The organism is Sphingobacterium sp. UBA6320 (assembly GCF_002440335.1).
Lineage (GTDB): Bacteria > Bacteroidota > Bacteroidia > Sphingobacteriales > Sphingobacteriaceae > Sphingobacterium.
Genome location: NZ_DJTA01000008.1, coordinates 230686 through 279516 on the forward strand (window position 1 = coordinate 230686; position 48831 = coordinate 279516).

Genomic DNA, 48831 nt, shown 5'->3' on the forward strand with positions numbered 1-48831 from the left:
GGAAGACCTATAGAAGTCATGGTCGATATGGCAAACAGTAGAAAGTTGGGCTTTAGTGCTTATCAAAATACGGAAGATTCATTTATCAAATTATTTGCACAGTTACGATTAGAAAAGATAATTCCATAATCATTCTTTTTTGCTATTTAGGTATTAATTGGCATCTTGTTGATCGAGATAAAGGTGGACCTATAGATTACGTTGGATTTGTACAGGGGATGGATATCATCAGTAGGATAATAGTTGTAGGTGGTGAGGAATGTGCTCAATGAACAAAGCTCAATGAATAATTGAGCTTTGTTTATAGTTTGATAAGTTTTGATTACTGTCTATTTATAGATATGGTTGCTTATGCTTATCAATTCTGAAACGGTTAACTTCCCTGTATATCAATTAAGATTTTGACTTCAGTTGGATCATTAACTAATGCTTCAAACCCCTCTGATACAATATTATCTAACACAATTTTACGTGTGACCAATTTTTCTACTGGCATTCGGCCGCTATCAATCAAGGAAATGACATGCGGAAAAATATTCCGATAAGCGATGATTCCTTTCACAGTAATCTCTCGCAGTACTTGATCTAGGGCATCAGTAGTAACTGGTTTTCCAAAAAGAGCGACTAAAACAGCAGTCCCACCGTTTTTTAAGCTCTGAATGCCAGTGGTATAAGAGGCCTGTACACCAGCACAATCTAGAAAAACATCGACTCCAAGACCGGTGAGGTTTTTGATTTTTTGAGGAATTTCATCTTCTTTTGCATTAATAATATGTGTTGCACCGATCGTTTTTGCTTTTTCAAGGCGTTTATCAGCGATATCGGTAACGATCACAGTAGTAGCACCAGCAGCAATTGCCGCCTGTACGCACAACAGACCAATAGGACCCGCTCCTGAAACAAGTACGGTCTGGCCAATTTTAAGACCACTTTGAAGTACAGCATATACTGCTACGGCAGCAGGTTCTACCAATGCTCCTTTTTCAAAAGACATACTATCTGGTATCTTGTGGACCATGTAATCTTCTACCACGACATAGGATGCGAAACCGCCATTGCTGGAGAGTCCGATAAATCCTAATGGCTCGGATAGGTTATATTTACCATTAGCAATAAAAGGACTATCAAAATTCTTGAAAATAGGTTCTACCACCACGCGGTCGCCTACCTTTATATGTTGTACACCTTCACCTACAGCATCAACGATGCCCGAAAATTCGTGACCTAATGTTGTGGTTCCTTGATGGCCATTGAGCGGATACGGTTTGTCTACTGGGATCAATTGTGGTCCGTGTACATATTCATGTAGGTCCGACCCGCAAATCCCCGCAAACTGAACTGCAATTTTAACTTGACCAGCCTGTGGTGAAGGAATTTTTGTAGGTTCTACTCTGATATCTTTTGCTGCATACCAACGCGCAGCTTTCATTGTGTTATCCATATTGTTATCCCTTTAAGTTATACACTAAGGTAATCAAAGATCATCATTGAAGAAAGCCAATTTGGGTGATTGATATCACATATATTGGTGAATTTAATCATTTGAAAGCTGGTGCCGAAGATTTGAAGTTGTCTTTATTTTGGATCTTTGGTCAGTTTTTTGAATATATGTTTGGTATTGTACCATGTTGCCAAATCATTGACAGATAGCATGTTTTTAGGGCTTTTAAACACATACTCATTATTGCTGAAATATCGTGATGAATCGACTAAGCCATCGTTATGTCCATTTTCTGCAAATAAATAAGGAGGCGTAGCTTTTTGAAAACTATAGAACGATATATAATGCTCAATGATATCATCCTTCTTTAATCCATACAGTGCCCAAAACTCAGCATATCGATTCCATTGGTATATCGTATCGTTGCTTACCCGAAATCTGAAATTATTTTTTTCATATTTTTCAGGTCTTTCAAAAATACTATCATTTCTAACAATTAAGGTATCATACTTTAAATCTATTAATTTGTAAGGGTTCCAAAATGATTCTGGTTTTTCCGTTTTGGAAACTTCTACACCACCATTCACAGATCCTTTATATACCTTAAAATCAATAATCTCCTCTTTTAAAAATAAATAAATTGATTCTTTGGGCTGTGGCTCTTCTGGTATAATGTTCTCGTTATTACTTTTACTACAAGCAGTGACTAGTAGTATGAACATGAATAAATAGGCGAAATAGTTTAATTTCATTTTTTAGGATTTACTTAATTTGAGGTTTATGATTTATAAGTTTACTACGTATTGCTGTATATGTTTTTTTGTATGTACTTTATTTCCATTATTGTTTTTTTTCTTCTAACAATGCGCATTTAATCATTTAGATATTATAATAAACCGAATATAATTAAATGATTCTATTATATGGCTATATTTTCTATTTGTATCAAGAATAATAAAGAAAACAATATAAATATTGAAATGGGATCAACAAAATAACATAAACCATGCTTTACAGGTCGTGAAGCATTTTTAAAATTATGATTGTCCCATCACTATTTATCTAGAATCTTTTTATAGGCTTCGACGTAGTTTTGGCACATTCTTTCCTTCGAGAAATGATTTTCCACTTTTTGCCGACAAGCTAATCTGTTGATCGAATGAATATCTTTCACCATTTCTATAGCTTCTTCTATATTTTCGGCTAGAAAACCATCCCGCCCATTATCAATAAGTTCGGGCATACTACCTTTGTTGAATGCGACAACTGGAGTGCCGCAGGCCATAGACTCAACTACAGATAAACCAAATGGTTCGCTAAAATTAATAGGATGTAACAGTACACTTGCATTGGACAACAATTCATTTCGTTTGTCTGAACCAACAGAACCTATATATTCGATCTTACCAGGTTGTAAATGAGGTTGCACATGCTGGTTGAAGTAATGTTCATCTTGAATAATACCCGCCATAATGAGACGTTTACCAAGTGCTTGTGCTATTGCGATGGCTTCTTTAGCACCTTTATCATGATGAATGCGACCATAAAACAATAGGTAATCTTGTGGATTGTTATTAAAGGTAAACTGATCTAGATCGATACCATGGTAAATTGTCGTAAGGTAATCTAATTCTTCAGAGCGATCAGCATTGCTTATGGATATATAATGACTATCCTCGTTGTATTTTTTATAGACAGGTAGGATGCTGCCGGATGAAAAGCCATGTATTGTACTAACAACGGGAGTTTGCACAAGTTTCGAATAAGTGAGGGGGAGAAAATCAAATTGATTGTGTATAATATCAAATTCATGCGCATTTTCGAAACATTCTGAGATATGGAGCGATTCCCAGACTTTGGCATTGATATTTCGATCTTCTTCATACCCAGCAGGACATACGGCTTGTAAACGTGATTGGGTAATGGAATTACCAGTCGCAAATAAGGTGACTTCTATACCTAATTTGACTAGTTCTTCTGTCAACAAGGACGTAACTTGTTCCCATGGACCGTAGTGGACAGGAGGTGTTCGCCATGCGATAGGCGAAAGCATTGCAATTTTCATATCAGTACAACGCATGACCGCTACTTTTGTTACTTTTAATCTATTGCAATTCTTTTTTTTATTATATTTAAATACAACACATCATATTAAAGATGATGATGGTGAATGCTGATGTTAAGAAATACATTTATAGAACTTTTGAAAAATTATACCAAAGATGACTCATTAATAGATCATTTATGGACTGAGATCGTTGAACATTATGCTGCTCATAATAGGTATTATCATACGCTGCAGCATCTCGATAATCTATTGTTATTATTGATCGACTTAAAAGAAAAGATAAAGAATTGGGACGTTATTTTATTTACTTTATATTATCATGACATTATTTACGATCCATTACAGTCTGATAATGAAGAGAAAAGTGCTGATCTTGCAGAAAAGAGGATGAAACAAATCGGTGTTTCTAATCACATCATAAAGCTCTCCAGAAAACAAATTCTAGCAACGAAGTCACATCTGGAATCAACAGATAGCGATACTAATTATTTTACAGATGCAGACCTATCTATTTTAGGACAAGCATGGGAAATGTATGCCTTGTATTTTCAAAATGTGCGAAAGGAATATGCGATCTATTTAAATGCCATGTATCGTGTCGGAAGATTAAAAGTCTTAAAAAAATTTTTATCGATGCACCGTATTTTCAAAACAGTGTATTTTTATCAAAAGTTTGAACAACAGGCTCAAGAAAATTTAAAGAAAGAAGTTGTGCAGCTTGAGGGATGATATCGTCAAGCCGTCTATTATTTTAACTTCAACATGCACTCAAGAAAACTATTTTTATAAGCACTCCCAATACCGATCTCATAATCTTTGATAAATACATCATTATTATCAAACGAGTTGATGTGCGATTTATTGACGATAAAAGACCTGTTGATCCGAAGGAACAATTGCTGAGGCAATATTTCATGGATCTGCTTGACTAGCATCCGCGTAATGATCCTCTCATTTTGGAGCTGAATAATAACATAATCTTTGAGCCCTTCAATAAATAATATATCATGGTGCTGTATCTTGAAAAATCTGCGGTCCGATTTGACAATGATATAATCTTCTTGTGTTTGATCCAGGTCTTTTTTATTCTCTGCCAATAATAATGTGTGATAATGAATAGCTTTATCCACAGCTTTTTTTAATTTCTTAGGATCTATCGGCTTTACTAAATAATCAATAGCATCAACTTCGTAACTGTCTACTGCATATTGAGAAAAGGCTGTTGTAAAGATGATAAGCGTTAATTTGGGTATACTGCGTGCAAACTCTAAACCGTTGATCCCCGACATGCGAATATCGAGAAATATCAGATCGATCGGGGTATGCTTTAAGAATTCGGATGCGGTTTCGGCACTATTAAAATTTCCTAATAATTCCAATTGTGGAATCTGGTCAACCATTTTTTTGATGCCTTTGCGTGCAATTGGTTCATCGTCAACTATAATGTATCTCATTGTAAATTCAGGTATAAGGTAACTGTATATGTTTGATCCGTATCTGCAATATGCAGCTGATGTTTTTTGTGGTAAAGTAGTGCTAAACGCCTTTTGATGTTTTCCAATCCCAATCCACCGATATCGCTTTTTGAAGGTGCACTTGGTTTCGAATTTTCGCAAAAAAAGTAAAGTTGCTGGTTTACTATTTTGAACTCGATATTGACATAGGAACCTGCACTATCGGAACTATGTTTTACGGCATTTTCTACAAAATGAACGAACAGCATAGGCGGTATGTCTATCTTATCAAAATTTCCTTCTTTTTTCAAGCTAAAATCGCATTGATCACGTCTTAGCTTTTCCAATTCCAGATAATCTTCTAAAAATTTAATATCTTTCGATAATGTGATTTGTCCGATTTTATTATCGCTAAATTGATACTGAAGTATATTTTCCAATTTTTTTAGGATAATCGATGCGGTGATCGGATCATCGTCAACTAGAATATTAGCATTATTGATCATGTTAAATAGAAAGTGTGGATTGATTTGACTTTTTAGAAAACGTTGTTGAATGCGAGAGGTCTCCAATTGTAATTCATGGATGCGATGATTATTGATGAGCCACTGTTTGAATAGTTGTAAGGCTGATATTCCGCCTAAAAAAAGTACAATAGCAAACAAGGAGGAGGTTATACTGAAAAATATAGCGATGGGCGATGGCTGTTGTCTAGTAACGGCAATATCATAAAAAAGCTGTTGAAGTAAAACCATGATACACAGTGCAAATAGGGTGAAAATAACTACATAAATGAGATAAGCAGCCATTTTATTTTTGGCCAAAAATCTCGGAAATAGTATATCTTTATTTACGTATACAAGACAATTTAAAAATAAATGATAACTGAGCCAACCTAAGATGCGATCTGTAGATAAGTTAAGCTTGTCAGGTGTGTCGAAAAATATGCCGATGGATATAGCCAGGATGGCAGATTGTAATAGTAAAGTCCTCGTCAGATGATATTTCTGGTCGATCAGTAACTTGGTTATCGAATTGGTGTTTAAAAAACTTTTCATTATTTTGATAACGCTAGTTTAAGGGTAATAGATCCAGTTTCCAACTGTAATATATACTGGTCGCTATAGGTCAGATCAAGTCTCTTTCGTATCGAAGTTAATTGATCATCGAGCGCTCTTGTAATTGAATGCGATTTGCATATAAACGTGAGCATATTATTTTCTACATTTGAGCTGATCTCTAGCGTATTACTTTTTTTGATAAAACTTTGAACTAATGTCAAGAGTAACATGGGGGATATCTGGTGATACATCTGTGGCTTGTCAATCTTAAGTCGGTATTCTAAAACGGGTCTACACCGTTTTTCAAGTGATATGAATTTAGTAACATAAAGGAGTTCCGAGTTTAATAAAGTTTTTTCCTGTTGGGCGTCATAAAGTTGATAGCGTAATAATTCGCTTAATTTGAGCAGGATATCATTTGTTGTTTGCGGATCTTTTATTGTCCATAATGAAGCATGGTGTAATGCTCGCGACAAAAATTCTGGCGTAATCTGCCCCTTAAGCTTATTGAGTTCGGATGTAAGATGTTCTATTTCTAGCACGCTCACGTGTTGGTTTGTTAAAGACCATGTCCGGTACAGCAAAATTAAAGAAATCCCACAAAAACAGATCAGTGTTATGACAGAAGTGGAAAGAATATCCACCAATATTAAGGGACTTGAATAATCTGCTATCCTGTGGTTTAGTTTTGCCCAATTGCGCACCCCGTACTCTATCCATAACGATAGTAAAGGTAAGCATAGCATACAGATCATGGTGATGATCAAATAGGACAATATGCGGTCTCTGAGCAGAAATTTTGGCGTTAGATAGAAATAATTAAAATACATGATGATCAGGTAAGTTAATAATGAAGATCCGCCGATCAGATAGAGATAATTACCTAGAAACACTTGGCAATCCTGATAGGCAATGAGAACCTGATTAAATGTGATCACGGCAGCAAACATAATGAAAAGCACGTGTCTGCAGATCTGATATTTTTTATCGAATACAAAAGAGCTTAATAGGTGTTTTTCCTTAATCATGCAATGTTTTAGAAGGTATGGTTTAAGATACATTAAAATCTATTGTTTAGCAATTTTTAACCAAATGACTTTTCTGCTAAAGGTCTATCCTATAACTCACGTTAAATAGTGAATTGGCTGCAAAGTAGGGTTCTATGGTTTGCGTAATCATATTAAATTTATGTTTTATATATTCTCTTTGCTTTGTAGCATTTACGCTTTTTAAGGCAAATGTATGTGAAAATCGACCTCGATTCATTTTATAACTGATTGTGAAATCACCAATAAACATGGAGCGAAACTGTTTTTCAAACATGTGATTTGCGTCATACTGAACTTCTTTATCCGGATGTCGTAAGGTTGCAGCTTCATCTACTGGCGTATATCGTTGTCCTCCCAATGTGCTCGCCTTAAAATTGACCCCTAGGATATCGCTTCCAAAAATCCATTCCTTGCCGGCTAAAAAATTGAACACATAATTACGGTTGTAGCGGGTATTGTACCATTGTCCATCTACAGCTTGATATTTTGAATCAAACAAGGAGGTTGTCAACAAGTAATAATATCCTTTTTTTAAGGATTTAGAAAGTGTGAGGTCAACACCATAGTTTTTACCTCTGCCTTTGTTTACAAGTGGTTGTGTAGTATAAAGATCAGTCCTATTTATGATAGAATAATTTCCTATAGCTGTAATCGGAACGTCATATTGAAATTGAAAATAAGGTTCTATTTTTAGATGCATGTCAGGCGAGATTTCTTGGTTATAACCGACAGTGAACTGATGGCTTTTTAGAAATGCCAAATTGCGATTACTCAATTCATCGTTATTATTTTTAAAAAAATAAACATCAGGTCTTTCAATGCGGCTATGTAGGCCATATGCTGCTGAAATGTAACGGCGGGGTAGTACATCCCATTTTAAACCGACTCTTGGTTCTATGGCTGTCTTTTTATTAAGCATGAGGTGCTGCACATTAAATCCGCCGATAATGGCGAAATCTTCGCTAATATTTATCTTTGAATTGGAATAGGCTGAAACCATATTTGTCCGACTATTTGAATGGGCAAAATTCATTAATTGATGTCCATAATAAGGGGTATGATCCACATTCATATCATAATGGATATGGGTAAATGTCACTCCCGTTTTATTGATGTGATTGGGATGAAATCTATGTTGTAAGGTGGAGCTGATGATCTGGTTTGTCGTATTATACGTTAAATCAGTCTTAGGACTTTTATGGCTTTCAATGTCATAAAATTCTTCATGAATATGATTGCCTGAATAGGTGGTAGCAAATGTGCTTTTTAGAGAAGTTTTATTATTTTTAAAGAAATAGTGGTGCGATATACCTGCTGCTCCTGATTGTTGGTCAGCAGAAGACAGTACACCCTCATCCAAATATTTTCTGCTGCTTGTTTGATCTAAAATCGGAGCAACTTCATCGACCAAACCGAAGCCCCAAATAGAGAATAAGCCTGATTTTTTGGTTGGAAAATTTAGATTGAAGTTTAAATCTTGATAACTAAGTTTTCCGCCTAGATTTTTGTCTTTTCTTATTTTTTCTAATAGTCCAGTAGTCGAGTAACGATAATTGATGATGTAAGTAGCATTGCTGGATTTAGTAATAGGACCTTCGGAAGCGATATCGATGCCCAAAAGACCAAGCTGAAAGCTATGGTTGTGCTGTTGTGTATTTCCTTTGCGCATTTTGATGTCAAATACTCCAGAGATGGCATTGTTATATTCGGCAGGAAATGATCCGATCAAGAAGTCTGAATTTCCAATGACATTGTTGCTCAACGCAGATAGAAGACCTCCGCCTAGCACATTGATATCCGAAAAATGATTAGGACTTGGGATCTCAATACCTTCAAGCCGCCATTGTAATAGGCTAGGAGCATTGCCGCGAATAGAGAGCCCATTGCTTGACATACTAGAAGTGGTCACTCCGGCATAGGTACTGACTAACCTAGCAGGATCGTCCATGCCCCCAGCAAAACGGCTAGCTTGCTCTGGACTGAACGTCTGTCCTCCAACAATAGTAAATGGATTCAATGGTTGTGTCTGGTGGATTTTGGGTTTTGATTCCACTTCCTGCAGCGTAATTGTATTTTCATACATCGGAATTTCCATATCTATCTGCTGGACCGATCCAACAAGTATTTCCTTGATGATCAGACTCTCGTATCCTATCAAAGATGTTTTTAGTTCATATCTTCCAATTGGAATATGTTCAAAGACAAATCTTCCGTCTACATTTGTCTTCGTTTGTCGTAGATGCAAACCCATAATTTCTATTGTGGCATTCTGTAGTGCCTGACCTGTGGTTGAGTTATATACAAATCCTGATATGGTTTGATCAATCTGCTTATTTTGAGCATAAAGTATGCTGTTGGTCAATAAGCAGATCATGAGCAGCAGTGATGTTAAAAGTGGGTAAGCTTCTTTTTTTGTCATTTTTTGTTCAGTTTATTTTGACAAAAATATTTTTTGTTGGTAAATCAATTCTGATTATGAGATCAACCGCGCTTATTTTGATGCCAGTAAGATACGGGCATCGACGAGGTACGCTTACCTGATTTTTTTAATTGATTATGCGAGGCACTAAAAGCAAAATTGGTAGTCGATCTGAATTTTTAAATATGCTATTTAATGTTCTTGGTATATTGTGGCGAATGATTTTTTTTACTAAATTACCATTATTAATTATGTGTTTAAATTGGTAATCGATATTGCTTCGTACTTTACTAAACATAGATAGTTGGGAATATAATAACATTAATATGATGGAAAAGCATAATCCTTACGCTGCTTTTGAGAGAGAAGCACCTGAAGTATTTAAGGGATTTAATGGTTTGGTCGAATCACTTATGGACACCAAAGCTCTTGATCCAAAAACAAAGCAGTTAATTTACTTGGGTATTAAAGTGGCACAGGGTGACCAGACTGCTGTGATGTTTCATGTACCCATGGCTAAACAGCTAGGTGCAACGAGAGATGAAATAAAAGAGACCATTTTACTTACGTTGACAGTATGTGGGTTAAAAGGGGTTAACACCTGCTTGGTACAAGCTTTGGAAATTTATGACAGTGAATAAAGAAGATTTGGATTAATGGCCCGATATTGATGAAGTCTTGAAACAAAAATACGCGGAAGGGGACATGTTTTCTGACCTGAGATCTATAGGCAAGCTTTTTTATCCCTACGGGAGAGTTAATCCTGAAATCTTGGAGTATGTTAGGACGAGCTTTTAGCATTTGAGGGTGCTATTCAGGTGGTAAGATGGTATGTGTCGGACGAATCACGTAAACAGGAGTTTTCATGTATCGTACTAAATCATTAAAAGACAGTAAAGCCAGTAATTTTTTTTGTACTGGCTTTACTGTTTTTTTATTTTCTTGCGTAGTCTTTCTCAAATTTATCGGAAGCAACATTCACACCGTTGGCCATATTTTCAAAGGCTGTGTTGATGTTGTCTAGTAATGTTTGTTCTGCTTCTGAATCTGTTGAGTTGCTTTTACGGATACTGATCAGTTTAGGGTAATCCTCTGAAACAATTTTACCATATCCCCGAAGTCCTTGTAGGACAGCTTTTTGAAGTTGATCATCACCATTAAAATCACCTAGTTTTTCAACTTTTTTAATGTCTTCACTAACTGCATCTTTCCATTTTAGAGCTACTTTTTCTGCATCATCATATTTTTTAGATTGCATCGCTACGTTCATTTCATTCACATGTTGCTCTTCACTATTGATAATCGTCATCATTTCATTATTGTAGCTGATCGCATCTTTTTTTCCGCCACAGCTTGAGAATGTGCATATCATTACTAAGATTGTAATTGTTGAAATCGCTTTTTTCATTTTTTTTTGATTTTTATGGTTTCATTTCATTATTAAAAGAATCTGTTCTTTCAGTATAGTACAAATTTAGATGATGATGTATGATGGGCATATCCCTGAATACAGTGGTTTTTAATATTTTCACATGACATCATGCTGTATAGTATTTCGTTTCATTACAGAATCCAACTTTTTGCTTTATAATTCTTATGGAAATCTTAATTATAAAATTAAATTTCCTATAAGTTTTAATTTGATACATTCTTTTGATCTGATTTCATGATTTGCTATTTAAAATGTATCTAATATTTTATTATATTAGTGATCATATAAAATAATCTCGAATTCTAATGCTATTAACTGACGGAGAGGATCTATACAATATCGTATTGAATGCACCTATTGGAATCTGCATACTGAATGCTGATACGCTTGTTGCCGAGATCGTCAACGGGAAGTTTCTTGAGGTAGCAGGTAAACCTTACGATGCTATATTCGGCAAGTTCTATTGGGACGCTTTTGCAGAAGCTCGAACGCACTATGAGTCAGCTCTTGCTGGTGTAATCCTTAGCGGAGAGCCCTACTATGCTAATGAGGTGGAGTTAATGCTAATTCGTCACGGTGAGGAAGAAATAGTTTTTGTGACCTTTGTTTATGCTCCGATTAAGGATAAGCTTGGCCAAGTAATTAAGGTCGCGGTTTGGGTGCTTGAAAATACGAAGCAAGTTGCTGAAAAGAAAGAACAGGAAGCTGAAAAGCTGACTTTCAAAAAAGAACGTGATCGTTTGGAGCGCTATTTTATGCAGGCTCCTGTAGGTATCTGTATTTTGCAGGGGCCAGAACTTATTTATGAGCTGACCAATACGGCCTATGACCATATGTTGCTTGACCGTAAATTGTTGGGACGCCCAATTTTTGAGGCTCTACCTGAGTTGGTCGATAGTCCTATACAACAAATGCTCCTGAAAACATATTATGACGGTACACCCTGTGAAATGAATGATGTACTTATACCGGTTTCAGCATTTGAAGGTGGTCCTACAAAGGACCGTTATTTTAGTTTTAGTTTCCAAGCAAGGAGAGATGAAAATGATGTGATCGATGGGGTGGTCAATATCGTTTTTGAGGTGACTGGTTTGATACAGATACAACAGGAGCTTTTAGATGCGAGGGAGTATTCCGAGCAACAGAAGAGGGTATATGAAACAATTACTTCTAATACGCCAGATCTGATGTATGTTTTTGATCTTAACTGTCGTTTTACTTACGCCAATAGTGCACTACTGTCTATGTGGGGCAAAACATGGGAAAACGCAATTGGAAAAAGCCTTCTCGAAAATGGATATGAACCTTGGCATGCTGAGATGCATGAACGCGAGATTGCAACGATCACGAAGACACGACAATCTATCAGAGGAGAGGTGTCTTTTCCCCATGCATCTTTAGGAAGACGCATATATGATTATATTTTGATACCCGTGCTTAATCAAGATGGTGAAGTAGAAGCAGTCGCTGGTACAACTAGGGATATTACTGAACGTAAGGTTTGGGAAGATACATTGGCACAGAGTGCGGAAAAGCTACAGGCTATAAACGAAGAGCTTGAAGCTTCCAACGAAGAACAAGCAGCTTCTAACGAGGAGCTCAGCGCAATTAATGAAGAGTTGGAACAGCTGAATAAAGAGTTGTTGGAGGCAAAGCAAAAGATCGAGGAGGGTGAAGTTGCACTTCGTCTGGCCGTCAGTGCTGCTAATTTTGGTACGTGGTTTTTGCATTCTGTGACACGTGAATTCATTACTGATACCCGTCTGAAACAATTATTTGGATATTTTCCGGAAGAGCAGCTTTCTTTTGAAAATGCTTTGGCGCAAGTCCGGGAAGATTATCGGGATTATGTTTCTGCTAAACTCGAATATGCGATCTATCATAATGGCAATTACGACGTTACCTTTCCTGTAATAGGTTATCATGACCAGGAACTACGTTGGTTACGTTGCATTGGAAATCTCAAAGCTGATACTTCAGGCACTTTTTCTACTTTTACGGGTGTAGTGATGGATATCACTGAACAGCACTTGGCGGCAAACAATGTGGAGCAAGCGGAAGAGGGGCTAAGATTAGCTATTGAATCGGGAGAACTCGCTATATGGTATCTTGATCAAAAACTTGGTACAATCATCGCTTCTCCTAGATTCAATGAGATGTTTGGACTGAGATCCGATGAGAACGTACCATTTGATGCTGTCATTGCCCAAATTTTGCCAGAATATCGTCAGATGGTAGAGGATGCTGTAGCTGCGACTTTTGCAACAGGAGCAAATTTTAATGTTGAATATGCAGTGACTGGATTTCATGACGGGAAGTTACGGTGGGTCCGTTCAGTAGGGAAATATGTACAGAACACCAAGAATGGTAATTATATCGCTGGCGTGATGGCTGATATAACTGAACAAAAAACAGACGATATACGCAAGAGTGATTTCATTGGTATGGTAAGTCATGAGCTCAAGACACCACTAACCTCGCTAAATGCTTATCTGCAATTGTTACAGCAAAAATTGAAGTCGTCAAATGAAAAGTTTGCTATCAATGCTCTGGATCAATCGGTAAAACAGGTCAGGAAAATGACTACTATGATCAACGGTTTCTTAAATATATCCAGACTAGAATCGGGTAAGATCCATATCGATCTGCAACATTTTGATATTGCTGAGCTAGCTGCGGAAACGGTGGCTGAAACAAAGCTCATGGTTACTACTCATAATATCATCCTTAAGCCTATTGCTCCAACTTTCGTAAATGCGGATAGGGACAAAATCGGACAGGTTATCAATAATCTGATCAGTAATGCGGTTAAATATTCTAAACCAGATACGTTGATTGAAGTTTCTTGTATCACTGATGGTCAAGAAATGCGCGTTAGTGTCACTGATGAGGGTATCGGTATTAGAGCAGAAGATATTAACCAACTCTTTGAACGTTATTATCGCGTAGAAAGTACTAAATATATTTCTGGTTTTGGGATAGGACTTTACCTTTGTGCTGAAATCATTAAACGTCATGAAGGTCGGATATGGGTTGAAAGTGAACCCGAAAAAGGATCCACCTTTTATTTCAGCCTCCCCATTGTGAAATCAACGACTTTGGATACTGACTGACGGTTCTATACCTGTATACAGTACCTAGCAAAATGACTGTTATGAAAGATAAGGCTCTATGTAGATGTTCAAAACAAAATCGTAAATAAAGATCAAAGGGGTTAATTTGTAATTAGGAACCATAAATATGATAGAAATCTGTACAAGATTTTGTCTTTACCTGATCTGCAAGCCACTTTGAAAATGTTAACAAGAATGAAGTTAGAGTTTTACAAACCGAAAAATCAAATACTAAAAAAATATATTGAAGGGTTTTATTTTCTTACTCAGGATAAAATATCCAATCAAATTAAATATTTGACATTCCCCAACAACTATTGTGTCCTTTCTGTTAATCAACATGCGATAGTTGAACTTACACAAAGACAGATTCTAATTTCAAGTTGTGAAGATCAGTATATTATGGCTGATTTTGTTTCGCGTTATTCTGAGCCTATAGAAGTGATATATCAGGGTTTTATTAATGAAATCACTATTTACTTCAAACCTCTTGGAGCCAATCATTTTATGGACAGTGCAAAAATTTTCAATCTACCAATCATGACTGATTTTAATCCATTTGATGATTTTAAGCCTAAAATGGAAATCATTTTTAATGAAGGAATGCGTGAGCGTCAACTTGAGCTATTGGAAATTTATTGGCTTTCTAAATATGATAAGCAGGATTTATATCAGATGCAGCAGATCTTGATCGATGTGGAATCGGATTTGAAAATTGCGCAGGTTGCAGCTAAACACCAGGTTTCAAGAAAACATATCACCACGATGTTCTTAAGGCATGTGGGTAAAACACCATCTGAATATCGAAAAATACATCGATTTAGAAATACACTGCTAAATTATAAAAACAGCAAAAATTTGACTACACTTTCTTATGGAAATTTTTTTTATGACCAATCGCATTTTATTAAAGATTTTAAAGCATTAACTCATCTTCATCCAAGTGTGTTCTTCAAACAGGTGAATACAGAAAAGGAAAATATGTGGTTTTTTATTTGAACGGTTACATTTTTACAATTTTTAGAAAATAGAGTTGCCTTACTTTGTCTTGAAATTACATTTCGGTTATCAGCAATCATAATCTGACTGTTTTTTTTCTTGACGTAACTTTTTTTAATACTAGAATACAATGAAAATCATTTTTTTGACCATCAGTCTTTTTTTTACTTATACGATACATGCTCAATCCATCAATCCTGAAAAATTGAGCGAACTTTTAAGACAAGCTAAAGAACACAATAGCGAGGCTGTGATTATATATCAAAATGGAAATTTTGTTACTGAAAACTATTTTGCAGCAGGGTATGCCGATAAAAAGATTGAGGCGATGTCTGCTACCAAGAGTATTATTGGGCTTGCTGTAGCATGTATCTTAACTGAAGGGTTGATAGACAGTCTCGATACTCCTGTTTGGTACTTTTACCCCGAGTGGAAACAAGGGAGGAAGAAAGATATTACCATTAGGCATTTGGTTCAGATGACTTCTGGTCTTCAAAACCATCCAAATGCTGGTGAAGAAATTTATCCTAGTCCAGATTTTGTTCAGCTCGCCTTAGCTGCAGAACTCTCAGATACGCCAGGTGAAGTGTGGTCGTACAATAATAAGTCGTTAAATCTGATGGCGGGAGTGATTCAAAAGATAACAGGGAAAAGAATGGATGTATATATTGGTGAAAAGTTGTTTTCACCATTGGATATTACTGATTTTACATGGACTCTGGATCATGCCGGCAATCCACATGTGATGTCGGGATGTCAAATCAAACCTAAAGATCTCGTCAAATTGGGGATTCTAGTTCTTAACAGAGGTCAGTATAACGATAAGATCATAATTAAACCTGAATATATTGATGAAGTTGTCAAACCTTGCCCAAAATTTGCAGGCTATGGTATGCTTTGGTGGATCGATTACGATCAAAATATATCTATTGTGGATGATGAAATTATTAATAATATTCAAACTGCAGGAATTGATTCTTCTTTTGTGCAGAAATTAAAGTTGATGAAAGGTGTATATCCAACAAACGAGGCATTTTTATCGCAACTTCGAAAAGTTTTTGGGGACCAGTATAATGAAATTATTTATACAACACTTTTAGGTAAACACAAAATAAGAAAACGTGAATTCAAAGGCAATGTCAGTTATAGAGCTGATGGGTTTTTGGGTAATTATTTAATTGTGAATCCCAAAGAAAATATCGTTGCTTTACGTATGATAAGTTATGATAGTTTTAGAGATCAAAACGATAATTTTAATTCGTTTAAAACTATCATAAATAATTTAAATGATTAGTATGGGTCTGATTATTCTCTAGAGTTCCATAGGTTTTTACCGTTTTAAAAGAATACATTTATGAATTGGATAAAAAACACCACATGAGATGGAAATGTTTTGCCGAACAAATAGAAATTGCTAGCATAAAAGACTCCACTTTTAGGTTGCAATTCCAATAAGAAAGGATATCTCTAAAAAATGGACCATGCCAATGTATAATTGAGGTTTGACCATATCCCAACTTTACATTAAATTTGGAGATAGGCTCAAATTCGATAGACGATTTTAGGATTAGGTTAATTATCCAATGACATAGTTGGAACACTCCCTATTGAATATTTGTGCTATATTGTCCGACTATCGCAACCGCCCAAAACTTTACATAAATTTTAAAAAAATCCTTTCCAAATGAAAGAAAAACTTATAGAACTTTTTGAATATAATTATTATTTTAATAATAAATTGATTGAATTTATTTCTGAAAATTTTCAATTAAAGCCAGAAAAATCGGTGAAACTTCTAAATCATTTAATAAATGCTCAGCAAATTTGGAATGCAAGAATAAATAATGAAAGTGAATTTGAAGTATGGCAGATTAATGATTGGAATAATATTTCAAAAATAAATGCAGATAATTATTCGAAAACTTTGGAAATTATTCATAATGAAAATCCTAGGAATATTATTGAATACAAAAATTCAAAAGGTCAAAAATTTATAAATAAGATTGAAGATGTATTATTCCATGTTATAAATCACTCAACTTATCATCGTGGTCAAATTGCAACAGATATTAAAACTAACGGAATAGAACCTCTAACTACTGATTATATTTTTTATAAGAGGAAAATCGAAGAGTAAAAAAACTGCCTATAACATCGGTTTGGCAATATGGTAGCAGGTCAAGCTAATGTTTACTTTTTCTATTTCAACACATTTAACGTTGATTAATCATTACTAATTGTGATCACAATTAAGCTATCCAAATGGTTAAAACAATACCGCCATTTGGTTCGAATTCGGATGTAACTAAAATTAGTGTGAAAGGCTAAAAAATATGATTTAAACGGAAAAAGTACATTTTAGTGCGCTTCTTGCGATCCAGCTGGGATTTTACTCAGCTCTGCTGCCCAAGTTCTACCTTAAGTGGGAAAGTTGGCTCAGCCTCACCATTCCCGAGCACATGACGCGAGCCTATATTGAATCTAACCCATCTCGACACTTGTATTCGAATCCAACAGAAATAAAAAATGCTTCACAGAAATGTGAAGCATTTTAGTGATCCCGCTGGGATTCGAACCCAGGACCCATACATTAAAAGTGTATTGCTCTACCAGCTGAGCTACGGAATCTTACTCTTTTTTGAAGTTACCTTCGTTGTTTGGAGTGATGCAAAGGTAGAAAAATCTAATAAACAGGACAAATATATGGTCGGTTTTTTTTGAAATATGTTGTAACGTATTCTATTTTAAAAACTTATTTTTTTATAATACAGGAGTAGGAGCGGATATGCTAAGAAAAAAAGGGTCGGTTTTATCCAAACCGACCCTTTTCATGTTAATGCTAAGTACATATTACTCGACAACTACACCCATATTGCTGAATTTTGCAATGCGCTCATCAACTAAGATATCCTTGTCCTTTGCAGTTAAGATCGCTAGATCCTCTACTAATTTTGTTTTTAAAAACTCTGCTGCCAATTCTGGATTTTGATGCGCCCCGCCTAAAGGCTCTTTAATGATACCATCAATAAGACCATTGCCAAGCATGTCTTTAGAAGTCAATTTAAGAGCTTCTGCTGCTTTTTCTTTATGATCCCAACTTCTCCATAAGATAGAAGAGCAAGATTCAGGAGAGATCACCGAATACCAAGTATGCTCTAGCATGTAAACCCGGTCACCGATACCGATACCCAATGCTCCGCCAGACGCACCTTCACCGATTACCACACAGATAATAGGTACTTTTAATACCGACATTTCCAGTAGATTACGTGCAATAGCTTCACCTTGACCTCTTTCTTCAGCTTCGAGTCCAGGATAAGCACCCATAGTATCGATTAATGTAACGACAGGTTTGTTAAATTTTTCTGCCATTTTCATTAAGCGAAGGGCTTTACGGTATCCTTCAGGGTTTGCCATACCAAAGTTGCGGTATTGACGCTCTTTTGTATTTTTACCTTTTTGATGACCGATTACCATAACCGATTGTCCTCCGATTGAAGCGAATCCACCTACGATTGCTTTATCATCTCTTACAGTACGATCTCCGTGCAATTCGATGAAATCATCGCAGATCATATTAATGTAATCAAATGTTTGCGGTCTTTCAGGGTGACGTGACATTTGCACATTCTCCCATCCAGATAAATTACCGTATATTTCTTTCTCAGCGTTCGCTAATTTTTCTTGTAGCTCCAACACAGTAGCGCTCATATCGACTTTCGTCTTTACGGCTACTTGTTCCACTTTTTCTATTTGCAATTGCAAGTCCGCAATTGGCTTCTCAAAATCAAATGTAGTTTTCATATAAAGTTGTTATGAAAAAATCAGATGGCTAAATTAGTGCATTTTTTCCGAAATTAAAATTACGTATGACATTTACATTGGAAATCCTTTATTACTTTTGTGTTTCAATAAAGTAGAGATGGCTTACTTTTTGTATGATTATATTTATCAATTTATGCGCATGTCAAAAAAAATACTATTCATTATAGGTTTATCTCTTTCTTCCGCAATGAGCTTGTCTGCACAAACTTATCCTGAAGTTGTGTTTGAAAATAGTCTCCTTTCGGGTAATTACGCCAAAAGTCTGGTGGAATATTCGGGAGATAGCTGGGTACAGAATGTAAAGAAAAATTTACCCACAACAGATTCTTTATTTTTTACTCCTGGTAATTCACTTTCGTTACGTTACTTGTCATCTCGAGCAGGAACATGGAGAGTTGCTTTACTCAATGATCGGCACAAAGTAAATTATCAAGTGGTGGCAAATGATGTGTTAACCATAAAATTATATGTGCAGAGCGCACATACAAAAGAGAAAACACTTCCGAAAATTCAATTGCTGCAAGGAGCTAGTGCAACTAACGTGTTGGATTTAGCACCTTTTATTGATGACTTTGATCACGATACATGGTTAAATGTAGAGATTCCTTTATCGAAGTTTTCAAATTTGAAAGCCGGTGAATCCATTTCTGAAGTAGTGTTTTCGCAAAACACAAGTGACGAAATGACTCATCAGCTGTTTATCGATCAAGTGGAGTTTTTACCTAAAAACCCACCACGAGTCAAGTTGTCTTCTGGAGCTATTCTATCGCAAGTCACCAGTATCGATAAACAAGTGGAGTTGCAGTGGCAATTGCCGCTGACACCAAGTATCCGTTACATCAAGATTTATCGCTCAACGGATAATGTTGATTTTAAGCCAATTGCTATTCGTCCTGTATTTATGCAGAAGTGCTATGATCTTGTCGAAGAATTTAATAAGAAGTATTATTACAAAATTGCATGGGTAGACTATGATTACGTAGAATCTCCCTTTTCTACTGTTAAAGAAATTTTAACAAAACCTGCTACAGATCTGGAACTGTCCAATTTGGTTAAATTAGCAAATGTTAACCATTTTATCGAAAACTATGATATCAATAGTGGTCTTTTTCTACCCAATAAGGCAAATAAAAAGGCGATAGTTTCTATTGAAGAATCAGGTTACGCTATATTATCATTGCTGGTAGGGGTTGAAAATAACGTTATTTCTCGACAAGCTGTTCTGATGCGATTGACTAGAATGATGAAATTCTTAAATAAGGCACAAAATCATGAAGGTGTATTTTCATCTTTTTATGATGGCAGGGAGGGAGTTCCTGTATACTTAAATAACGTACAAATGTACGATGTCAAGGCAACATCTACGCTGATAGAAGCACTGCTCGTGGCCCGAGAATATTTCTCTAAAGATAGTCCAGAGGAAAAGAATTTGCGTGATGCTGTGAATGGATTATGGAAGCGTGTGAACTGGACTAAGCTTACCTCAACATCCAATCCTCATGCTTTAGTAGATCAATGGTCGGCAATCGATAGTACCGCTCAATCTAAAAATTTAAATGGGCTGAATGATGGTCTGAGTACTTATTTATTAGCCATGTCTTCACCAACTTTTCCTTTATCTGATGCTAGTTATATAGCAGGTTATGCAAGGAAAGTAGCTCCTGTTGATAGCAATTCTATAGTTTATCCTGTTTCAAAGATTGATCAGGATGCTAAGATTGAATTGCGTACCGATTTTACTACTCCGCAATTGATGATGAATGGAACTGTTTCGGTTGAAGATTCTTTAATTTTTCAAGATCATACTTTATACGGAAAGAAGATAGCGTTAGGAGATCTAAATAGCAGTATGATCGATTTTTATAGACCATTTCTAACGCTTGATCCTCGTGGCAAATACGATGGTCATGTGGATTATGGTCAGTTGGCGAGTAATTATATTTTAGCTTATAAAAGGAGGGATAATGAACTGAATCTAGGATCTACCTATACAGATATCTGGGGTGTCCAAAATCCAGCAGACCCACATGGACATTATCTGATTAATCCAGCGATTGGAATTTCAGCGGTTGCCTTTGAACAGGAAATTGGGCAAAAATCATTGCGTAAATTTTATGATCAGTATGCTCAGGTTTTGTTTACGCAATATGGTTTTAGATCGTGGATTGATTTAAAAAATAATGATGTTTCTGATGATTTTAAAGCGAAAAATCAAGCTACAGTTGCTATTTCAATGGAAAATGCAAAGTCTGGTTTAATATGGAAGTTGTATAATCAAATACCAGAGATAAACGCCACGCTGAAGAAAATATACATAAAGAAGTAAGGATTGCTCCCATGTGGCAGCACGCATTATTGAGGGCTAAGATTTCATTTCTTAGCCTTCTGTTTTTCGGGAGTTCACTTTTTTTTATATCTTTACTTTTAATTTTTGCGTTCATAAAAAAATCCAAACAATCGATGATAAAAAAAATAAATAGTATTGCTGTTGCTCTAATTTGTTCGGTTTCTATATTCTCATGTAAACCACAAGCTGTTATTGTTAACCCCGGTGCTGTTGTCAGTATCGATGGTACTGACGATGGTTTGAAAAATGTAAAGCGTGATTTTGAAGATGCAACTCGTACAGATGAAGGTATCAAATTTACTATTTCATCTGATTTGCTTTTCCCGACAAACTCTTCTTATTTGACGGATAAGGCAAAATCCGAATTGAGTAAAGTGGCAACACTTTTAAAAGAAAATAAAAGTAAAATCCGTGTTGATGGTCATACTGACGCAACAGGTACGGTGGAGTATAATCAATGGCTGTCCGAAAAACGAGCTAACTCTGTTAAAAAATTCTTGACCGATGCTGGTATTGCAGAATCGAGAATTGCAGCAAAGGGAATTGGGCAAACTAAACCAGTTGCGGATAATAAGACTCCAGAAGGACGACAAAAAAATAGACGTGTAGAGGTGATTATTTTGGATGCAAAATAAGTAAACTACAATCTTAATTGTATAGTAAAAATAATAAAGGCTTTCAAATAAAAATGGAAGCCTTTATTATTTTTTTAAAAAATTAAATATCTCATCATAAGTTTGATGCTGGAGTAACCAATGCACTTATCTATGCACGAGTTTCATTCCAATAATAAGAATCTGGATATATTCGAGCTCCAAATATGGCTGTCCCAATACGTACGATTGTTGCGCCTTCTGCGATTGCAATCTCGTAATCTCCACTCATCCCCATCGACAACTCTTCCATGCTGACATGCGGTATATCAGCTTTGATAATCGCCAATTGTAAATTTTTAAGCAGTCTAAAACATTCTCGGACTTTTTCTTTGTTTGTACTAAATAAACCAATAGTCATAAGGCCTTTAATGCGAATGTTGTCAAGTAGTGCTATTTGCCTAACTAAATCAAGCGTTTTTTCTGGAGATACTCCAAATTTACTTTCCTCTCTCGAAGTATTTACTTGAATTAAGATGTCAATAAACCGATTGTCAGCCTTTAGTTTTTGATTTAATTTTTGTGCTAAATCTAGGCGATCGATCGATTGAATGCAGCCGACATCATATTGTAGTAGGTATTTGATTTTATTGCTCTGCAAATGCCCGATAAAATGGCTATTATGAGGACTGTTTTTTAAGTGATCGTATTTTTTCCCTAATTCTTGAACCTTGTTTTCTGCAATACATGTATAGCCGGCAGATAATGCTATCTGTATGCGGGCCGGGGGTACTGTTTTAGTTGCTAGCAGCAATTTCACTTCTTTAGGATCTCGGTGATTTTGAAGACAGCAGGCCGTGATCTTTTTTGGATAAATTCAAGATTGTCTAGGATGATGTCGCGCATATTTTATTGTTTTTATTGCCTTTCTAATTTTGCTATGAGGAGTGCTTTAGCTTGTGTAAATGCATAATCTTTGGCTTCTGCATACGAAATCTCGTATTTTCGCTTAAATTGTTTAATTTCTTGGGGTAAGTTTTCGCTCAGCTTATCGTAGTACTGATTTAATTCGAATTGCGTCGGTAAATGATAGCTTATCTGTACCTGGAATCTACGTAACAATGCCTTATCAATAATTTCGGCATGATTAGTTGCGGCAATCAATAATACGTTCTGTGGAAGATAGTCGATCAGCTGGATCAAGGTATTGACCAGACGTCTCATTTCACCAACATCTTTGTCATCATTTCCTCGTGCTTTCCCAATTTGATCAAATTCATCTAAAAACAGCACCGCTCTTTCTCGAGTCGCTTTATCAAATATTTGTTTGATATTTTGTGATGTCTCACCAATTCGAGCACATACGATGGTGCTGAGATTAAGTATCAAAATTGGCTTATTCAGTGCCTGTGCTATTGCTTTAGCAGTAGTAGTCTTTCCACAGCCTGAGCTACCTTGTAATAATATCTTATTATTTACAGGAAGTCCATACTGAAGTAGTTCTAAACTGTAGTTGTGCTCTTTTATCAATTGCTGTATGGCATCTCTATTTTCTTGGTTGAGAAAAATATCCGCCAATTCAGTTTTTTCTCCTTTGGTGATGATCAGATCCGAAATATTCATGGCAGCAATTTATTAAATTTTGTATAGAATTAATGATGGTTTTTTAAGAATGACGAACGTTTTACGTTCGCCATCTCTAGTTTACGATCTCCACCAGTGATAGTAGTTATGTAGCCCATCATATTCAAATCCACATCGAGGATATAAGTTATTGCCTACATCATTTGTTTTTTCAGTCTCTAACATCAATCCGCATGCATTCGTTTCCTCGCACCAAAGTTTGCTTCGATCTATCAATGCAATAGAAAGACCTTGACCACGAAAATCGGGGTGAACATACAGATCACTTAGTAGCCATTGTTTCGCTAGTTTTGTGTAATGGAATAATTTGTAAAGTTGAACAAAACCGACTGCTTGATTATCTACCACGACTAAAAATATAGTGGATTCATTGTTGATAAATCTTTCTCGGAGAAAATCCTTTCCTTTTTCCAGATCAGATTCCTGACGGTAAAAAATGCGATAAAGGTTAAATAATGTAGCTGATTCATCTAGATCTGCTAATGTTGCTTGTTTGATTAAAAATGCCATTTGTTTTATTTTTTTGATTGATGTGACAAAATTATCTTTAAATAGGACTATCTTTATGCTCCAGTTTTAAGTTAATCAGTAGTCCAGTATGCTTCCGTTTGAAAACATCATTATCATTGACAGGTCAAGTACTACACCCATTTATCGGCAGGTTGCTCTTGCCATTATCAATGCTATATGTGATAGTGTGCTAAAGCCTGGATCGCATTTGCCCAGTAGCCGTGAATTGTCAAAAACCTTATCTGTTCATCGCAAAACAGTGATTGCGGCTTATGATGAATTGCAGTCTCAGGATTGGATTACTGTTGTGCCCAGAAAATATGTTGCTGTTTCAGCCTGTATCCCAGTACTCAAGGCACAGAAGTGGAGTCAACCTGTAAGACGTGTTACCTATGGGGAGGATTTATCTGTTGGATATAAAACAATAGCAACGGATTTGTTATCTAGATCAACAGATCATTTGAAGACTTTAATGATTGATGATGGCTATCCCGATATCCGTTTATCTCCGATTGATGATTTATTGAAAACCTATCGTACTTTTACCAATCGCAAAACTATTTCTAAAATTGCTAATATCGGCACGGCACAAGGTGTATTAAAACTGCGAGAGCAGCTGGCAAATTATTTAATTGAGTCTAGAGGACTTGCTATGTCTGCGGAGCATCTTCTCATTACTCATGGTGCGCAGATGAGTATTTATCTGGTTGCTCAATTGCTATTAAATGAGAAGTCAAGTATTATAGTAGGTCACCCCAATTATCCTTTAGCTAGCCAAGTGTTTAAAGCGACAGGTGCTGAAGTTATACCGGTTCATGTTGATGCCGAGGGGATTGATACGGATGCGATTGAAGCATGGTGTAAAGTGAAAAATATTGAGGCTATTTATGTGATCCCACATCATCACTATCCAACTACGGTAACTTTGTCTGTAGAAAGGCGTTTGAAATTATTGGCCCTTGCTGAAAAATACGCTTTTATTATTATTGAAGATGATTACGACTACGATTATCATTATACCTCTTCTCCTTATCTACCGTTGGCAAGTGGTCATCATCGAGGAAATGTGATTTATATTGGATCTTTCTCTAAAATATTAGATCCTTCTATCCGAATTGGTTTTATGGTGGCACCACAGCGATTTATCGAACAGTGTGTAGCCTATAGAAGAATGATTGATGTTGGGGGAGATGGATATATGCAACATGCTTTGGCAGAGTTGATCAGTGATGGTGAATTGAAGCGGCACTTGAAGAAAGCAAGAAAATGTTATCGATTAAGACGTGATTATTTGGATCAATTGCTCCGTGAGCGATTGAGTTCATATGTTACATATCGCTTACCGGCTGGTGGTATGGCGATTTGGTTACGGTTAAATCCTGAATATATGATTGAAGATTTATTGTTAAATTGTTCTCTGCAAATTGTTAGAGTTGATGTGGAGCAAAATGCTTTTCGATTTGGTTTTGCATCATTAACACAAATTGAGCTGAATCAGGCAGTTGAGGAGTTAGAAAAAGCATTTAAAATGATAGAATTGACTAAAAGCTGATTATAACTTTATCGGAAGAGTATTTTTGCCCTTTTAATATGCTTTATCGTGTACTTAAAGGGTTAAGAATTTTTATTAAAATGACGTTTTTTCAGTTTTAGTGAGGAATAATTTTGTAAATTAGTGGACTTTTTAAAGGTATTAATTTTAGTGTTTTTAAGAGGTTTATTTATTGATAGTTAGCTGTTTAGAAAAAGGATAAAGGAAGAAGGTATGTACATTATATTTGATACGGAAACAACAGGATTACCCAAACGTTGGGATGCACCAATTACAGATACTGACAATTGGCCGCGCTGTATTCAAATAGCATGGCAGTTACATGATGATATGGGTAACTTGCTGGAGCATGACGATTATTTGATTAGACCTGATGGTTATAATATTCCTTATGATTCGGAGAAGATTCATGGTATTTCTACCGAATTAGCTACTGAGCAAGGCGTTCCGATTCAAGAGGTGCTGGTAAAATTTAATGCTGCTTTGGCAAAAGCCAAATTTGTCGTCGGTCAAAACATTGGTTTTGATTTAAATATCATGGGTTGTGAATTTTACCGTTATGATGTGCAGTCACCTATGGGTGAAATGCCAATCCTAGATACCTGTACCGAAGTTACCGCAAGTTTGTTGCAGCTTCCTGGTGGACGTGGTGGACGTTTCAAATTACCTAATCTAACCGAACTTCACTCTTATCTCTTCGGTGAACCTTTTGCAGAGGCACATAACGCAACTGCCGATGTGGAGGCAACGACACGATGTTTCTTGGAGTTGATTAGGAGAGAAGTTTTTACTCCTGAGCAGCTGCAAACGGATACAGGTTATTTTGTAGATTATAAACAACAAAATCCTCATCCAATCCCAACTGTGGGTCTGAAGCATGTGAATCTAAAAGCTGCTTCCGATGCGATACGTCAACGTAACAAACCAAGTGGCGGTCAAGATGTGGTTATTGATCATGACGTACTGAATGATTTTGAAAATGCTGATTTTGCACATTTACATAACCATTCTCAGTTTTCGGTTCTACAATCAACGATCTCCATCAGCAGTTTGGTGGAAACTGCTGCTAAATATCGTATGCCTGCTGTTGCTCTAACGGATCATGGTAATATGATGGGTGCATTTCATTTTGTTGCGAAAGTTGGAGATCATAATAAGGCAGCTAAGGCCAAGAATGAGGAGTTGGAGGCCGCAGGAGAAAGTCCTACAGAGAAAATCATCAAGCCTATAGTTGGTTGTGAATTTTTTGTATGTGATGATCGTCTGGATAAAAAAAGAAAAGATAATGGTTATCAAATTGTCTTCTTGGCAAAAAATAAAAAGGGTTATCATAATCTTGCAAAAATGGCCTCTGTAGCTTATACAGAAGGATTCTATTATGTTCCCCGTATTGATCGAAAGGTTGTGGAGCAATATAAAGAAGATTTGATTGTACTATCAGGCAATTTGCAGGGTGAAGTGCCAAATAAAGTCTTGAATATTGGTGAAAATCAAGCTGAAGAAGCGCTGCTGTGGTGGAAAGAACAGTTTGGTTCAGATTTTTATATCGAAGTGATGCGCCATGGTCAGGAAGACGAAGACCGTGTGAATACAACGTTGGTGAGTCTGGCCCGTAAACATGATGTAAAACTAGTAGCCACTAATAATACATATTATATCAATCAACCTGATGCACATGCCCATGATATTCTACTATGTGTCAAAGATGGTGAGAAGTTAAGCACACCGAAAGGTCGTGGTCGTGGTTTTCGCTTCGGGCTTCCTAATCAACAGTATTACTTCAAATCTGCCGAAGAAATGAAGAAAATATTTAAGGACGTGCCAGATGCCATCATTAATATTCAAGAAATCGTCGATAAGATTGAGATCTTTACTTTGTATCGAGATGTTCTTTTACCTGCATTTGATATTCCTGAAGAGTTTCAGGTCGCCGAAGATCAGGAGGATCATGGTAAGCGGGGTGAAAATAAATACCTCAGATATCTGACTTTTGAGGGTGCTAAACGACGTTATAAGGATGGATTAACCGACGATATCATAGAACGTCTAGACTTTGAGTTGACTACAATCGAAAAAACAGGTTATCCTGGTTATTTTTTGATCGTGCAAGATTTCATAGCTGAGGCACGTAAGATGGGAGTTTCTGTAGGACCTGGTCGTGGTTCGGCTGCTGGGTCTGCAGTAGCTTATTGTTTGGGAATTACTAATCTAGATCCCATTCAATACGATTTACTATTTGAGCGTTTCTTAAATCCCGATCGTGTATCCATGCCCGATATCGATATTGACTTTGATGATGAGGGCCGAGGTCGTGTGATGCAGTATGTGATTGATAAATACGGTTCTTCTCAGGTTGCGCAGATTATTACCTATGGAACGATGGCAGCCAAATCGTCTATTAAAGATACAGCCAGAGTATTAGACTTGCCTTTACAGGAAGCCAATGAAATTGCAAAATTGATTCCAAATTTGAAGTTGTCGAAAATTTTCAATATGGATGAGAAAGCCTTGAAAGAGACTTTGCGAGCAGATGAATTGGAAGCCGTAAACCGTCTAATCGCCATGTCTGAAGGAGCTGGCTTAGAGGCAGAAACCATTAAACAGGCTCGTGTACTGGAAGGTTCTATGCGAAACACAGGTATCCATGCCTGTGGGGTGATCATTACTCCCGATGATATTACCAATTTTGTTCCGGTCTCCTTAGCAAAAGACTCCGATTTATATGTAACACAATTTGATAACTCGGTTGTTGAGTCCGCTGGCCTATTGAAAATGGATTTCTTAGGGTTAAAGACACTTACCCTGATTAAAGATACGGTGGCAAACGTCAAGTTGAGCAATGGCTTAGAACTGAATCCTGACGAATTTCCGATTGATGATCAGTTGACTTACGAGTTGTTCCAAAGGGGAGAGACCGTAGGGGTGTTCCAATATGAATCTCCTGGTATGCAGAAGCATATGAAGGATCTGAAACCTACTGTGTTTGCCGATTTAATTGCTATGAATGCACTCTACAGGCCAGGGCCGATGGAGTATATTCCTAGTTTTATTAAGCGTAAGCACGGAACAGAACCTATCTTATATGATTTAGATGCTTGTGAAGAGTATCTAAAAGAGACTTACGGAATTACGGTATATCAAGAGCAGGTTATGCTTCTATCGCAGAAATTGGCTGGATTTTCCAAAGGTGATGCCGATGTTTTGCGTAAAGCAATGGGTAAGAAGCAGAAGGCGGTATTGGATAAGATGAAACCTAAGTTTGTTGCTCAAGCTGCAGAAAAAGGACACAATGCCAAAGTGTTGGAAAAAATATGGACGGATTGGGAAGCCTTCGCAAGTTATGCGTTTAATAAATCTCACTCAACCTGCTATGCTTGGATTGCTTATCAAACAGCTTACTTAAAAGCGCATTTTCCGGCGGAATACATGGCTGCAGTACTCTCCAATAATATGAATGACATCAAGCAGGTCACATTTTTTATGGAGGAGTGTAAACGTATGGGGCTGGAAGTGTTGGCTCCTGATGTAAATGAATCTCATTATAAGTTTACTGTGAATGATCGGGGTGCTATTCGATTTGGAATGGGCGCTGTAAAAGGTGTTGGTGCAGGTGCGGTGGATACCATTGTACAAACGCGAGCATCTGGTCCTTATAAATCGGTATTTGACTTGGCCAAACGAATCGATCTGCGCGCAGCAAATAAGAAAGCATTTGAAAGTTTGGCTTATGCAGGTGGGTTTGATAGTTTTCAAAATATGCATCGTGCCCAATATTTTCATGCAGAAGATAATTCAACTGGATTGGAAAAAGCTATTAAGTTTGCTCAACGATTTAAAGAGAATGAAAACTCGGCACAAGTAAGTCTTTTTGGAGGCGATGGTGCAGCCGAACTACCTGAGCCTGTTTTAGCATCTTGTCCACCTTGGGGACTGATCGAGAAATTGAAATATGAAAAAGAAGTGATTGGAATTTATTTGACCAGTCATCCTTTAGATAATTATAAGTTTGAGATCAAGCATTTCTGCCAAAATAAAGTCAGTGATCTCCAACTGATCAATAAGGTGAAGGCTTCTGAGGTAGAAGAGGAAGTATTGCTGGATTTTAATCGAATCAAAAATAAAGAAGTCGTGATCGGTGGAATCATTGCGATGGCTAATCATAGGATTGCAAAGTCCGGTAAACCTTTTGGTTCATTTATTATCGAGGATTATTCCGATTCTTATGAAATCATGGTTTTTGGTGAGGATTATGTCAAGTTTAAGGGTTATCTGGAGGAAGGATATTTTGTTCAGCTTCGTGGGTTAGTGCAGGAAAGATTTAAGCAGGTAGGTAATTGGGGTTTTGAAATTAAAGGCATTCAATTATTATCGGATTTAAGGGAAAAAATGGCTAAAATATTTACAATTAATATTGCGCTACCTGCATTGAACGATATGTTCTTAGAAGAGATGAAGCAAGTATTGGACTCGAATGAGATCGAGGGTGTAGTTCCGAATTGTCAACTGCGTTTCAAAATTTGGGATCCGCAAGATGAAATTTCAATCGAAATGCCTGCTAAATTGAAGCGAATTAATTTGACAAATGAGTTTCTAGAAGCAATAGAGGGATTTGAAGGTGTCAATTACCGATTGAATTAAAAGAAGTCAATTTAATATTACACTTATATTACGTACATCTTTATTATATTTGTTCTTATAAAAGAGTAAATAATAATTAACAAATAACTTCGGTTAAAAAAATAAGAAATATGGCTTTAGAAATTACAGATAGCAACTTTGAAGAAGTTGTTTTGAAATCGGACAAACCAGTTTTAGTTGACTTTTGGGCAGAATGGTGTGGTCCATGTCGTATGGTAGGTCCAATTGTGGAAGAATTGGCTAATGATTACGGTGATAAGGCAGTAATCGGAAAAGTGAATGTAGATGAGAATCCAGAAATCTCAGTTCGTTTTGGAATTCGTAATATTCCAGCTTTATTGTTCTTTAAGAACGGTGAAATTGTTGATAAACAAATCGGAGCTGTTCCAAAATCAGTATTAAGTGAGAAATTAGAGAAGCAATTTTAGTTTTATTGTATAAATCTTGTTAAAAGGGTGAATTTTTTAAATTCATCCTTTTTTTTGTGCTATATATTTCCATATTTATGTATTTTTTAGTCATTTCATTTTTATAATTTCATTTGACATCTATTTTTTTTGATTTTTTTTAAAAAAAATATAGGTTTTACTATATTTTTTGATTTAATTTGGATGTTGATTAATAAAAATAGAAAAAATGATTAAAAAAACAGCTATTCCTTTTTATTTTATGTTAGCTATAGTGCTGTTGTCGCTATTTCTCCCTTCTTTGCCTAAAAATAGTGGTAATTATGAATATAATGGTGCTGATGTCGCGTGGATGCTGACTTCAACAGCCCTCGTTCTTATTATGACGCCTGGTTTAGCCTATTTTTATGGTGGAATGGTCAGAAAAAAGAATGTAATCTCAACCATGTTGCAAAGTTTTATCTGTATGGCTGTTGTTAGCGTGATTTGGGTGGTATTTGGATTTAGTTTGGTATTTGGAGATAGTGTTGGAGGTGTTATTGGTAATCCTATGACGTATTTTATGTTTCATGATGTTCTAGATGGGAAGCCTTGGGTTGGGGCGCCAACGATTCCGTTTGCTTTATTTGCTATGTTTCAATTGAAGTTTGCTATTATTACTCCAGCGTTGATTACGGGTGCTTTTGCAGAGCGAATTCGCTTTACTTCCTATATATTATTTATCTGCTTATTTTTTGTTTTTATTTATGCACCTCTTGCTCATGCCACTTGGCATCCAGACGGATTGCTGTTTAAATTGGGTGTTTTGGATTTTGCAGGTGGTACTGTCGTGCATATGTCAGCCGGACTAACAGCACTTGCATCGGCTATTTATTTAAAACAAGGTCGTGAACCAGGACATCATACGCCAGCCCGTATTACTTATGTGCTCTTGGGTACAGGTATGCTCTGGTTTGGTTGGTTTGGTTTCAATGCAGGTTCAGCATTTTCAGCTTCTAGTCTTGCCTCAACGGCATTATCGACAACAATGACAGCTTCGTCTGCTGCGGCACTCACTTGGATTTTCTTTGATGCTGTACGGGGGACAAAACCTTCAGCCATGGGAACTTGCATTGGGCTTGTTGTTGGGCTGGTTGCTATTACCCCAGCCGCAGGATTTGTAACAGTTCCACATTCTTTAGTTATAGGTGCTGTCGCAGCTATCGTCAGTCGCCTTGTGGTAGATTGGCGTACACGTTCTAAAGTGGACGATACATTAGATGTTTTTCCTTGTCATGGAGTAGGCGGAATCGTTGGAATGATTTTAACGGGTGTATTTGCTCACAAACAGATCAATAGTGCTGTTGAGCATAATGGTTTATTTTACGGTGAGGTTGGTTTATTTCAGGCACATATGATTGGTCTGTTTGCCTCTTCCGCTTTTATTTTGATTGTTGCTTTCTTATTGTTGAAAATAACAGATCTGATTTCACCTCTTCGCACATCGGAAGAAGAGGAATTGATAGGTATGGATATTTCACAACATGCAGAAAAACTATAAAGAATCCTTTCAATTCCCTTTCAATTATGAACGCACAACATCGCTCGATGTGTGCGTTCTTTTTTATTTGACGACTTCCAGCTTAAGTAAATCGATGTCCTGATATTATGAGTGATCGTAATGGTCAAATTTTCTGTCCGACTTTTATTTAATCTCAAAAAACTGACATCACTATTGTTATTTTTTCAAATTAATTGACCGTATTCTACTAATTGAACGAGATCGTCGTTTTTTTGTATGTCAACTTTTTTTGCAATAAAATGGACCTAAATAATGGTTATTATAGGTATTCTTTGTCTTTTTCACGCACTTTGTATGTCTAAAATTAGACAATATTATTATTGTATGAGCGACTATTGCTCTTTATACCATTATTAGTGGATTAATCCAGAAATAATATTAATGGTCAAAGCGACTACAAAAGTATTTAATGCAAAAGAAAGCAGACCATGAAATAAAACCACTCTTCTGATCTTTCGTGAAGAGACTTCAATATCAGATACCTGAAAGGTACAACCTAAAACAAAAGAAAAATACGCAAAATCTACATAATCTGGTTTTTCGTTTCCTGGAAAATCTAGACCTTTCCCTTCAGATCCCTCAGCATAATACAGATGGGCATAATGAAAGACATAAGTCGTATGTACTAAGAACCAAGAGCTGATAATGCTCAAGACACAGATACTAATACTTAAACCTTTGGACATATTAGTTCCTGGGTCTGCTATGATGATGAGCAGTACTGCGAACAGACAAGTGAAGCTGGCTAGTAGAATAAAAATAGAAACAAATAATCTGCTGCCGTCCTCAGAAGCTGCTTTTTTAACGATAAGAGCGACAGGCATTCGGTAGAAAATATACCACGATAAAGCAATGTAAGTAAGACAAAATGTAATCCAAAAGAGCAGAGTGAGCATGAGCAAACCGATGTCATACTGATAGCTAATTGTTGTCGTGATCATACCTGTAAAAAGCGAGATTAAGCTTTTTAGTATCGGATTGGAATCTTGAATAACTTTTTTTATTTTCATCGTTAGCAATCAAATTGGACATCTTGCTTATAGCTACTTTTATCCAGATCGTTATCTTTTACTTGAGATGAAAGAATAAGCATAATGCTGTTTTCTTCGTAATCGGTAGGGGTTGAAATAATAAAATCAAGTTTTCCATCACGATCGATATCTCCTACAAATAATGTCTTGATAAAAGTGTCATTAAACTGTTCAGCTTTGAACATGTTCATTTCAGAATTTCCGTTGACTGAACATGTTAATTTATAATTTTTAACGTCGTGAAAGATTTCCTCGTGGTTTTGATCATTGGTTTGAATATTGGTTCCTACAATGTCACCATATCCTTTTAATAAGTATTTCTGGTTGTTAAAATCATACAGAACAGTTTCTTTAGGCCATATTTCAGCTTTGGTGATCTTTAGGTTTTCAATTTTTCCTGCTTTTAAAAAAGGGAAGTTGAGAAATAGGATGGAATTTCTTTTTGAAATTATTCCTTTCGTAGGTACTCCCGCACATTCACTGAATCCATCTTCTATTTTATAATCGACCTTTGCAAGGTAATATTCCCCTTTTTCCTCATAAAGATCTAGCCATCCTTCATTTAATATTTTTTCAGGATCTTCTGAATACTCGTCCATCCGATAGGTATCTATCATGAATATGGATGCTTCATTACTGGGAGAGGTTTTGATGCTTGGACTGTTCACCGCATTGGTGTCGCTGCTTGTTTCGATAGCAGCAGTGTCATCAGGAGTTGTTGTCTTATTAATCTGGTTCTGGTTTTGACAGGATTGAAAAATAAGTGTTATAAATAGTGCTGTCAGGCTTAAATATTTCATCGTGCATTATAATTTGAATAATTAAATATAGAAATTATAATGCACGATGTAAATAAACTTTCTTAATCTGTTAACGCTTCCTTCAGAATACGGAATGAATCAAGGCATTTTTGATCATCATAAATATAAGATATGGCCATAAGTTCATCTATTTGCAGCTTTTCGATAAACGGTTCCAATTCACGTCTGATGGTCTCTTTGTCTCCTATGAAGCTACAGGACAACATATTGTCAGCCGCCTGCTCGATACTAGGAATCCCTTTATAGATCACTTCAAATGTGGGAGGAGATAGGGGGGCTCTAGTATTAGTCAGGATACCTGCAAATAAATTTTTTACACTTGTTGATTGTAATTCTGCTTCTTCTGTTGTTTTAGCCGCTATAACATTGACACAGACTATAAAATATGGTGCTGAAAGACTTGCCGACGGTTTGAAATTTTGATGATAAATCTCACTTGCTTTTGCTAGTTGAGCAGGTGCAAAATGGGCAGCAAAAGCATAAGGTAAACCTAGACTAGCGGCTAGATAAGCACTATCAGTACTTGATCCTAAGATATATAAAGGCACATTTAAGCCCTCAGCCGGAAAAGCACGGACTTTTGAATCTGCATTATCGTCACTGAAATACTGTTGTAGTGCAGCTACGTCTTGTGGAAATTGATATGCCGTATTGAAATTATTGCGGCGGAGTGCCATAGCCGTTTCCTGATCTGTACCAGGTGCACGACCTAATCCCAGGTCAATACGATTCGGATATAAAGTTTCCAATGTTCCAAATTGTTCTGCAATGACTAAAGGAGAATGGTTTGGGAGCATAATACCTCCTGAACCGACCCGAATACTTTTTGTATTGGCAGCAATATGTTGAATCACTAAGGATGTAGCAGAGCTAGCTATATACTCCATATTATGGTGTTCTGCTACCCAGATTCTTTTATATCCTAACTGCTCAATATGTTGCGCTATTTTTATGGTTCTGTTGTATGCTTCTGATGTTGTGCAACCTTTTTTGATTGGCGCAAGATCTAAAGCTGATAAAGCAATATTTCTCATAAAATAAAATTATAGTTTATTTTACAGAACTATGTAATGATAATGTCGCTTTACTATTTTCGTGTCGCGTGGATGACAATTAGCTCATCTGCAGCGTCAGTTATAAAAAAACTATGTAACTCGCCGCCGTCAGTGATCTTAAATTTTTTCTTCAGCACTTCGGTTTTCAAAGGAAAATTTTTAGCAACAGCATTTGTTTTTAATTTCTCTTTAGATTTTTTGAAGATGGAAAACGGAATGACTTCGGAAATTTCATAGATTTTTCCTAAAAAATCCTCATCATAAATATCAGACGTGTAGAGATGTGTATGTTGGTGTATTTTTTTGAGATTAAAGGCTTTTGTAATACTCTTAAAAGCGCCAGCTTTAGTGAGACACACATCAGGTTCGTAAAGGTAACGCAGTGGCTGCGAAAAGCAAACTGCTGTATCAGCTTCTTCTTGTTGAGTAAAAGAAAATTGTTGGATTTTCTCCCCAAAAATTCGGACAGCAGTGATATTGGGCTCACCTACGAAATCTTTTTTTTGTACAAATAGCAATTCTTTACAGTCATTTTGAAGGCTCACCACGTAGATATCTTTGACATGATGCAACTCTGATCGTGCTGCAGTAATATCCAAAAGAGGAGCTACCTTAGTGATGATATGATCTGCCCGCTGCAACAACTCTTGTTGCAATACTACGATATTGGGTTCGCAGTCACTTAGCATAAAAACCTTTTGTTGCGCTACTCTTCTTGACGGGTCGATATAGATGTAGTCTATCTTAAGGTCCTTATTTTCAAATATAAATTTCACTCCATCTGAAGCAATTATATCTATATTATCGGCCTGTAATTGCTTCGCATTATACTTCGATATGGCTGCAAGTTCGGTATTAATTTCACAGGAGATGACTTTTTGAGCTCCTTGAGCAAAATAGTAGTCATCGACCCCAAAGCCACTTGTGATATCGATTAATGTCTTATTAGGTTCTATTAGCGATGCTTTAAAGCGCGCAGTCTTCTCAGAAGAGCACTGTTCTAAGTTTAGCTTATCGGGATAATAGATACTTTCAGTTTGTGCCCAAAGAGGTATTTTTTTTCGACAGCGCTGTTTTCCATCTATCTGTGAAGCAAGTTCAGAGGATGTTATACCTTCAAAAGGAGATTTTTTTAATGCCAGTGAAGCTGAAGATTCATGTTCATGTTGATGTATAAAATCTTGAACCTCCCTTTGAAGGATATGTATATTCATTTATATTTTTTTAACAAGGAGCTGACATGTATAGGTATCTTTCAATTCGCTTATCACTTCTTTATTGACCAAGACACGATTGATCGTTTCTTGATTGTAATAGCGTATTGTGATTAATTCTAAACCTGTTTCAATATTTACCTTAAATTTCTTTTTCAATTCCTCCAAGACATCAATAATGTTTTGTCCAGTATCATCAACAGCTACTGAAAAATTAATAGCACTATTATGCATCATATTAAGTTTGATTCGAAATTGATGAAATAAATTAAAAATATCACGTAAATTATCTTCTACTATAAAAGAAAAGTCACGTGGTGATATAGAGATCAATATTTGATTCACTTTAAAGATAAAAGAAGGTACCGGTAAGGATACATTTGTACTTTTGATCTTCGTGCCGGGTACTTCTGGATTTAAAAAAGAGCGGACATTCAATTGAATATTTTTGTTCTGTAGCGGTTTAATTGTTTTTGGATGAATGACAGTCGCTCCATAATAAGTCAACTCAATGGCATCGGTGTACGATAATTCGGGTATAAGCTCCGTTTTCTCAAACCATTTGGGATCTGCATTTAAAACACCAGGTACATCTTTCCAAATGGTAACATGCTGCGCATCGAGACAAGCTGCAAATATAGCTGCAGAATAATCTGATCCTTCACGTCCTAATGTCGTTGTGAAATTTTCTGAAGTAGAACCAATGAAACCCTGTGTGATACCTACATATTCTTGTAGGATATGTGGAATCTCTGCTTGAATGATAGCCTCTGTTTTCTCCCAGTTGACTTGTGCTTCGGTGTAGGTATTGTCGGTCATGATATAATTCCGAGCATCCAGCCATTTTGAATTTACGCCGATATGATTTAAATAAGCAGCTAATATTTTAGAAGAAACGATTTCCCCTGTAGATACGATTTGGTCAAATAGATAATCAAAAGAATCTTGCGGTTCTTCTTCCAATATCCATTCAATTTCAACAAAACAATTCGCGATTTCATCAAAGATAGGATGATTGTGGTCTTCGAATAGATCTGACAAAATGTTAAAGTGAAATACTTTAGCCTTTTCTAACATTTCAAAAGCTTCACCGGTGTTGTGGTAATATGCTTTAGTTACATCTTCTAATAGATTGGTTGTTTTACCCATTGCCGAAACAACGACTAATAAAGCCCCTACTTTATATTTAGAAATGATATATGCTGAATTTTTTACACTTTCAGCATCTTTGACTGATGCGCCACCAAATTTAAAAACTTGCATCGATATGATTTACGTTGAGGTTGATTGCTAATTAATACTATTGATATATGTCAAGCCCTTGTTTGAAATCAAGTGCTTAATATCTTTATATGGAACTTCTAGGGTTGTATTTCCCCCAGAGTAAGGTTTTATTTCATATACATTGTAATAGAACAGCAGGCTTTCTTTTGTTAAAGCAAAATTATTCGCAAGTGTGAAATTGCCTGATTCAAAAAAGTATTTGTCATTTAAAGATTCTGTCATCGATAATTTTTCCAATTTGCGAAAATATTTTTCTGCAATTTTAGTCAATTCTTTCTGATTTTTCTCATCGACAATATCAACAAGCGTTATTTTTTGATCTGTTTTGATATCAAAATGATTGAACAAGGTGAAATGATCGCCATGGGCTCCACCCGTATATTCGGTTTGATTAGTTTCTATACTGATAAACCTAGGCGTATTTTGATAAACTTTGGCGTGAAGATCTCTAAACCAAGTAGCAGAAGACTGTCCGTTATTTTCTTCTACATACTCATCGTAAGCATCCACAAATCTCTTCGCTGCAATATGTATTTCAGAGTCACCTTCTAGATTAATGGAATGGCTCAATAAGCTATTGATCATTGTATCTTTAAAAGCTGGATATCTTGCTTTAAAAAATGTGGTATCGATCTTTTTACCTTCTTTTACAAAAAAGCTACTATACCTATGCACTTCCTTCATATCATAATGGAGCGTATCACCACTAACTCTTTGTGCTGTTTCTCCTTGCTCACTTGTACAGGAAGTACTGCCCAATAAAGTAAATATAATATAGAGGTATAAATAGTGTGCTGGTTTCATGTAACTTAACCGTTCTTTTATCTTTTAATATGTGATTGATACATTAATCCATGCTGCATCGAAGTCCGCTTTATATTTCTTGTAGAATTGAATTGCAGGTTCGTTCCAGTCTAGGACCTGCCATACCATGCCGTGATATCCTTGGGATTTACCTAAATTAAGAGTTTCTTCGAAAAGTTGTTTGCCAATTCCATAGCCACGCATACTTTCTGTCACAATCAAATCCTCAAGATAGAGCCTTCTTCCTTTCCAAGTGGAATAACGAATGTAATATAAGGAAATTCCTACAATTTTCTCGTCAACTTCTGCAACAAAAGCTCCCCAGACAGGATTTTTTCCAAATCCCGCATCTAGAAACTCTTCCATAGAGACAGTTACCTCATCGGGTGCTTTTTCAACTACTGCAAGTTCACGAATTAATTCGAGCATCCTCACACCATCTGCTACAACAGCAGGCCTAATAATAGCTTTAGTCATTATTTTTGAAATGTTTGATTACACGTTTGCCAAAAATGGTGCTACCTAATCTGATCATGGTTGATCCTTTCTCTATCGCTAATTTATAATCCGATGACATCCCCATGGACAATGTATCAAAACTTTCATTTTTACGGTAGAAGCTTGCTTTAATCCCATCATAAAGTGACTTTAATTCATAAAACTCTTCTTTTATTTCCTTTTCATTTTCCGTATTTGTCGCTATACCCATTAAACCTCGGATGTTAACATGTTTTAAAGCTAAAAATTCTTCATCACGCAACATTTCAATCAATTCGGCATGATCAAAACCAAACTTTGTATCTTCCTCAGCAATATGTACTTGAAGTAAACAATCAATAACACGTTTGTTTTTAGCAGCTTGCTTGTCGATTTCTTTTAAAAGTTTGAGCGAATCCACAGCATGGATAAGCGTCACGAAAGGAGCGATGTATTTAACTTTATTGGTCTGAAGATGACCAATCAGGTGCCATTCGATATCTTTTGGCAAGGATTCGTATTTTTCAACCAGTTCTTGTACTAGATTTTCACCAAAAACTCGCTGCCCAGCTTCATACGCTTGCATGATATCTTCATTCGGTTTTGTTTTTGATACAGCGACTAGTTGAACGCCGAGCGCTTTAACTTCTAAATTAATCGCTTCTAGGTTGCTTGCAATACTCATGATAATTGTATATTTAAGAATTCAAAGGGTGCCAAATGTCAGCCCTTTTTATAAATTTGTACAAAATTACGAAATGCAACGATTAATACTGAATGTACTTGCTCTGATTTTTTTATTTGTTTCTTGTAAAAGTACGAATGAGAAAGATATTATCCCGAAAAAGGATTTTGTGAAGGTCTTGACTGAGATTTATATAACAGACTCTTATTTATCAACATTAGATGCTGATAGTGCAAGGAAAGTTATTTTTCCACTTTATGACAATACTTTTAAGAAGTTCGATTTAGACTCGACTACTTTTAAGAAAAATTTATCTTTTTATGCGAGTGATGCCGAGTCGATGAATAAGATATATGAAGAGGTTGGGAACAACTTAAAAAAGATGAATGAAGGATATATCAAGGCAGATCAGTCTAGGATGGATTCTGTACGCAGAAAGGATTCTATTCGGACGGCACTCTTTCAGGATAGCTTAACGCGTGTAAATGACTTTATTGCTTTATATGAACGGCAAAAGAAATTGATTTTGAACTACAAACCGGATAGTACAAAGTGGGATTACAAAAAGGCATCTCAAGATTTTTATGATCAGACAGGATTAAAGGGGAACCTGAATTTGGGTACATTTCTACTTAAACATATTCCACCTCCAGTAAAATCGTCGATTGATTCGACAGCTGTACCGAAAGTAGAAGCTAAGTCTATTCGTAATGATCAAAGACCTGAAATGGAATCTGTAAAGGTTTCGGAAAATGTACCTGTGCGTACTGATATTAAGGAGGTGAAAAAACCGGAGAAACCTCCTGTACTATTGGATGCAAAATCCAGTCAAAAGCTGGAAATTTTGCCTCATAAACCGGTTAAATAAATTTTAATTAAAACATGATTTATCCTAATAACGCAAGTGATAAACTCGGTTTTGCCGAGATAAAGGAATTGATAAAACAAAAATGTATCAGTGAGTCGGGGCGTGATTTGGTTGATAAAATACAACCACAAACTCGATTTGACCAAATTGATAAATTTTTACGTCAAACTAACGAATTTAAACATCTACTGACCAGCGATGATGCATTGCCGGTAGATCACTTATATCCCATTCGCGCTTTGGTCGAAAAAGCCAAAGTAGAAGGTGCTTTTTTAATGGAAGAGGAGTTCCATCGTGTGCTGCTTTCACTAAAAACTGTGTATGCCATTATCCGTTATTTTAATGATCGCCAAGGGCAATACCCTAATTTAGAATTATTATTTGAGCACTTGCCCATTGAAAAGCAGATTATCCGTGATATTGAAATGATTATTGATGATCGGGGGAAAATGAAGCATAATGCTTCACGTCTGTTGTTAGATCTTTCTCAAAGCATATTAAAGGCTGAGCAAGAGGCGCGCAAGCGAATTGATATCATTTTTAAGAGTGCACAAAATAGTGGCTGGACAGCTGATGGCAATCTGACGATACGTGATGGTCGCTTATGCATTCCTATTCTAGCGGAGAACAAGCGCAAAGTTAAGGGCTTGATTCATGATGAATCAGCTACTGGACAAACTGCTTATATTGAGCCAGAAGAAGTATTTCACCTTAATAATAAGGTGAGAGATTTGGAGTTCGAACGCAGACGTGAAGTAATCCGTATTCTTGTTGAATTAACAACTAAACTACGACCACATATACCTCTGATGTTGGCATACGACGGATTGCTCACTAAGGTCGATTTTGTCCGATCTAAGGCTTTGTTTGCATTAGATATTGAAGCTGAAATGCCTGAGTTATCAAAAGAAGCAGAAATCAATCTGGTCAATGCTCGTCATCCGTTGTTAACATTGAATGCTCAGCATGACCGTGGTACAATTGTTCCGCTGAATATAAAGATTGACGAAGTACAACGTGTTATAGTCGTATCTGGCCCCAACGCAGGAGGTAAGTCAGTTTGTATGAAAACGGTAGGATTGATGCAGCTGATGCTTCAATCAGGACTATTGATACCAGCAGATGCCAATTCTAAGGTGGGTATATTCAAACAAATATTTGCTGATATTGGAGATGACCAGTCTATCGAAAGTGATTTAAGTACCTACAGTGCCCATTTATCAAAAATGAAGTATTTTACCGAGTTCGCCACTGCGCGCACCTTGGTTTTGATTGATGAATTTGGTACAGGAACTGACCCGCTCTTTGGAGGTCCTATCGCAGAGGCTGTGCTGGAGGTATTGAATAAAAAGAATATTCGTGGTGTGGTAACGACTCACTATTCCAATTTGAAAGTATTTGCAAATCAAACAACTGGTTTAGAAAATGCATCCATGCTATTTGATAATGTAGCCATGAAACCTTTGTATATTTTACAAATCGGAAAGCCAGGAAGTTCATATGCTTTTGAAATCGCTCAAAAAATTGGACTGAATAAAGAGATTATTCATTTAGCAAAACAAAAGGTCGGTACTCATCAAAAAAAGGTGGATACGCTGTTGGTTGATCTAGAGCGGGAGAAGAAAGAAATATTTGATACTAAATCCGCAATCACAAAAAGAGAAAAGGAATTGATTCGAATAAAATCAGAATATGAAGAACTTCAAAATTATTTGGAGGAGAATAAAAGGACGATTCTAAAAAAAGCTAAGGAAGAAGCACAGCTACTGTTAAAAAATTCAAATAAATTAATTGAAAACACGGTATCCGAAATAAAATCTGCACAAGCTGATAAGGAGAAAACAAAAGAAATCAGAGCAAAGCTAGACAGTTCTTTTGCTACGATTCTTCCTAAAGATAAAAAGGTGGATAAAAAGCCTGTTACTGTTGCAGATCTTACAGAGGAAATTGCTGTTGGCGATTGGGTCAAGATTATTGATTCTGAAAACGAAGCTGTAGTATTAGAAATTGCTAAAAACAATCTGATTTTGGCGATGGGAGAATTGCGAACAGTCCAAAAACGTAAGAATGTCATTAAATTAGCGGGTAAAGACTTGAAAAAAGCAGCAAGGGCTGGTTCTAAGACATTATCGGCACATGCTGTAGCTGATTTTAATCCGGAGATTGACGTTCGTGGTATGCGAACTGAGGATGCCCTATATGAGCTTGAGAAAGTATTAGATAGAGCAGTAATGATTGGTTATCCTTCTTTGAAAATTATTCATGGCAAGGGTGATGGTATTTTACGTAAATTTATTCGTGACTATTTGAGAAAGTATAGTCATATTTCCAGATTTGAAGATGAACATCAGGATCGTGGAGGTGATGGTATAACATATGCCTATTTATAATATTCTTCGATTGCTATGGACTCTTTGCTAAGTTTTTTTGATAATCAATATATCTGGAATGTACTGGTATCCATATTTTGTGGTGCCATTATTGGTTTTGAAAGGGAATATAGAAATAAGGCGGCTGGATTTAGAACCATCGTATTGATCTGTTTTGGATCAGCCGTTTTTACTGTAGTTTCTAAAATGATGGGGGGCAGTGGAAGTGACGATCGTATTGCCGCTAATATTGTTACAGGTATTGGTTTTATTGGTGCTGGTGTTATATTTAAAGGAAAGCTATCGGTCAAAGGTTTGACGACATCTGCGGTTATATGGTCGACCGCCGGCCTTGGTATGATCGCTGGAATCGGAGAAACAAAACTCGCTTTGTTCTTCACCTTTTTTATGGTGATTATTTTATCCTTATTTCAAGAAATTGAACTGATGTTATCACGATATTACTTAATACGTACCGTCCATGTTCGATTTGTAGACTGTGACTTTGAGCATGTTGCAAACTTTGAAAATGAAGCCCATACATTTAAGGTCAAATATAATCGGAAAACAATTGAAAAGCTGGATGGCGAGTTGGCTATTATTTACGATTTATCTGGAAAAATGGAAGATATCAATAAATTCAATGAAAGGTTGATCCATTTTAATCCGGTGAAGGAATTTTATTATAATTAAACAATACGCTGATTTTTAGGTTGCAGATGAAGAGCTTTTTATTCAACAATCATTTGAAGGTTGTTCTATATTTAAGCTTATTTAAAGCTATAATCAACAGATTTCGGTTGTAAATATTTTGGAAAAGTTTTTTCTAGCCAATTTTTAAAATCATCTTGATCAAATACAGCATCATTTTTTAATGTAAGCTTTAATCTTAATTCAGGGGTTAAAATCTCATTCTTGTAAATGATCACTCTGGCCTCAATTATAGATGGATATGCAGTAATCTTTTTAGCAAGTTCATCACCATGTACAACATGTCCTCCGATATTACTCGAATCGTTCATGCGGCCTAGATAATATAATAAACCATTTTTATCCATTCGAATAAAGTCACCCGTGCTGAGATATTGCCGTTTAGATCTATCCTGTATCCAAGGGCACCTTATTTGAAGTTCCTGATTTTCCTGTAAACGGTATTTGATACCTTTTAGGAATCGGCCGATAGTGCTGTTGTTCATTATTAAATCTTGTTGGGTGGCGATACTGCATATACCTAACTCTGTCGTGCCATAAAGGTTGAAGATTTTGGTGGTCGGGTATTGATTTAGAATAAAAGATACCCACGTCGGTTCAAGCTTATCCCCACCTGAAATCAGGCATTTACAAATACCCAAAGCTTGATAATCTGCGGCGATAATTTTAGTCATCATAGCAGGCAAGATAACTAAACAGTCGATACGATTGTTGATGATGGATTGAGCGATGACTTTTGAACTAAACTTTCCTGTGAAGTGGATATCTTGTTTGAGAAATAGCCCTAATACTAAACTTGCGAGACCATAGCCATGATAAAAGGGAACAGTGATCTGACAGGATGAATAACGAAGTAATTCTAATCTGGAAATCAGTTCAATAAATGGATTCCATATTTTAGTAATATTAAGCTTGCGTTCTACAGGACTTGGCATATTGGAAGTTCCTGTACTTAAAATAGTTATTTTTCCATTATTACGTTTAAATCTTTTTGTTGCTACATGCGGATTATATGAATTTATTTCATCAAAAGAATAACAGTTCGATTGCCTATTGATATTTTTTAACCGCTGTATATGATCTGTAATAATCAATGTCGATCTATAATTTTGTAAAATAGTTTCTAATTGATTTTCAGATAGGTGAGGGCTGATGATAACAATTTCTTTTGTCAGGGCCGAGAGTGCAAATAAGTATTTTATAAAATCAAAGCTATTATCAGCTAAAAGCACAACTTGATCATCAATTTGATTCGAATGAAATGTTCTTAATTTTTCAATAACAGAAAATGAGTCATGATACAATTGCGCATAGTTAATCTTGCGATTACCATCATTCAAATAACTGTGTTCTGAATTTCTTACAGATTTTAATAGTGTAAAAAGATTAATGCCAGATTTGAAAGTGTGCCATATTGATTTTATTAGCTGTTTTGAAAAACTGAATTGCTTTTTTAATACCATGATAACCTGATTAGAATCTATCCCAAAATTTCCGAATAAAAAAGCCAATTGTAATGGGAAAAATAGCCCACCACGGTCTAGAATAACTAGATGCACCCATCAAAAGTTTCAAAATACGTAACGCTGCTTCATTTCTCTCCATTGCAGGCATATTTTGATACGTCACATTAGGGGTAATCATTTTTGTTTTTACCAGTGGTAAATATATGGTCTTCAACCGAATATTCATTTTTCTCCATTCCGATTGATTCGATCGACAATATTGATCGAAAGCTGTTTTTGATGCCTGATAAGCTGCCCATTTTTCTATTGGCAATAGCAATACATTTAAAGCTGAAACATTTACAATCTGCCCACATTGTTTTGATAAAATAGGAGTAATGGCCAATGTTATTTTTACAGGTGCTAAATAATTAAGCGCATTTGTTCGGGTAAAATCGTGATAACGGAATAATGAATGTTGCAGTGAGCGTTGGATCGATTTACCAGCATTGGAAATAAAGATGTCGATCGGTGTTTGTTGCGTGCGGATATGCTCAATAAGTTGATCTACCTGTTCTTCTTGATACAGGTCGGCAACAAAGATCGAAGCAGTTGAATTGTGGTTTATAATAATTTCTGCAACCTCATCTAATCGCTTTTTAGAGCGACCGACAAGGATTAAATGGACATTAAATTTTGAAAAGAGTAATGCACATGCTTTTCCAATACCATCGCTTGCTCCGGTTATTAAAATTGTTTTTCCTCGGAGGAATGCGCTAGCTTTCCCTTCATTCAAAAAAACCTTCGGGAAGATGATACTTTCAATCCAGTTGATATTCACAATACTAAGATAAAAAAAAGGTATACAATAAAGCTTGTCTATTGTATACCTGATATCTTAATTTTCGATTATTAGTCTTCTAATTCCATGATTTCTTCCGCGAGTTCTTCCCAATTCTTTTGCAATTGCGTTAATTCTGCTTTAGAAGAGTTATAGTTACGCGTGTATTCTTGTAGTTTAATCGTATTTGAATAAATTTCTTCTTTTGCTAAATCTATTTCTAAATTTTTGACAATAAGTTCTTTTTCAACCACCTTTAACTCTAATGCAGCGAGCTCTTTGTTCTTTTTACTGATCAATTTGAATTTATCATCAGTAGGAGCAACTTTGACTTTTTTAGGTTCCTCTACAACTACTTTCTTCTCTACTTTTTTTTCTTCAGGTTTGATTATCCGTTTCGAATTCCAATCCTCAAATTCTTGGTAAGTTCCTGGATATTCTTTGATCTGTTTATCTTCGATATACCATATTTTGTTGGCAACGTGATCTAGAAAATACCTATCGTGCGATACAACGATCAAAGTACCTTCAAATTGCTGCAGTGCTTGGATCAGAATATTGACCGATTGCATATCCAAGTGATTGGTAGGCTCATCGAGGGCTAAGAAGTTGGCATCAGCAGTTAATGCTTTTGCTAGGGCGACGCGAGATTTTTCACCCCCGGAAAGGACCTTAATCTTTTTGAATGCATCATCACCAGAAAATAAGAAACAACCTAAAATGGAGCGCAGTTCGGTGTCCGTATGTTTTGGAGCAAATGCTTGCATCTCCGCGATAATGCTATTTTCTAAGTGTAGAGCCTCTAACTGATGCTGCGCAAAAAACGTTTGAGATACATTATGACCATGTTCAGATTTTCCTTCATAATCTGGATCTGCACCTGCCACAATACGTAATAAAGTAGATTTACCTTTACCATTAGCACCAATCAGAGCAATCTTATCACCCTTTTCAATGATTCCCGCCGTATTTCTTAAAATTTCTAGATTAGGATATGCTTTAGACACATTTTCTAGAGTAACGACATGTCTTCCGGATGGTTTTGAAAATTTGAAGCTGAAGTTTACTGTTGGATTATCATCATCCACATCTTCTACTTTCTCCATTCTATCCAAAGCTTTAATACGAGATTGTGCCATCTTCGCTTTCGAAGCTTTCGCGCGGAAACGTTCGATAAGACGTTCTTCTTGTTTGATTTTGGCCTGTTGGTTCTTGAATTGACCAGCCTGAATCTCACTTCTTAATGCTTTTTCTTCTAAATAGAAACTGTAATTACCAGCATAAAGTGTTAACTTCCCTTTACGTGATTCTACGGTTTTTTTAATAATACGGTCTAAGAAGTACCTATCGTGAGAAACAATCACGATAGCACCTTCAAATCCCTGTAGGTAGTTTTCTAACCATTTGATGGAAGGTAAATCCATGTGGTTAGTTGGCTCATCCAGTAATAAGATGTCTGGAGTTTGCAATAAGATTCTGGCCAGCATGACACGCATGCGCCATCCACCAGAGAATGTTGCTAAAGGACGTTTTTGCTCATCTTCTGAAAAACCTAGTCCCGCTAAGATCTCATGCGCACGAAATTCGATACTGTAGCCGTCTAAAGCTTCAAATTCCATTTGCTTATCACTTAGTTTATTTAGAATATCGTCAGAATAATCTGTTTCTAATTTTTGGAGTAGATTTTCTATTTCTGAATGTAACTGATTTTGACGTTCAAAAGCCTCCATCGCAACATGTAAAATACTTTTATCAGAATGATAAGATAATAAATCTTGGTTTAAGTATCCAATCTTTAAGTCCTTAGCCATCGATATACTACCTGAGGTAGGTGTGTATTGTCCTACTATCAATCGCAATAATGTTGATTTACCAGTACCATTTGCACCAATTAGACCTACTTTATCTCCAGGTTTAATATGCCAGTTGGCCTCATCATACAATGCGCGAGAGCCTATTTCGAATGTTAAGTTATTTATTGATATCATTTCGATTGCAAAAGTAATGAAATTTCTTCTTCTTTGTCTACCTTTGTGTATATGTACAAGCTGGTAAAACCTATTTTCTTTTCTATGGATCCCGAATCTGCTCATCATACGGTGACAGGGGGATTAAAAATGTTCTCAAAAATTTGGGGTGCAAAAAAATTATTAAGTAATCTCTACACTTATGAAAATCCAAATTTAGCACGTGAAGTATTTGGTCTAAAGTTTAAAAATCCTGTTGGATTGGCTGCTGGATTTGACAAGAATGCGGAGTATATCACGGACATGGCTAACTTCGGTTTTGGTTTTATCGAGATCGGCACGGTTACCCCTAGACCACAACCTGGAAATGATCAACCTCGTATGTTCCGTTTAATCCCAGATAAAGCATTGATCAATCGAATGGGCTTTAATAATCAAGGTGCTGATGTTGCGGCCAACCGGTTGAAACATCTATCTGTAGAAGATCGAAAAGGATTACTGATCGGTGGAAATATTGGTAAAAATAAGCTAACACCTAATGAACAAGCGGTAGATGATTATATCTATTGTTTCAATGCGCTGTTTGATTATGTTGATTACTTCGTTGTCAACGTAAGTTCTCCCAATACGCCAGGATTACGGGATTTGCAAGAAAAAGAGCCGTTAAAACATATTTTAAATACACTTCAAAATCTCAATGAAAAGAGGGAAAATAAGAAACCAATTCTTTTAAAGATTGCTCCGGATTTGACCGATAGTCAATTGGATGATATTGTAGAAATCGTTCAAGAGACGGGTATTGCAGGTGTAATTGCGACTAATACGACGATCTCTAGAGCAGGATTGCGTAGTGATGAAAATTTAGTAAAAGAGATGGGAGGAGTCAGTGGAGCACCATTAACCAAGCGCTCTACAGAAGTGATTCGTTATTTGTCTAATAAGTCAAACCGGTCATTTCCAATAATTGGAGTAGGAGGTATACATTCTGCTGCCGATGCAATTGAGAAAATGGATGCAGGAGCAAGCCTTGTGCAGATTTATACCGGCTTCATTTACGAAGGACCTTCATTGATATCTAATATTTGCAAAGGAATTGCTCAAGCTGGAAAATAAAATTTGAGTTTAATAAAAAAGAGCGGTCTTCGC

General features: G+C 36.2%; 40 protein-coding genes and 1 tRNA gene (1 of these 41 only partly in view). 17 read left to right on the forward strand and 24 right to left on the reverse strand.

Translation table 11 applies throughout. The features are described 5' to 3' along the window. Positions 1 to 129, forward strand: partial view of an SDR family oxidoreductase gene (locus B3P23_RS04870; protein WP_293924915.1) — the final stretch only. Its footprint begins 942 nt before the window's first position; 129 of the gene's 1071 nt are visible here — the last part of the coding sequence; its start codon lies beyond the left edge, outside the window; its stop codon occupies positions 127 to 129. Positions 130 to 373: 244 nt separating this feature from the next. Here B3P23_RS04870 and B3P23_RS04875 read toward each other — a convergent pair whose 3' ends face one another. The 3 genes from B3P23_RS04875 to B3P23_RS04885 all read right to left on the reverse strand — a co-directional run bounded on the left by B3P23_RS04875 (position 374) and on the right by B3P23_RS04885 (position 3521). Then, the gene (locus tag B3P23_RS04875; protein ID WP_094772923.1) at positions 374 to 1441 is read right to left on the reverse strand and encodes a 2,3-butanediol dehydrogenase; all 1068 of its coding nucleotides are present in this window, start codon (positions 1439 to 1441) and stop codon (positions 374 to 376) included. Positions 1442 to 1575: 134 nt separating this feature from the next. Then, on the reverse strand, positions 1576 to 2193 hold the full coding sequence (locus tag B3P23_RS04880; RefSeq protein WP_293924919.1) for a hypothetical protein: 618 nt from the start codon (positions 2191 to 2193) through the stop codon (positions 1576 to 1578). A gap of 302 nt (positions 2194 to 2495) precedes the next feature. After that, positions 2496 to 3521: a glycosyltransferase family 4 protein gene (locus B3P23_RS04885; protein ID WP_293924921.1), complete on the reverse strand. Its 1026-nt coding sequence runs from the start codon at positions 3519 to 3521 to the stop codon at positions 2496 to 2498. Positions 3522 to 3617: 96 nt separating this feature from the next. Between B3P23_RS04885 and B3P23_RS04890 the strand changes: the two genes are divergently transcribed. After that, positions 3618 to 4238 (forward strand): hypothetical protein, encoded by a 621-nt coding sequence (locus B3P23_RS04890; protein WP_293924923.1) that lies wholly within the window; start codon positions 3618 to 3620, stop codon positions 4236 to 4238. Between the two features lie 17 nt (positions 4239 to 4255). Here the strand turns inward: B3P23_RS04890 and B3P23_RS04895 are convergent, their stop codons facing one another. From B3P23_RS04895 to B3P23_RS04910, 4 genes are all read right to left on the reverse strand, one after another. After that, positions 4256 to 4963 carry a LytR/AlgR family response regulator transcription factor gene (locus B3P23_RS04895; protein ID WP_045755948.1) on the reverse strand — a complete coding sequence of 236 codons (708 nt, stop codon included), beginning with the start codon at positions 4961 to 4963 and terminating at the stop codon, positions 4256 to 4258. Further along, the gene (locus B3P23_RS04900) at positions 4960 to 6021 is read right to left on the reverse strand and encodes a sensor histidine kinase (RefSeq protein ID WP_293924925.1); all 1062 of its coding nucleotides are present in this window, start codon (positions 6019 to 6021) and stop codon (positions 4960 to 4962) included. Before B3P23_RS04900 ends, B3P23_RS04895 begins: the two co-directional genes overlap by 4 nt. Next, positions 6021 to 7052, reverse strand: coding sequence for a histidine kinase (locus B3P23_RS04905; protein WP_293924927.1), 1032 nt, complete (start codon positions 7050 to 7052; stop codon positions 6021 to 6023). The genes B3P23_RS04900 and B3P23_RS04905 overlap by 1 nt, the downstream gene beginning before the upstream one ends. 76 nt (positions 7053 to 7128) lie before the next feature. Further along, entirely contained in the window at positions 7129 to 9492 is a 2364-nt protein-coding gene (locus tag B3P23_RS04910; RefSeq protein ID WP_293924928.1) for a TonB-dependent receptor, read from the reverse strand. A gap of 326 nt (positions 9493 to 9818) precedes the next feature. On the opposite strand from B3P23_RS04910, the gene B3P23_RS04915 reads away from it, so the two are divergent. Then, positions 9819 to 10133 carry a carboxymuconolactone decarboxylase family protein gene (locus tag B3P23_RS04915; protein WP_260949664.1) on the forward strand — a complete coding sequence of 105 codons (315 nt, stop codon included), beginning with the start codon at positions 9819 to 9821 and terminating at the stop codon, positions 10131 to 10133. Positions 10134 to 10426: 293 nt separating this feature from the next. On the opposite strand, the gene B3P23_RS04920 is transcribed toward B3P23_RS04915, so the two are convergent. Then, positions 10427 to 10900: an LIC11966 family surface protein gene (locus tag B3P23_RS04920; RefSeq protein WP_293924931.1), complete on the reverse strand. Its 474-nt coding sequence runs from the start codon at positions 10898 to 10900 to the stop codon at positions 10427 to 10429. Positions 10901 to 11229: 329 nt separating this feature from the next. On the opposite strand from B3P23_RS04920, the gene B3P23_RS04925 reads away from it, so the two are divergent. The 4 genes from B3P23_RS04925 to B3P23_RS04940 all read left to right on the forward strand — a co-directional run bounded on the left by B3P23_RS04925 (position 11230) and on the right by B3P23_RS04940 (position 17173). Beyond that, positions 11230 to 14037 carry a PAS domain S-box protein gene (locus B3P23_RS04925; protein ID WP_293924933.1) on the forward strand — a complete coding sequence of 936 codons (2808 nt, stop codon included), beginning with the start codon at positions 11230 to 11232 and terminating at the stop codon, positions 14035 to 14037. Positions 14038 to 14232: 195 nt separating this feature from the next. Then, positions 14233 to 15036, forward strand: coding sequence for a helix-turn-helix domain-containing protein (locus B3P23_RS04930; protein ID WP_293924935.1), 804 nt, complete (start codon positions 14233 to 14235; stop codon positions 15034 to 15036). Between the two features lie 130 nt (positions 15037 to 15166). Beyond that, positions 15167 to 16330 carry a serine hydrolase domain-containing protein gene (locus B3P23_RS04935; protein ID WP_293924936.1) on the forward strand — a complete coding sequence of 388 codons (1164 nt, stop codon included), beginning with the start codon at positions 15167 to 15169 and terminating at the stop codon, positions 16328 to 16330. Between the two features lie 390 nt (positions 16331 to 16720). Then, positions 16721 to 17173, forward strand: coding sequence for a DinB family protein (locus tag B3P23_RS04940; protein WP_293924937.1), 453 nt, complete (start codon positions 16721 to 16723; stop codon positions 17171 to 17173). 418 nt (positions 17174 to 17591) lie between these two features. Here the strand turns inward: B3P23_RS04940 and B3P23_RS04945 are convergent. Then, positions 17592 to 17664, reverse strand: a tRNA-Lys gene (locus B3P23_RS04945). A 222-nt stretch (positions 17665 to 17886) separates the two neighbouring features. Then, complete coding sequence (locus tag B3P23_RS04950) at positions 17887 to 18840, reverse strand: acetyl-CoA carboxylase carboxyltransferase subunit alpha (protein WP_045754133.1); 954 nt, start codon at positions 18838 to 18840, stop codon at positions 17887 to 17889. Between the two features lie 160 nt (positions 18841 to 19000). Between B3P23_RS04950 and B3P23_RS04955 the strand changes: the two genes are divergently transcribed. Both B3P23_RS04955 and B3P23_RS04960 read left to right on the forward strand, forming a co-directional pair. After that, on the forward strand, positions 19001 to 21187 hold the full coding sequence (locus B3P23_RS04955; RefSeq protein WP_293924939.1) for a glucoamylase family protein: 2187 nt from the start codon (positions 19001 to 19003) through the stop codon (positions 21185 to 21187). A 134-nt stretch (positions 21188 to 21321) separates the two neighbouring features. Beyond that, positions 21322 to 21843: an OmpA family protein gene (locus tag B3P23_RS04960; protein ID WP_244914447.1), complete on the forward strand. Its 522-nt coding sequence runs from the start codon at positions 21322 to 21324 to the stop codon at positions 21841 to 21843. 130 nt (positions 21844 to 21973) lie between these two features. On the opposite strand, the gene B3P23_RS04965 is transcribed toward B3P23_RS04960, so the two are convergent. The 3 genes from B3P23_RS04965 to B3P23_RS04975 form a co-directional block, all read right to left on the reverse strand. Beyond that, positions 21974 to 22621: a YggS family pyridoxal phosphate-dependent enzyme gene (locus tag B3P23_RS04965; protein ID WP_293924942.1), complete on the reverse strand. Its 648-nt coding sequence runs from the start codon at positions 22619 to 22621 to the stop codon at positions 21974 to 21976. A gap of 98 nt (positions 22622 to 22719) precedes the next feature. Then, positions 22720 to 23424, reverse strand: a complete 705-nt coding sequence (locus tag B3P23_RS04970) for an AAA family ATPase (RefSeq protein ID WP_293924944.1) — start codon at positions 23422 to 23424, stop codon at positions 22720 to 22722. An 81-nt stretch (positions 23425 to 23505) separates the two neighbouring features. Next, the gene (locus B3P23_RS04975; protein WP_045754136.1) at positions 23506 to 23955 is read right to left on the reverse strand and encodes a GNAT family N-acetyltransferase; all 450 of its coding nucleotides are present in this window, start codon (positions 23953 to 23955) and stop codon (positions 23506 to 23508) included. An 88-nt stretch (positions 23956 to 24043) separates the two neighbouring features. On the opposite strand from B3P23_RS04975, the gene B3P23_RS04980 reads away from it, so the two are divergent. From B3P23_RS04980 to B3P23_RS04995, 4 genes are all read left to right on the forward strand, one after another. Continuing rightward, positions 24044 to 25507: a PLP-dependent aminotransferase family protein gene (locus B3P23_RS04980; protein WP_094772918.1), complete on the forward strand. Its 1464-nt coding sequence runs from the start codon at positions 24044 to 24046 to the stop codon at positions 25505 to 25507. 213 nt (positions 25508 to 25720) lie between these two features. Further along, positions 25721 to 30145: a DNA polymerase III subunit alpha gene (gene dnaE / locus B3P23_RS04985; RefSeq protein ID WP_293924947.1), complete on the forward strand. Its 4425-nt coding sequence runs from the start codon at positions 25721 to 25723 to the stop codon at positions 30143 to 30145. A 110-nt stretch (positions 30146 to 30255) separates the two neighbouring features. Beyond that, positions 30256 to 30573, forward strand: coding sequence for a thioredoxin (trxA, locus tag B3P23_RS04990; RefSeq protein ID WP_094772917.1), 318 nt, complete (start codon positions 30256 to 30258; stop codon positions 30571 to 30573). A gap of 208 nt (positions 30574 to 30781) precedes the next feature. After that, on the forward strand, positions 30782 to 32092 hold the full coding sequence (locus B3P23_RS04995; RefSeq protein ID WP_293924949.1) for an ammonium transporter: 1311 nt from the start codon (positions 30782 to 30784) through the stop codon (positions 32090 to 32092). Positions 32093 to 32466: 374 nt separating this feature from the next. On the opposite strand, the gene B3P23_RS05000 is transcribed toward B3P23_RS04995, so the two are convergent. The 8 genes from B3P23_RS05000 to B3P23_RS05035 all read right to left on the reverse strand — a co-directional run bounded on the left by B3P23_RS05000 (position 32467) and on the right by B3P23_RS05035 (position 39484). Continuing rightward, positions 32467 to 33123, reverse strand: coding sequence for a DUF1345 domain-containing protein (locus B3P23_RS05000; protein ID WP_094772916.1), 657 nt, complete (start codon positions 33121 to 33123; stop codon positions 32467 to 32469). A 2-nt stretch (positions 33124 to 33125) separates the two neighbouring features. Beyond that, a complete protein-coding gene (locus B3P23_RS05005; protein ID WP_293924952.1) occupies positions 33126 to 33944 on the reverse strand; it encodes a hypothetical protein in 819 nt (272 codons plus the stop codon). 62 nt (positions 33945 to 34006) lie between these two features. Further along, positions 34007 to 34999, reverse strand: a complete 993-nt coding sequence (locus tag B3P23_RS05010; protein WP_293924954.1) for an LLM class flavin-dependent oxidoreductase — start codon at positions 34997 to 34999, stop codon at positions 34007 to 34009. Between the two features lie 53 nt (positions 35000 to 35052). Beyond that, complete coding sequence (locus tag B3P23_RS05015; protein ID WP_293924956.1) at positions 35053 to 36234, reverse strand: THUMP-like domain-containing protein; 1182 nt, start codon at positions 36232 to 36234, stop codon at positions 35053 to 35055. Then, on the reverse strand, positions 36235 to 37497 hold the full coding sequence (locus tag B3P23_RS05020) for an aspartate kinase (protein ID WP_045756531.1): 1263 nt from the start codon (positions 37495 to 37497) through the stop codon (positions 36235 to 36237). A gap of 27 nt (positions 37498 to 37524) precedes the next feature. Then, positions 37525 to 38322 carry a DUF3298 and DUF4163 domain-containing protein gene (locus tag B3P23_RS05025; protein ID WP_293924959.1) on the reverse strand — a complete coding sequence of 266 codons (798 nt, stop codon included), beginning with the start codon at positions 38320 to 38322 and terminating at the stop codon, positions 37525 to 37527. A 24-nt stretch (positions 38323 to 38346) separates the two neighbouring features. Beyond that, positions 38347 to 38799: a GNAT family N-acetyltransferase gene (locus B3P23_RS05030; RefSeq protein ID WP_293924961.1), complete on the reverse strand. Its 453-nt coding sequence runs from the start codon at positions 38797 to 38799 to the stop codon at positions 38347 to 38349. Further along, positions 38792 to 39484 (reverse strand): YggS family pyridoxal phosphate-dependent enzyme, encoded by a 693-nt coding sequence (locus B3P23_RS05035; protein ID WP_293924962.1) that lies wholly within the window; start codon positions 39482 to 39484, stop codon positions 38792 to 38794. Before B3P23_RS05035 ends, B3P23_RS05030 begins: the two co-directional genes overlap by 8 nt. A 73-nt stretch (positions 39485 to 39557) precedes the next feature. Here B3P23_RS05035 and B3P23_RS05040 point away from each other — a divergent pair, with 73 nt between their 5' ends. From B3P23_RS05040 to B3P23_RS05050, 3 genes are read left to right on the forward strand one after another with little or no spacing between them, the layout of a single operon-like run. Then, a complete protein-coding gene (locus B3P23_RS05040; RefSeq protein WP_260949654.1) occupies positions 39558 to 40352 on the forward strand; it encodes a DUF4296 domain-containing protein in 795 nt (264 codons plus the stop codon). A 14-nt stretch (positions 40353 to 40366) separates the two neighbouring features. After that, positions 40367 to 42742, forward strand: a complete 2376-nt coding sequence (locus B3P23_RS05045; protein ID WP_045756231.1) for an endonuclease MutS2 — start codon at positions 40367 to 40369, stop codon at positions 42740 to 42742. A gap of 15 nt (positions 42743 to 42757) precedes the next feature. Next, entirely contained in the window at positions 42758 to 43414 is a 657-nt protein-coding gene (locus B3P23_RS05050) for an MgtC/SapB family protein (protein ID WP_293924964.1), read from the forward strand. Between the two features lie 77 nt (positions 43415 to 43491). On the opposite strand, the gene B3P23_RS05055 is transcribed toward B3P23_RS05050, so the two are convergent. The 3 genes from B3P23_RS05055 to B3P23_RS05065 all read right to left on the reverse strand — a co-directional run bounded on the left by B3P23_RS05055 (position 43492) and on the right by B3P23_RS05065 (position 47706). After that, positions 43492 to 44895 (reverse strand): AMP-binding protein, encoded by a 1404-nt coding sequence (locus tag B3P23_RS05055; protein WP_293924966.1) that lies wholly within the window; start codon positions 44893 to 44895, stop codon positions 43492 to 43494. 10 nt (positions 44896 to 44905) lie between these two features. Next, positions 44906 to 45718: an SDR family NAD(P)-dependent oxidoreductase gene (locus B3P23_RS05060; protein ID WP_293924967.1), complete on the reverse strand. Its 813-nt coding sequence runs from the start codon at positions 45716 to 45718 to the stop codon at positions 44906 to 44908. Positions 45719 to 45789: 71 nt separating this feature from the next. Continuing rightward, the gene (locus B3P23_RS05065; RefSeq protein WP_293924968.1) at positions 45790 to 47706 is read right to left on the reverse strand and encodes an ABC-F family ATP-binding cassette domain-containing protein; all 1917 of its coding nucleotides are present in this window, start codon (positions 47704 to 47706) and stop codon (positions 45790 to 45792) included. 51 nt (positions 47707 to 47757) lie between these two features. On the opposite strand from B3P23_RS05065, the gene B3P23_RS05070 reads away from it, so the two are divergent. Continuing rightward, positions 47758 to 48798 carry a quinone-dependent dihydroorotate dehydrogenase gene (locus B3P23_RS05070; RefSeq protein ID WP_248753880.1) on the forward strand — a complete coding sequence of 347 codons (1041 nt, stop codon included), beginning with the start codon at positions 47758 to 47760 and terminating at the stop codon, positions 48796 to 48798. Positions 48799 to 48831 lie beyond the last annotated feature (33 nt).

Excerpts from the sequence above, each read along its gene's own strand:
- B3P23_RS05020 (WP_045756531.1), bottom strand. The coding sequence starts at position 37,497 with ATGCAAGTTTTTAAATTTGGTGGCGCATCAGTCAAAGATGCTGAAAGT.
- B3P23_RS04875 (WP_094772923.1), bottom strand. The coding sequence starts at position 1,441 with ATGGATAACACAATGAAAGCTGCGCGTTGGTATGCAGCAAAAGATATC.
- B3P23_RS04935 (WP_293924936.1), top strand. The coding sequence starts at position 15,167 with ATGAAAATCATTTTTTTGACCATCAGTCTTTTTTTTACTTATACGATA.
- B3P23_RS05070 (WP_248753880.1), top strand. The coding sequence starts at position 47,758 with ATGTACAAGCTGGTAAAACCTATTTTCTTTTCTATGGATCCCGAATCT.
- B3P23_RS04980 (WP_094772918.1), top strand. The coding sequence starts at position 24,044 with ATGCTTCCGTTTGAAAACATCATTATCATTGACAGGTCAAGTACTACA.
- B3P23_RS04925 (WP_293924933.1), top strand. The coding sequence starts at position 11,230 with ATGCTATTAACTGACGGAGAGGATCTATACAATATCGTATTGAATGCA.
- B3P23_RS04905 (WP_293924927.1), bottom strand. The coding sequence starts at position 7,052 with ATGATTAAGGAAAAACACCTATTAAGCTCTTTTGTATTCGATAAAAAA.
- dnaE (WP_293924947.1), top strand. The coding sequence starts at position 25,721 with ATGTACATTATATTTGATACGGAAACAACAGGATTACCCAAACGTTGG.
- B3P23_RS05065 (WP_293924968.1), bottom strand. The coding sequence starts at position 47,706 with ATGATATCAATAAATAACTTAACATTCGAAATAGGCTCTCGCGCATTG.
- B3P23_RS05025 (WP_293924959.1), bottom strand. The coding sequence starts at position 38,322 with ATGAAACCAGCACACTATTTATACCTCTATATTATATTTACTTTATTG.
- B3P23_RS05010 (WP_293924954.1), bottom strand. The coding sequence starts at position 34,999 with ATGAGAAATATTGCTTTATCAGCTTTAGATCTTGCGCCAATCAAAAAA.
- B3P23_RS05045 (WP_045756231.1), top strand. The coding sequence starts at position 40,367 with ATGATTTATCCTAATAACGCAAGTGATAAACTCGGTTTTGCCGAGATA.
- B3P23_RS04890 (WP_293924923.1), top strand. The coding sequence starts at position 3,618 with ATGTTAAGAAATACATTTATAGAACTTTTGAAAAATTATACCAAAGAT.
- B3P23_RS04975 (WP_045754136.1), bottom strand. The coding sequence starts at position 23,955 with ATGGCATTTTTAATCAAACAAGCAACATTAGCAGATCTAGATGAATCA.
- B3P23_RS04940 (WP_293924937.1), top strand. The coding sequence starts at position 16,721 with ATGAAAGAAAAACTTATAGAACTTTTTGAATATAATTATTATTTTAAT.
- B3P23_RS04920 (WP_293924931.1), bottom strand. The coding sequence starts at position 10,900 with ATGAAAAAAGCGATTTCAACAATTACAATCTTAGTAATGATATGCACA.
- B3P23_RS05000 (WP_094772916.1), bottom strand. The coding sequence starts at position 33,123 with ATGAAAATAAAAAAAGTTATTCAAGATTCCAATCCGATACTAAAAAGC.
- B3P23_RS05040 (WP_260949654.1), top strand. The coding sequence starts at position 39,558 with ATGCAACGATTAATACTGAATGTACTTGCTCTGATTTTTTTATTTGTT.
- B3P23_RS04960 (WP_244914447.1), top strand. The coding sequence starts at position 21,322 with ATGATAAAAAAAATAAATAGTATTGCTGTTGCTCTAATTTGTTCGGTT.
- B3P23_RS04885 (WP_293924921.1), bottom strand. The coding sequence starts at position 3,521 with ATGCGTTGTACTGATATGAAAATTGCAATGCTTTCGCCTATCGCATGG.
- B3P23_RS04880 (WP_293924919.1), bottom strand. The coding sequence starts at position 2,193 with ATGAAATTAAACTATTTCGCCTATTTATTCATGTTCATACTACTAGTC.
- trxA (WP_094772917.1), top strand. The coding sequence starts at position 30,256 with ATGGCTTTAGAAATTACAGATAGCAACTTTGAAGAAGTTGTTTTGAAA.
- B3P23_RS04970 (WP_293924944.1), bottom strand. The coding sequence starts at position 23,424 with ATGAATATTTCGGATCTGATCATCACCAAAGGAGAAAAAACTGAATTG.
- B3P23_RS04955 (WP_293924939.1), top strand. The coding sequence starts at position 19,001 with ATGTCAAAAAAAATACTATTCATTATAGGTTTATCTCTTTCTTCCGCA.
- B3P23_RS04895 (WP_045755948.1), bottom strand. The coding sequence starts at position 4,963 with ATGAGATACATTATAGTTGACGATGAACCAATTGCACGCAAAGGCATC.
- B3P23_RS05055 (WP_293924966.1), bottom strand. The coding sequence starts at position 44,895 with ATGGTATTAAAAAAGCAATTCAGTTTTTCAAAACAGCTAATAAAATCA.
- B3P23_RS04910 (WP_293924928.1), bottom strand. The coding sequence starts at position 9,492 with ATGACAAAAAAAGAAGCTTACCCACTTTTAACATCACTGCTGCTCATG.
- B3P23_RS04995 (WP_293924949.1), top strand. The coding sequence starts at position 30,782 with ATGATTAAAAAAACAGCTATTCCTTTTTATTTTATGTTAGCTATAGTG.
- B3P23_RS05035 (WP_293924962.1), bottom strand. The coding sequence starts at position 39,484 with ATGAGTATTGCAAGCAACCTAGAAGCGATTAATTTAGAAGTTAAAGCG.
- B3P23_RS05015 (WP_293924956.1), bottom strand. The coding sequence starts at position 36,234 with ATGAATATACATATCCTTCAAAGGGAGGTTCAAGATTTTATACATCAA.
- B3P23_RS04930 (WP_293924935.1), top strand. The coding sequence starts at position 14,233 with ATGAAGTTAGAGTTTTACAAACCGAAAAATCAAATACTAAAAAAATAT.
- B3P23_RS05005 (WP_293924952.1), bottom strand. The coding sequence starts at position 33,944 with ATGAAATATTTAAGCCTGACAGCACTATTTATAACACTTATTTTTCAA.
- B3P23_RS04950 (WP_045754133.1), bottom strand. The coding sequence starts at position 18,840 with ATGAAAACTACATTTGATTTTGAGAAGCCAATTGCGGACTTGCAATTG.
- B3P23_RS04900 (WP_293924925.1), bottom strand. The coding sequence starts at position 6,021 with ATGAAAAGTTTTTTAAACACCAATTCGATAACCAAGTTACTGATCGAC.
- B3P23_RS05050 (WP_293924964.1), top strand. The coding sequence starts at position 42,758 with ATGGACTCTTTGCTAAGTTTTTTTGATAATCAATATATCTGGAATGTA.
- B3P23_RS04915 (WP_260949664.1), top strand. The coding sequence starts at position 9,819 with ATGATGGAAAAGCATAATCCTTACGCTGCTTTTGAGAGAGAAGCACCT.
- B3P23_RS05030 (WP_293924961.1), bottom strand. The coding sequence starts at position 38,799 with ATGACTAAAGCTATTATTAGGCCTGCTGTTGTAGCAGATGGTGTGAGG.